The organism is Caballeronia zhejiangensis, from assembly GCF_022879815.1.
GTDB lineage: Bacteria > Pseudomonadota > Gammaproteobacteria > Burkholderiales > Burkholderiaceae > Caballeronia > Caballeronia zhejiangensis.
In genome coordinates this window covers 339,574-396,253 of sequence record NZ_CP084285.1, presented here as the reverse complement: position 1 = coordinate 396,253, position 56,680 = coordinate 339,574, and the positions used below count along the sequence as shown (strand labels likewise).

Below are 56,680 nucleotides of genomic sequence, written 5' to 3'. Positions count from 1 at the left end.
CAGGCTCGGTGAGGCGGCCCGTCGTCGTCACCGCGAAGGACTGTTCGACGGGCGCGCCAGTCGGCGATTGCCCGAGACGGCCGACCGCGAACTGCTGGTTCTGATTGGCGACGGCGCGTTGCACGTCGGCGGCGGTGATGCCGAGCTGCGCCATGCGGTCGGGCTTGAGCCAGATGCGCATCGCGTAATCGGGCGTGCCGAAGATCGCGCTCTGGTTCGCGCCCGGAATGCGCTTCAACGCGTCGAGGACGTACACGTTCGCGTAGTTCGCGATATACGTCGCGTCATAGCGCTCGTCGGGCGAATAGATGGCGATGACCATCATGAACGCCTGCGACTTCTTCTGCACCTGCACGCCCTGCGCCGTCACCGACTGCGGCAGTTGCGGCAGCGCGAGGTTCACGCGGTTCTGCACGTCGACCTGTGCGAGTTCCGGATTCGTGCCGATCTGGAAGTACGCGTTGATCGTGAGATTGCCCGTCGACGAGCTGGACGAGCTCATGTAGATCATGTTGTCCGCGCCGTTGACCTGCTGCTCGATCGGCGCGGCGACGTTGTTCGCGACCACATCCGCGCTCGCGCCCGGATAAGTCGCGGAGATCGTGATCTGCGGCGGCGTGATGTCTGGATACTGCGCGGTGGGCAGCGCGAGCATGGTCAGCGCGCCGCCCAGCGTGATGATGATCGAAATGACCGACGCGAAAATCGGACGGTCAATGCAGAAATGTGAAATGTTCATTGGCCTCTTCCGCGCGACGTGCTTGTCGTCAGATCAAATCACTTCACTTTTCGGTCCCGCCGCTTGCGTTCTTCGCGTCTCCGAGCGACGCCTCCTGCGCGCCCGATGCCGCCGCGCCGCCCGCGGCCGGTGCGGCGACGACGCGAACCTGCGTATCCGCGCCGACGCGTATCGCGCCATCGACGATGACGCGTTCGCCCGCCTTCAGGCCGTTCGTGATGAACCAGTCGTCGCCGTGCCATTCGCCGACTTCGACGACGCGCTGATGCGGCTTCGACTGTTCGTCGAGCACCCACACGAAGTGACTCTTCGCGCCCTGCAGCACGGCGCGTTGCGGCACGAGAATCGCGTTGGGTCGCACCGCGCCCGCCACGCGCGCCTTGACGAACTGTCCCGGTCGCAACGTGCCTTGCGGATTCGCGAACACCGCGCGCACGAGGAACGTGCCCGTCTCCGTGCTGAACGCCGGATTCGTGAAGTCGATGCGACCGGTTTGCGGAAAGACGGAGCCGTCGGCCTGGATGACGGTCACATCGAACTTGTTGTCGGGCGGAAAGCGCAGTTCGCCTTTCTTGATCTGCTCGCGATAGCCCAGCAGTTCGTTCTCCGAGATGCTGAAGTTCACCCACATCGGATCGAGCTGGTAGACGTAGGTGAGCAGGCCGCCCTGCGTCGGCGTCACGTAACTGCCTTCCTGGATGCGCGCGAAACTGGACAGGCCCTTGAGCGGCGAGCGGATCGTCGTGTAGCTGAGATTCAGTTCGGCGGTCTGCACTTCGCCTTTCGCGGCGATGACGGCGGCCTCGGCGCTCTTTTCGTTGCCGATGGCGTCATCGAGATCCTTCTTGCTCAATGCGTTCATCGCGGCGAGCGGTTTCACGCGCGCGAGATTCTGCTGCGTGACGAGCAGCCGCGCCTGCTGTTGCGCGAGCGAGCCTTTGGCCGTCTGCAGCGCGGCCTCGAACGGCCGTTTGTCCATGAGGAACATGACCTGGTTGGCCGAGACGAGCGCGCCTTCGGTGTACATGCGCTTTTCGAGGAAGCCGTCGACGCGCGCGCGGATTTCGACCTCGCGCGAGCTTTGCGTCTGCGCGGTGAATTCGAAGTCGACGGGCGTCGATTGCGCCGTGACAGTCACGGCGGTGACATCGACGGCGGGCTTCTGCGCTGGCGGCGCCGGCTTCTTGCACGCCGCGAGCGAGAGCGACGCGAGCGCGGCGATCGCGCCCACGCGCAGCGCGCGCATGGAGCGCGAAGGTGGAGCGAACGAGCAGCAGTCCAGTACGTGTTCCGACACGAACGCCATGGGCGCCTCCCCCGTTGGGATGGCCGATCGTTGATGAGCGAACGCGCCAACAGAGCGCCTCGCCACGACAATGCTCGCGGTGTGCGTTTAGGCGGATGCGCCCGCAAAGCGTGCGCATTTCCGGTGCGCCTGCGCCATGCGATGAAATCGCGCGGGACAGGACTTAGGGCGACGTCAGCGAGCGCGAGCCTGATGCTTGTAATGTGGCGTAGCTGCCTCCGGTTTTGACGGTCGAGTTATAGCCAGAGAGATGCTCTTGGTTCGCCACCGAGTGGCGTGACGTGCGTGACGAGTCTACTAATAGCTGAACTCGGATGAAAACGCCATAGCGTTTATCGGCATTTTGACTGAATGGTGTGGATCGGGATGCGCAGCAATTACTGAACTGGCGTGCTGAATCGGCGGGGAAGGTATGGATGACTTAGCGAGCCGTCGGATTCATCGTGACGATAAATGCAACGCCGAACCGAAATGTCGATATCCTGACTTGGGCGCCGTGACGCCGCCGCCGTGCGCTTTCCGGCGGCGAGTCGGAATCACAAATGCCCGAACAGCGCCCGCGGCCGGTCTCTCAACGTTCCCGCCAGCATCCGCAATCCGCTGACGAGCTGATCGCGGCTTTCCGCGCACGCGAGATTCACGCGCACCCCATGCTCGATTTCCGACCGGTCGACCGCGAACGCCGACGAGGGCATCACCACGACGCCGCGCGCCTTCGCATTCGCGGCGAAATCGTCCGCGCGCCACGGCAGCGGCAGCTTCAACCACACGAACATGCACGCCGGATCCGATTGCAGGAATTCCTGCGGCAGCAGTTCGCGCGCGAGATCATGCCGCGCGCGGATTTCCGCGAGCTGCGCATTCATGATGTGCTGCGCGGTGCCGTCCTCGATCCAGACGGTCGCGATCAGCATCGACAGCGGCGCGGGCATCCACGCCGTCGTACGCACGGCCTCCGCACATAGCGCGGCGTTGTCCTGCGGGCTTAGCAGATAACCGAGCCGCAAGCCGGGCGCTAGGATCTTCGACGTCGCCGAGATGTGATACGTCAGTTCGGGGCACAGACTCGCGAGCGTCGGCAGACGCTGCGCGACGAGCGGCCCGTACACGTCGTCCTCGATGATCGCGACGCCATGCCGCCGCGCGACATCGACGAGCGCCATGCGCCGTTCCAGGCTCATCGTCGTGACCGTGGGATTCTGCAGATTCGGCACCGTGAAAATCGCCTTCGCCGGCACGCGCCTGCACACGCGCTCGACCTCGTCGATCAGCAAGCCGTCGCGGTCGCTCGGAATGCCCACGATCTCGAACTGGAAGACGGGCGCGAGCGCCTTCAGCCCGTAATACGTGAGTTGATCCGCGAGAATCACGCCGTCCGTGCCGATCAGACTGTTGAGGACCGCATACAGCCCGTGCTGCGCGCCGCTCGTCACGACGACCTGATCCGCCGTCGGCGCGAAACCCGGCGCGCTCATCCAGCGCGCACCGGCCGCGCGCGCCCATGACGGCCCCTGCGGCGGCTGATATTCCTGCAATTGCGCAAAGCGCGGATCGCGCGGCAGTTCGCCCATCGTGCGCGCGAGGCACGCGAGGAATTCCCCGGTCGCGGGCCGGTTCACCGTCAGATCGATGACCGAGCTGCCCGTGCTCGCAGGCGGCATCTCGACGCTCGGCATCGCGCCGCCCGTGACGAGCGAGCCGCGCCGCTTGCTGCCGATCACGAGGCCGCGCAGCTGCAACTCCTTGTACGCGCGCGACACCGTCGACACGTTGATGCCCAGTTCGCTCGCCAGTTGCCGTTGCGGCGGCAGACGGCTGCCCGGCGGATACATGCCGCTGCGGATTTCCTTCTCGATGGAGCTCGACACCTCGATATAGGTCGATCGCCTCGTCGTGCCGTCGGCTTCGCCGTTTGCGCTCAGCGCCTGATCCTTGTCGGAAGCCATGAATCTGTGTCTCCATACAAACATTGCTTTGTCCGCGATTTGTGCGGAAGTCTGCCGATTCTAACCCAGCGCATGGCCGACGCAGTGTCCGTATAAGGACTGAAACGCCTCTGCAAGAGCCGCTCCATCCTCCCCTCAGGGAAAATACCGGCACCACACAACCGCGCTTTTAATTGCACACAAAAAAATATTGTGTGATTCTAGGATCAGAGTTTGTCTGGTGCGTGTCTCATCCCGCGCTTCCCGATTCATCCGATCTTTGTCCGCAGGAGATTCCCCGATGTCCTTGCCTGAAACCTCGCAACCGAAGCTAGGCTCCGCGCTGCGTCAGCGGCACGTCACGATGATCGCGCTCGGCGGCATCATCGGCGCGGGGCTGTTCGTCGGCAGCAGCGCGACGCTCGCGACCGTCGGTCCGGCGGCGTGCGTGTCGTATCTCGTCGCCGGCATCGTGGTGCTGATGGTCATGCGCATGCTCGGCGAAATGGCGCTCGCCGTGCCCGGCGTCGGCTCGTTCACCGAATATGCGCGCATCGGCCTCGGCAACTGGGCCGGCTTCACGAGCGGCTGGCTGTACTGGTATTTCTGGGTGATCGTCGTCGCGGTCGAAGCGGTCGCCGGCGCGGCGATATTGCAGCGCTGGATACCCGCGCCGGTTTGGGTCATCGGCCTCGTGCTGCTGTCCGTGATGACCGTCATCAATCTGCTTTCGGTCAAGTCGTACGGCGAATTCGAGTTCTGGTTCGCGTCGATCAAAGTCGCGGCGATCATCGTGTTCCTCGCCATCGGCGCGGGCTATCTGCTCGGCTTCGGGCACGCGGGCAGCGCCGTGGCGCATCTCACCGGCAATCGCGGCTTCCTGCCGTTCGGCGCGATGTCCGTGTTCGCCGCCGTGCCGACCGTCATCTTCGCGGTCGGCGGCGCGGAAATCGCGACCATCGCCGCGGCCGAATCCGACGATCCCGCGAAAAGCGTCGCCGCGATGACGCGCTCGGTCATCCTGCGCGTCATCACGTTCTATGTCGGCTCGCTGTTCCTGATCGCGTGCATCGTGCCGTGGGGCAGCATCGTGACGGGCCACTCGCCGTTCGTCGCCGCGCTGGAGACGATGCGCATTCCCTACGCCGCCGACATCATGAACGCGATCGTGCTCGTCGCCGTGCTGTCCGCGCTGAACTCGGGCCTGTACGTGTCGTCGCGCATTCTGTTCCGTCTCGCCGAACGCGGCGATGCGCCGAAGTCGCTGCTCGAGCTCACGCCGAACAAGGTGCCGCGTCTCGCGGTGGTGCTGTCGAGCGTCGTCGGTTATGTGGCGATCGTCGCCGCGATCGTGTCGCCGCAGGGCGTGTTCCTGTTTCTCGTGAACGCATCGGGCGCGGTGATGCTGTTCGTCTATCTCGCGACGGCGCTGGCGCAAATCCGCATTCGCCGACGCATTCAACGCGAAGCGCCCGAGCGTCTCACGCTGAAGATGTGGCTCTTCCCGTGGCTGTCGTATGCCGTCGTGATCGCGATCGTCGGTGTGCTTGCGGCCATGGGCGCGGACCACGAACTGCGTCCGCAACTGATGGCGAGTCTCGCGAGCCTCGCGGCCGCATCGGCGGCGTACTTCTTCGCCGCGAAGCATCATCATCGTCATGAAGAGAGCGAATCGGCGACGGGCTTCCTGTCGCAAGACAATCGGCTCGCATGGAAGGGGCAGGACTGATGTCGAACGTGGCGATCATCGGCGCGGGGTTCATCGGCATGGCGAGCGCGGCCTGGCTTACGCGCGACGGTCACAGCGTGACGCTGTTCGATCCGTCGGGCGTGGCGCAGGGCGCGTCGTTCGGCAACGCGGGCACGTTCGCGCCATACGGATGCGTGCCGGTGAACAATCCGTCCGTATTCCGCGATATTCCGCGCTTTCTCTTCTCGAACGATAGTCCGTTCAGATTGCGCTGGCGTTATCTGCCGCAACTCGCGCCGTGGCTCGCGCGCTTTCTGATGAGCTCGCGACAAAAGAATTTCGAAGCGAGCGCGCAGGCGCTGGCCGCGTTGTTGTCGCGTGCGCAGGAAGGCTATGCACTCTTGCTCGACGACGATGCCTTGAAGCGCTTCGTCAAGCCGCGCGAATGCCTTTATCTGTATTCGAGCGCGGCTTCGTTCGACGCGTCGCGCGATTCGCTGGCATTGCGCGAGAGGCTTGGCGTCGGCTTCGATGTGCTCGACAGCGGCGCGATCCGCGAACTCGAACCGCACCTCGCGCCGATTTTCGCGCGCGGCGTGCTGTTTCGCGATAGCTGGCATTTCAGCGATCCGGCGGGCTTTCTTCAGGCCTTGCACGAGCGGCTCGCCGCGCGCGGCGCGCAACTCGAACGCAAGAAGGTCGACGCGATCGAGCCGGGCGTGCAGGACGTCGCGTTGCGCGTCGAGGGCGATGCGCGCCGCTTCGATCATGTCGTCGTCGCGACGGGCGCGCGTTCGCGCGAATTCGCGCAGCAATGTGGCGATCGCGTGCCGCTCGATACCGAGCGCGGCTACCACATCCGTTATGCGTCGGCATCGAACCTCATATCGCGGCCGTGCGGCTGGGCGGAGCGCGGCTTCTACATGACGCCGATGAGCGATGGCATTCGCGTCGCGGGCACCGTCGAACTCGCGGGTTTCATCGAGGAGCGCAATCGCGCGCTGCTCGATCTCGTCACCGTATCGTCGAAGCGCGCGTTGCCCGCGCTCGGCACGCCCGATCGCGAATGGCTGGGCTTTCGTCCGACGCTGCCGGACGGCGTGCCGGTCATCGGCGCATCGAAGGCGAGCGAGCGCGTCGTGTATGCGTTCGGGCATCAGCATCTTGGCTTGACGCTCGCGGGCGTGAGCGGACGCATCGTCGCCGATCTCATCGCGCGACGTTCGCCGCCACTCGATCTCGCGAGTTATCGCGCGTCGCGTTTTCACTGAGGAGCATGAACATGAATCGCCGTATCTTTCTTTCGGGCGTGACCGCGGGCGTGCTTGCCGCGTACATGCCGATGTCGTGGGCCGCCGATCCCGAGGTCGTGAAGATCGCGTTCGTCGGACCGTTGACCGGGCCGGTTGCGCGCGTCGGCAAGGACTTGCAGTACGGCGCGCAACTCGCGATCGACGAAGAGAACGCGAAGCATCCCATCGTCGGCGGCAAGCCCGTCAAGTTCGAACTGGAGGTGTACGACGATCAGGCCGATCCGCGCGTCGCGATTCAGGTCGCGCAGAAAGCGGTGGATAGCGGCATCGTCGGCGTGATCGGGCATTACAACTCGGGATGCAGCATTCCGGCATCGACCGTCTATCACCAGGCGAATGTCGCGATGATCACGCCCGGCTCGACGAATCCGCAACTCACGAAACAGGGCTTCAAGAACGTGTTCCGCACGATGGGCCACGATGGCGTGGGCGGCGTGGTGGCGGGGCGCTTCGTCGTCGAGCAGATGAAGCCGAAGCGCATCGGCATCATCGACGATCGCACGGCGTTCGGGCAAGGTCTCGCCGATGCCTTCGAGAAGGGCGTGAAGGAAGCCAACGGCAAGGTCGTCGCGCGCGAATACACGAACGACAAGGCCGTCGATTTCCGCGCGATTCTCACGACGATGAAGAGCCAGAACGTCGATCTGATCTTCTTCGGCGGACTCGATGAACAAGGCGCGATGCTCGTCAAGCAGATGCGCTCGCTCGGCATGACGACGCAGCTCTTCGGCGCGGGCGCACTGAAGAGCAACGCGTTCCTGCAGATCGCGGGCACATCGGGCAACGGCACGCAGGACCTCGAGCCCGGTCCCGCGCTCGACAAGCTGCCTTCCGCGCAGGAGTTCGGCAAGCGCTACAAGGCACGCTTCAATCAGGATGTCGAACTATATGCGCCATTCGCCTACGATGCTGCGCTCGCGATGATCAAGGCCATTCACGATGCGAACTCGCTCGATCGCGGCAAGATCGTGGATGCGCTCGCGAAGGTCAACGTCACTGGCGTGACCGGCAAGATTTCGTTCGATCCATATGGCGATCTCATCAAGCCTCCATACACGCTCTTTCAGGTCGAGCAAGGGCAATGGAAGAGTTTGAGGACGGTCGGCGGAAGCGGCGTATGAGCTTCAGCGAAACCGTAGGCGTTCGGACGTATCGTTTCGACGATCTCAAGACGCTATTGGCGAAAGCGAGTTCGCGACGTTCCGGCGACGAACTCGCGGGCATCGCCGCCGCGACGGAAGAAGAGCGCGCGGCGGCGAAGTTGGCGCTGTCGAGGGTGCCGTTGCGCGCGTTCATCGAAGAAGCGTTGATTCCGTACGAGGACGATGAAGTGACGCGCCTCATCATCGATGAACATTCGCGGGAGGCGTTCGCCGTCGTGTCGCATCTGACGGTCGGCGAGTTCCGCGAATGGCTGCTCGCCGATACGACCGATACCGCCGCGCTCGTCGCCGTATCGCAAGGATTGACGCCCGAGATGGTCGCGGCCGTATCGAAGCTGATGCGCAATCAGGATCTCATTCTCGCGGCGAAGAAACGTCCGGTCGTCACGCGTTTCAGGAATACCGTGGGATTGCCGGGGCACATGTCGGTGCGCCTGCAGCCGAATCATCCGACCGACGATGTGCAAGGCATCGCCGCTTCGATGATCGATGGCCTCATGTACGGCTGCGGCGACGCGATGATCGGCATCAATCCCGCATCCGACTCGCCGCAGGCCATCGGCAAATTGCTCGCGATGATGGATGCGTTCCGCGAACGCTACGACGTGCCGACGCAAACCTGCGTGCTGACACACGTGACCAACACGCTTGCGGCGATCGAACACGGCGCACAGGTCGATCTCGTGTTCCAGTCGATCGCGGGCACCCAAAAGGCGAATGCGTCGTTCGGCATCTCGCTCGCGTTGTTGCAGGAAGCGTATGAAGCGGGTTTGTCGCTGAAGCGCGGGACGGTCGGCGAGAACCTGATGTACTTCGAGACGGGACAGGGCAGCGCGTTGTCGGCGAACGCGCATCATGGCGTCGATCAGCAGACTTGCGAAGCGCGCGCCCATGCGGTCGCGCGCAAGTTCGATCCGTTTCTCGTGAATACCGTGGTCGGCTTCATCGGTCCGGAATACCTCTACGACGGCAAGCAGATCACTCGCGCCGGACTCGAAGATCATTTCTGCGCGAAGCTGCTCGGCGTGCCGATGGGTTGCGACATCTGCTACACGAATCACGCCGAAGCCGATCAGGACGACATGGACAATCTGCTCACGCTGCTCGGCGCGGCCAACGTGAACTTCATCATGGGCGTGCCCGGCGCAGACGATGTCATGCTGAACTATCAGAGCACGTCGTTTCATGACGCGCTGTATGTGCGCGACGTGCTCGGTCTGAAACGCGCGCCGGAGTTCGAAGCGTGGCTGCGCGCGATTCAGATCACGAATGCGCGCGGCATGCTTCAGACGCGCGCCGAGTGGCCCGCGCTGAACGACTGGATGAGGGCGTGATGAGCGTCAGCCGGAATCCGTGGAAAGCGCTGCGCCGTTTCACCGATGCGCGCATCGCGCTGGGACGCGCGGGCAACAGCGTGCCGACCGCGCCGCTGCTCGCGTTCAATCTCGCGCATGCGCAGGCGCGCGATGCGGTGCATCGGCCGCTCGATGTCTCGTCGTTGCTGGAAGAACTGGCCTCGAGGCGATTCGCATGTGCTTCGGTATGCAGCGCCGCATCGGCACGCGATGTTTATCTCCGTCGTCCGGATCTTGGCCGCATGCTGAGCGACGACAGCGCCGCGAGTCTCGCGACCCACGCGACGGACGCGGATGTCGTGTTCGTCATCGCCGATGGACTGTCGTCGAAAGCAGCGGCGACGCACGCGATACCGCTCATCGAAAGAACGATCGCGCGGCTCGACGGATGGCGCATCGGTCCGGTCGTCGTCGCGACTCAGGCGCGCGTCGCGCTCGGCGATTGCATCGGCGCGATATTGAGGGCGCGCATCGTCGCGGTGCTGATCGGTGAGAGGCCGGGGCTCAGTTCGCCCGCGAGCCTCGGCGTGTATGTGACTTACGATCCCGTGCAGGGCCGCAGCGATGCGGAGCGCAACTGCATATCGAACGTGCGTCCTGAAGGACTTGCTTACGACGCGGCCGCGTTCAAGCTCGCGTGGCTGCTGAACGAAGCGCGCACGCGCAAGCTGACGGGCGTGAGCCTCAAAGACGACAGCGCGACGACGCTGCCCGGGCGAACGATGGATCGCCTATCGGGTGCATAGCAATGGACGATGCTTCGCGTAAACCCCGTCGAAAGAAAACGCTTCACGTAAGAAACGGGTAAGCGGACGCTTTTACCTTAGTCTCCAGCGCATCGTAAACGAGGCATTCATGCAGGAGACGACGGAAATGGATCTGAAGATCGTAGAGAAAATAAAGTCGAGCGCCGCTTACGGCGAACTGGTGCGAAAGCGCTCGAAGCTCGGCTGGACGCTGACGGCACTCGTGCTGGTCGTCTATTACGGCTATGTGCTGCTCATCGCATTCAACAAGGATCTGCTCGCCGCGAAGATGGGCGCGGGCGTCATGACATGGGGCATGCCGATCGGCCTGTTCGTGATCGTGTTCACGGTCGTCATCACGGGGCTGTATGTGCGCCACGCCAACAGCACGTACGACGAACTCACCGACAAGATCAAGCGGGAGGCCGCATGAAGCCGCAACGCATCGTCACGGCGGGCGCGCTTTTCGCGGCGTCCGCGAGTTCATTTGCAGCAGGCGGCGATCTCGGTCAGGCGGTCAAGCAGGCGACCAACTGGACCGCGATCTGCATGTTCATCGCGTTCGTGATCGCGACGCTCTTCATCACCAAATGGGCCGCGAAGAAGACGCGTTCCGCGGCCGAGTTCTACACGGCGGGCGGCGGCATCACGGGCTTTCAAAACGGTCTTGCGATCGCGGGCGACTTCATGTCGGCGGCGTCGTTTCTCGGCATTTCGGCGGCGGTTTATAGCAATGGCTATGACGGGCTGATCTATTCGATCGGCTTTCTCGTCGGCTGGCCGATCATCACGTTCCTGATGGCGGAGCGTCTGCGCAATCTCGGCCGCTTCACATTCGCCGATGTCGCCGCGTATCGCTTCAAGCAGACGCCGATTCGCGCGTTCGCTGCATCGGGCACGCTCGTGGTCGTCGCGTTCTATCTGATCGCGCAGATGGTCGGCGCGGGACAGCTCATCAAGCTGCTGTTCGGGCTCGAATACTGGATCGCGGTCGTGATCGTCGGCGCGCTGATGATGGTGTACGTGCTCTTCGGCGGCATGACCGCGACGACGTGGGTGCAGATCATCAAGGCGTGTTTGCTGCTTGCGGGTGCTTCGTTCATGGCGTTCATGGTGCTGTGGCAATTCCACTTCAGCCCCGAGGCGCTCTTCGCGAAGGCCGTCGACGTGCACGAGAAGAAGGCGTCGATCATGGGTCCGGGCAACTTCATCAAGGATCCGATTTCGGCGATCTCGTTCGGCATCGCGCTCATGTTCGGTACGGCCGGTCTGCCGCATATCCTGATGCGTTTCTTCACCGTGCCCAACGCGAAGGAAGCGCGCAAGTCGGTGTTCTGGGCGACGACGTGGATCGGCTACTTCTACATACTCACGTTCATCATCGGCTTCGGCGCGATCGTGCTGGTGAGCACCAATCCGATGTTCAAGGATGCGGGCGGCAAGCTGCTCGGCGGCACGAACATGGCGGCGGTGCATCTCGCGAGCGCGGTCGGCGGCAACGTGTTCCTCGGCTTCATCTCGGCAGTTGCGTTTGCAACTATCCTCGCAGTGGTGGCGGGCCTGACGCTCGCGGGTGCATCGGCGGTGTCGCACGATCTCTATGCGACCGTGTTCAAGAAGGGCAAGGCGTCCAGCAAGAGCGAACTGAAGGTGTCGCGCATCACGACGATCGTGCTCGGCATCGTCGCGGTCGTGCTCGGCATCGTGTTCGAGAAGCAGAACATCGCGTTCATGGTGTCGCTCGCGTTCGCGGTCGCGGCGTCCGCCAACTTTCCGGTGCTCTTCATGTCGGTCCTGTGGCGCGGCTGCACGACGCGCGGCGCGGCAATCGGCGGCTTTCTCGGCCTGCTTTCGGCGGTCGTGATGACGGTCCTCTCCAAAGCGGTATGGGTCGATGTGTTCCACTACGCGGATGCGCCGTTCCCGTATGCATCGCCTGCGCTGTTCTCGATGGCGATCGGTTTCATCGGCATCTGGCTCTTCTCCGTAACCGATCAATCGGCGCGTGCGCGTGTCGATAAAGCAGGCTTCGAAGCGCAGACCGTGCGCTCCGAAACGGGCATCGGCGCGGTGGAGGGCGCGAGCCATTGATGTGATGTTGAGTGAGCGGCGCGCGCAGTATTCGTATACCCGGGATGCCGCGCGCGTCCGAATGGCGAGTGGAAAATGCGTTAAGCTCGATGCACCTGATTGCACGAAGCGCCAACGCATTGGAGCGAGCCATGGAACTGCAGTGCCCCAGTCTTTTCGAACAATCGGCGTATATCGGCGGCGCGTGGATCGACAATACTTCGCTGCCGCGCGTGTCTGTCATCAATCCATCCACTAAAGAAATCATCGGCTCGGTGCCGCAGGTCACGGACGAGCAGGTGACGGAGGCCATCCAGTGCGCGCACGCGGCGCTGCAGGACTGGCGCAGCTGGAGCAGTCGCGAGCGCGCGTCGGTGCTGAGAGAGTGGGCGCGCCTCGTCGAACATCATCGCGACGATCTCGCCATCATCCTCTGCCGCGAACAAGGCAAGCCGCTGCACGAAGCGCGCTCCGAAATCACGCAGGCCGCGAATTATCTCGACTGGTTCGCCGAGGAAGCGCGCCGCATTTACGGCGACAACATTCCCGCGCCGCGACGCAATCAACGCATACGTGTGCTGCATCAGCCGATTGGCGTGTGCGGCGCGATCACGTCATGGACCTTTCCTTCGTCGATGGTTGCGCGACGCGTCGGCGCTGCGCTCGCGGCGGGCTGCACGGTCATCCATCACCCCGATCCGCAGACGCCATTCTCCGCGCTCGCGCTGTGCGTGCTCGGCGAGAACGCGGGCTTGCCGCGCGGCGTGCTCTCCGTGTTGACGGGCGAGGGCGAACCGGTTCGCAGCACGCTGCTTGCGAGCCCCGACGTGAGGAAAGTATCGTTCACCGGTTCCATCGAGGAAGGCAAGCGGCTGATGACTTTATGCGCGCCTACCGTGAAGAAGATGTCGCTCGAACTGGGGGCGAACTGTCCTTTCATCGTGTTCGACGACGCGGACATCGACCTCGCCGTGAAGGGCGCGCTCGATGCGCGGTTTCGTCATTCGGGCCAGGCGGCGATGTGCGCGAACCGCTTCTTCGTGCATGAGGACGTGTACGAGACTTTCGTCGCCAAGCTCGTGTCCAAGGTCGCGTTGCTGAAGGTGAGCGACGGGCTGGACGAGGGCGCGCAGATCGGCCCGCTTATCGGCGATGCGGCGGTGACGCGCATCGAAAGTCTCGTCGACGAAGCGGTCAGGCTCGGCGCGAAGATCGCAGCGGGCGGCTCGCGCGTCGCGCCGGGATCGAACTTCTTCAGGCCGACGGTGCTGACGAACGTCGATCCGTCGATGAGCGTATGCGGCGACGAAGTGCTCGGCCCGATTGCGAGCGTGCTGCCGTTCAGGGACGAGGACGACGTCGTCACGCTCGCGAACGATACGCGCACGGGGCTCGCGGCGTACTTCTATACCGCCGATATCAGCCGCGCATTCCGCGTCATGGAAGCGCTCGAATGCGGCGTCGTCGGCGTGAATGACAGCCTCGTGTTCAACGAAGTTGCGCCCTTCGGCGGGATCAAGGAATCGGGCATGGGGCGCGAAGGGGCATCGTCGGGAGTCGAGGAGTATCTCGAAGCGAAGTATGTCTGTTTCGGGAATCTGGAGCGGTAGGACGGCGGACGCATCACTCCGGCGGCCTCACCACCAGAATCGGCAAATGACTATGTGTAAGCACTTTCTGCGTTTCACTCCCGAGCAATAGCCCGCGAATTCCGCCGTGCCCATGCGACGCCATCACGATGAGATCGCAGTGCCGCGCTTTCGCCGTATCGAGAATCGCCTCATACGGATGCGCGCCCGTCGGCGCTTCCGTATCGCAAGCGACGCCGGCCTGGGCGGCGATACTTCGCAGATTCTCGAGATATTGCCGCGCGCGGGCCTGATCTGCGGCGTGCGCCTCATCCTGACTTGCGCCGACCATCTCGGCGCTATAAACGGTCATATGAAATGGCCGCACCATATAAAGACCGGTGATGCGCGCACTGTTCTCTTTGGCGAGCGAGACCGCCATGCGGACAGCCGCTTCGGAGAGCGCGGACCCGTCAGTGGGAACCAGCAGATGGTTGAACATGATGACGTCCTCCGGTTCTCTGGGGACATGAAAGAAACACGCGAACCGACGATTCAAGTATAGGCGAGCGCCAGAATTTCCAGCGCGAAAATCAGATCCGCGAGAATGTTTTCATCGTCCGCATCCGCATGGTACAAACGTTCCGGCGGTACCCCGCGCATCAGAAAAATGTGTCATCGAAAGCGAGGGACAGGCGGCTTCTGTTTCGGCAGCTACGCATTCGAAGTCGATTGCTTCATGACGCGCTAGCGTCCCATCTCGGCGCTCGCTTCTTCATGCAGACGCACGGCCATGACGGGCGCTTCCGGCCCCACGTGCGATAACTTCATCAGACGCGGTTGCAGCAGCAGCGCAACGAGCCCGCTCCATCCAGTCTGATGCGACGCACCGACACCGCGCCCGTTGTCGCCATGAAAGTACTCGTGAAAGAGAATGAGATCCTGCGAGCGCGGATCGGCTTGCAGCATCGGATACGCGGCCATCACAGGACGCTTGCCTTCTTCGTCTTTCAAAAAGAGCATGCTGATGCGCCGTGAGAGATCGTCGGCGATTTCGTTCAGCGAATGAAACTTGCCCGATCCCGTCGGATGCTCGACGCGAAAATCATCGCCGTAGTAGCGATGAAACTCGTAAAGCGATTCGATCAACAAGTAATTGACCGGCATCCAGATCGGCCCGCGCCAGTTCGAATTGCCGCCGAATACGCGCGAATCCGATTCCGCGGGCAAGTACCGGATGCAGACGTTCACGCCATCATGATCGAACACATAAGGCTTGTCGCAATGCACGCGGGATAACGCGCGTACGCCATAGTCCGACAGGAACTCCGCTTGATCGAGCGTGCGGCGCAACAGCGCTTTCATGCGATGTCCGCGCAAGAGCGAAAGCAAAGTCGTGTTGCCTTTGCCAGGCTCGGTCCAGCGCGATACGAGCTTCGCAAGGTTCGGCCGATGATCGAGAAACCATACGAGGCGTTCACGCAGTCCGGGCAAGTCGCCGTACACGCTTTCCTCGAGCACATGAACGGCGAAGAGCGGAATCAGTCCGACGATCGATCGAATGCGCATGGGCACGCGCGCGCCGTTCGGCAGATGCAGTACGTCGTAGAAGAATTCGTCGCTGCCGTCCCATAGGCCGGTATTGCAGACTTCGCCGCAGCTCACGGCTTCCGCGATGTACAGGAAGTGCTCGAAGAACTTCACCGCGATCTCGACATACGATTCGTTCGTCATCGCGAGTTCGAGGCCGATCTGCATGAGGTCGAGCGCGTAGGATGCCATCCATGCGGTGCCGTCGGCCTGATCGATACGTCCGCCGGTCGGCAGCGGCTGCGAGCGATCGAAGATGCCGATGTTGTCGAGGCCGAGAAATCCGCCCTGAAAGATATTGCGGTCGTCGGCGTCCTTGCGGTTCACCCACCACGCGAAGTTGAGCAGCAGCTTGTGGAACATGACCTCGAGGAACGCGTGATCGCCGATGCCGGTCATCTCGCGATCGAGCTCGAACACGCGCCATGTCGCCCATGCGTGAACGGGTGGGTTCGCATCGCCGAATGCCCATTCATAAGCGGGCAATTGCCCGTTCGGATGCATGTAGCGTTCTTTCACGAGCAACAGCAATTGCTTCTTCGCGAAGTCGGGATCGATCGTCGCGAACGCGACCGCATGGAACGCAAGGTCCCACGATGCGTACCACGGATACTCCCACTTGTCCGGCATCGATACGATGTCGCCGTTGCACATGTGCCGCCAGTCAGCATTGCGGCCATGCCGCCGTTCTTTCGGCGGCGTGGGCTGGCCCGGATCGCCGTCGTGCCAGCGCGTGACGTCGAACTGATAATACTGCTTCGTCCATAGCATGCCGGCGAGCGCCTGGCGTTGCACGAGACGCGCGTCGGCATCGTCGATATCGTGTTGCAGCGTCGCATAGAACTCGTCGGCTTCCGCTTCGCGACGCGCGAAAAGCTGGGCCAGGTCGAGCGGCGGATCGTTCGAAACCGATGCCGGACGCCAGCGCAAGTACATCACGGAACTTTCATGCGGTGAGAGTTGCAGATGCACATGCGCGGCGCAACGCGTGCCGCGATCGCGGCGTATCGCCTGTTCGTCGCCTTCGACGAGATAGTCGTTGAAGCCATCCTTGAACGGCCCCGCGCCTTCGATGCCGTATATGCGACGAACGTTCGTCTCGTTCTCGCAGAAAATCCATTCGACCGGCGCTTGCGCAGAAGCCGTGACATCCATCTCGCCATGCGACGGATTGTGCGCGATGACGCGGGCACCTTCGCGCGCATCGTGTTCGAGCTTCAGCGACGGCTTGCCCCATTTGCTCGACCACGCCCACCGGTTGCGCGCCCAGAATTGCGGCAAGAGATGAAGCGTCGCGGCTTCGTCCGCGCGATTCTCGACGGTCACGCGCATCACGATGTCATCGGGCGCGTGCTTCGCGTATTCGACATAGACATCGAAGTAACGGTCGCAATCGAATACGCCCGTGTCGGGCAGTTCGTATTCGGGCTGATCGGGACCGCGCCGTTTGTTCTCGTCGATGAGTTGCTGATACGGATACGCATCGTGCGGATACTTGTACAGCATCTTCATGTACGAATGCGTCGGCGTGCCGTCGAGATAGAAGTACAGTTCCTTTACGTCTTCGCCGTGATTGCCTTGCTCGTTCGTGAGACCGAAAAGCCGCTCCTTGATGATCGGATCGCGGCCGTTCCACAACGCGAGCGACACGCACCAGTCGAGCGGGTCGTTGCCGAATCCCGCGATACCGTCCTCGCCCCATCGATACATGCGGCTGCGCGCATGGTCGTGCGGAAAGTAGTCCCACGCCGTGCCGTATTCGCTGTAATCCTCGCGAACGGTGCCCCATTGACGCTCGCTCAGATACGGGCCCCAGCGGCGCCACCGGTCGAGCCCGGCGCCATGCAGACGGGAGCCTTCCTTCGTTTGCAGCAGATGGATTGCGCGTAGCGGTGGCATGCGACCTCCGTTGCGGTTGCTCATCCAGCACGTTCGATGCGCGGTTTTCCGATGATAAGCGAAGTGAAAAAAAGCGCGGCGATTGCCGCGCTGCGAGAATCATCGCGCCGTTTTTAGCGGGATACCGTCCGGATGAGGATTCGCGTCGTTCATGTCTTCGGGGAGAAGATTGCCGTCCGCGAGCCGCCGGTCTGCTTCGGCGATCTCCGGATAGCGCTCCGGATAAAGATGCCGTTCGCTGACGGCCGCATCGAACGTGCGCGACCACTTCGCGATGACGACCGTCGCAAGGCTGTTGCCGATGGTGTTGCACGTCGCGATTGCCATCGACATGAAGCGGTACACGCCAAAGATCAACGCGAGTCCTTCGACGGGAAGGATGCCCGTCGACGTGACGGTCGCTGCGAACACCACGAACGATCCGCCGGAAACCGTGGCTGCGCCTTTGGACGTCAGCAGCATCAGCAGCAGAATGCCGATCTGATGTTCCAGCGTGATCGGCACGCCATAAGCATGCGCGATGAACATGACGCCCATCGACATGAAGATCGACGTGCCATCGAGATTGAACGCATAGCCTGTGGGCAGCACGAGTCCGACCGTCTGCTTCGCGCAGCCGAGCCGTTCGAGCTTGATCAGAAGACGCGGCAGTGCGCTTTCCGACGACGCAGTACCGAGCACGATGAAGATCTCGTCTCTGATGTAGCGCAGAAAGCGCCACAGGCTGAAGCCCGCGAGCTTCGCGATGATGCCCATGACGACGACGATGAAGAGTACGACCACCGCATAGAAACTCACGACGAGCTGCGCCAGCGCGATCAGCACTGCCGTGCCGTTGCTGCCCACCGAATACGCGACCGCGCCGAACGTGCCGAGCGGCGCGAGCTTCATCACGAGCTTGATGAACGAGAACAGCACTTCCGAAACGAGATCGCGCGTCGTGCAGTCGACGCAGCACATCGAAACCTTCGCGAGCTTCGCGGAGGCGACGAGATTCAGCAGGACGTGCGTGCCATTGCCGTATCGGCGGAGATGGCGAGACGCCTGCGCGTCGAGGCGGGAACGGCGGCGCTGGAAATCGTGCGCCGCTATCTCGACGCGAGCGGCGCGACGTTCGAGATATCGGTGACGGTGCATCCCGCAGAGCGCTTTTCGGTGTCGATGCGTCTCAAGCGATCGCCGGGCTAAAATCGTCGCGGGCGTGCTATCGAAGTTATCCGGCGTGCGTTTTCGAATAACGCAGAAGGAGGACGCCATGGGCAGGAACAGGGCGGCTACGCAAGCCATGAGCTTAAAGCGGCGTGCGCGATAGCGGGCATCGGAAGCCGGCACAAACAGCACGCTCGTGTCGAGCTGCATCGAACCGAACGGACCGGGGCATTGATGCGCCCTGAGCGAAGCGAATCGATTCGTATGACGATGCGAGCTATAGAATAGGCGACCGGCGCCAGACGCTCACGAGCGCGCCCTGACTTCGATCCTCGCACCCTCATATGGATGTTCGCCAGCTTCGCTACTTCGTCAGCATCGTCGATTACGGCAGTCTCGGCAAAGCAGCGGAAAAGCTCTACGTGGCACAGCCTTCGCTCAGCCAGCAAATGGCGCGGCTCGAAGAGGAACTCGGCGTCACGCTCCTTCTGCGCAGCAATCATGGCGTCACCCCCACGGCCGAGGGCGACGCGCTCTATCGGCATGCACGAGTCGTGCTGCGGCAAATGGAGCAGCTCAAACAGGAAGTGACGAAGGGCGCGGGCGCGGAATCCGGCACCGTGGCGGTCGGCCTGCCGACGACGATGGCATCCGTTCTCGCCGTGCCCCTGTTCGAGCGCATTCAGGACCGGTATCCCGGCATACGCCTGCAGTTCTTCGAAAGCATGAGCGGCTATCTGAACGAGTTGCTTGCCAATGGCCGGCTCGACCTCGCGATTCTGTTTCGTGAATCGGATACACCCGGCATCACCGCGTTGCCCGTGCTCGACGAAACGCTTTATCTTGCGGGCGAGCCGGGCGGCGGCATCTCGCCGCGCGCATCGACATGTCCGCTTGCGAAGCTCGCGGGCGTGAAACTCGTCGCGCCCGGCGCATCGAATGGCTTGCGCTTGCTGATCGAGCGCACGTTCGCGAGCGAGAAAGTCGAGCTGAACATCGTTGCGGATATCGACTCGTTGCCATCGCTTTTGCTTATCGCGCATTCGGGCAGAGCCTGCACGATTCTGCCTTCGTCCGCGATCGTGCAATGGAACGAGGCGTTGCTGCCGAAAATGCGCAGAATCGTCGATCCGATCATCAGGCGCCCGGCCAGCATTTGCTGGCCCAACGATGCGCCGATGAACTCAGCGACCGTCGCCGTGCGCGAGACGTTGATCGAGTTGATCGCCGAGCACATTGACCGCGATCGCTGGCAAGGCGTGACGATGCGACGAACCTAGATCGCCTTCGCCGCGCGCAAGCGTTCGATGGCTTCGCTGTTCAGCCCCAGTTCGCGCAACACGGATTCCGTGTGCTCGCCGAGCGCGGGCACGGCGTCCATGCGCGGTTCATCGGCGCTGAAGCGTCCGGGCGGATAGAGCGCGGGAATCTTGCCGGCGGGCGTATCGACCTGTGTCCAACGATTGCGCGCTTCGAGCTGTTCATGCTTCCAGACATCGTGCATGTCGTTCATCTGCGCATTCGCGATGCGCGCTTCTTCAAGCCGTTCGATGACCTGTGCGGCCGTCAATGAGGCGAATGCATCGACGATGAGGCGCATCAACTCGTCGCGATGCTGCGCGCGAAGGCTGTTTGCACAGAAGCGCTCGTCGCGCTGAAGCTCGGGCATACGAAGAACGATTTCGCAAAACTTCTTCCACTCGCGCTCGTTTTGCAGGCCAAGCATGACGGTCTTGCCATCGCCTGCGGGGAAAGGGCCGTAAGGGAAGATCGTCGCGTGCGATGCGCCCGCCTTGCGCGGCGGCGTCTGACCGTCGATCGCGTAATAGAGCGGATAGCCCATCCATTCGACCATGCTTTCGAACATCGAAATGTCGATGCGTTTGCCGCGCCCGGTGCGTCCGCGTTCGATGAGCGCCGCGAGTATGTTCGTGTAGCCATACATGCCGGCGGCGATATCTGCGATCGAGCAGCCTGCTTTCGCCGGTGCGCCTTCCGAACCCGTGATGCTCAGAAAACCCGCTTCGCTTTGAATCAGCAAGTCATACGCTTTCTTGTCGCGCATCGGGCCATCGGAACCATAGCCGGAAATGTCGCACACGATGAGCCGCGGATAGCGCTCCTTCAACGCGTCGTAATCGAGGCCGAGCCGTTGCGCCGCGCCGGGCGCGAGATTCTGCACGAATACATCGGCATCGGCGAGCAGCTTGTGCACGACATCGAGTGCTTCAGGATGCTTGACGTCGAGCGTCACGCTTTCTTTCGAGCGGTTCGTCCACACGAAATGCGATGCGAGTCCCGACACACGTTCGTCATAGTTGCGAGCGAAATCACCTGTGCCTGGACGCTCGATCTTGATGACGCGCGCGCCGAGATCGGCGAGCTGACGCGTGCAGAAGGGCGCTGCAATTGCATGCTCGAACGTGACGACCTTGATGCCTTGCAGCGGGCGCATGACCGGCCTCCTTCAGAACGAACGTGGCAGGCCGAGGATATGCTCGGCGACGTAAGAGAGAATCAGGTTGGTCGAAATCGGCGCGACCTGATACAGACGCGTCTCGCGGAATTTGCGTTCGACATCGTATTCCGCCGCGAAGCCAAAGCCGCCGTGATATTGCAGACAGGCGTTGGCCGCTTCCCACGATGCATCGGCGGCGAGCAGCTTCGCCATGTTCGCCTGCGCGCCGCAAGGCTTGTGCGCGTCGAAGCGTTCGCATGCCTTGAAGCGCATCAGGTTCGCGGCTTCGACATTGACGTACGCGCGCGCAATCGGAAACTGCACGCCCTGATTCTGCCCGATGGGACGCCCGAACACGATTCGATCGTTCACATACTGCGTGACCTTGTCGATGAACCAGTAGCCATCGCCGATGCATTCCGCCGCGATCAGCGTGCGTTCGGCGTTTAGGCCATCGAGTATGTACTTGAAACCCATGCCTTCTTCGCCGATGAGATTCTCGGCAGGAATCTCCAGATTGTCGAAGAAGAGCTCGTTGGTTTCGTGATTCACCATGTTGAGGATCGGCTGCACCGTGAGGCCATTGCCGATTGCTTCACGCAAATCGACGATGAAGATCGACATGCCTTCGCTCTTCTTCTTCACGTCTGCCATCGGCGTCGTGCGCGCGAGCAGAATCATCAGATCCGAATGCTGCACGCGCGAGATCCACACCTTCTGGCCGTTTATCGCATAACGATCGCCTTTTCTTTCCGCGGTCGTCTTGATCTTTGTCGTGTCGGTGCCGGTGGTCGGTTCGGTCACGCCCATCGATTGCAGACGTAACTCGCCCGATGCGATCTTCGGCAAGTAGCGTTTCTTCTGTTCCGTCGAACCGTGACGCAACAACGTGCCCATGTTGTACATCTGCCCATGACACGCGCCCGAATTGCCGCCCGAGCGATTGATCTCTTCCATGATGACGGACGCTTCGGTAAGCCCCAGACCCGAGCCGCCGTATTCCTGCGGAATCAATGCGGCGAGCCAGCCCGCTTTCGTGAGGGCATCGACGAATGCTTCGGGATAACCGCGTGCTTCGTCGATCTTGCGAAAGTATTCGCCGGTGAACTGGCCGCAGAGATCGCGCACGGCCTCACGAATGTCCTGATAAGCGTCGGATGTCGATTCGATCATGATGTGCCTGCGGATGTGTGGAGATCGTCAGCCGAGCGTGGCGCGCGCCGTCATGCCGAGCCAGCCTTCGTGATCCTTCGACCAGAGTTCGACAGTCCTGCCATCCGCCGATGGCTGCCCGCACAGATGCAGCGTATTGCCCGCGAAACACGGGCGCTGCGCCTTGAACGCGAAGTCGATGACGGTCGCGTCGGGCAACTCGCGGCGCAGCAGGTCCATCAATAAGGTGGCAATGAGCGGCCCATGCACGACAAGTCCCGGATAACCTTCGACTTGCGTCACATAAGGCTTGTCGTAGTGAATGCGATGCGCGTTGAAGGTGAGCGCCGAATAGCGCAGCAGCAATGTCTCGTCGGGAACGAGGTCGCGTTGCCATTGCGCATCGCGAGGCGCGGCGACCGGAGCGGGCGCGGGCGCACCGGGCGCTGCCGGCTCGCGATACACGATGTCGTGCTCTTCCTCGATCGCGGTGGCATCGCTGCGGTAAATGCGATGCTGACTGTCACGAAGCCGAGCTTGCCGGTGCGTCCTTGCTTCTCGCTGACATTGAGAATCGTCGATTCGCGCGTAATGCGTTCACCGACGATCACCGGCGCGGGGAAGCGCAGGCGTCCGCCGGCCCACATGCGGCGCGGCAAACCGAGATCGGGCAGAAAGCCGCCTTTCTTCGGATGACCGTCTTCCGCGATGAGCGACTGTTTTGCAATGGGCCGGAAGAAGATCCAGTGCCACAACGGCGGAAGGGCATCCCCTTCATGCGGGGCGGCATCGTGATCGAGTGTGGCCGCGAGGGCCGCGACGGATGTGGGCGCAACGATATCGACGGCGCGCTCTGTTTTCATTGTGTCGTCTCCATTGCCGGGCGGGGCCGGTGAATTACGACTTTAGAGAAATATCGGGCGGGGCGGAAATATCGCTTTCATGTGCCGGGCATAGGTTCAACCTATGACGCGGTGTCATCAATCTCATGACGCGCGGGCCATTTTTCTTCGCGACGCAGCGCCATAACATTCGATCCGTCGAAGTCAAACGCATCACGAGAAAGGAGCCGGATCATGTATGTCGTCACGGGAATCACAGGACAAGTCGGCGGTGCGCTCGCAAACGCGCTGCTGAAAGCGGGCAAGCCCGTACGCGCCGTCGTGCGCGATGAGAGGAAGGGCGCGCTTTGGTCGGCGAGCGGCTGCGAACTCGCACGCGCCACGATGACCGATGCCGATGCGCTCGCTCGCGCCTTCGAAGGCGCGCAAGCCGTGTTCGTTCTGCCGCCGCCGGAATTCGATCCCGCGCCGGGTTTTCCGGAAGCGCGCGAAGTCATCGATGCGATCGTCGCGGCCATCGCGCGTGCCAGGCCGCGCCGGATCGTGTGCCTGTCGACGATCGGCGCGCAAGCCGCTCAAATCAATCTTCTTACGCAGCGCACGCTGCTCGAAGAAGCGCTTCGCAAGCAGCCTGTTCCCGTCACGTTTCTGCGGCCGGGCTGGTTCATGGAGAACTGCGCATGGGATGTCGATTCGGCGCGCAACGAAGGCATCGTGCATTCGTTTCTGCAGCCGCTCGATCGCGCGATTCCGATGACCGCCACCGACGACATCGGCGAACTCGCCGCGAAGCTCATGCAGGAAACATGGACGGGCATGCGCGTCGTCGAACTGGAAGGACCGCAACGCACGAGCCCGAACGATATCGCGGCTGCGTTTTCATCCGTGCTCGGCAAGCCGGTGCGCGCGCAGGCAGTGCAACGCGAGACGTGGGAAGGACTGTTCGCGAGTCAAGGCATGAAGCATCCGATGCCGCGCATTCAGATGCTCGATGGCTTCAACGACGGATGGATCGACTTCGAAGGGCGTAGCGAAGATATCGTCAAAGGCAAGGCGCCCATCGTCGATGTGATCCGCAAGCTCGCCGGACGTCAATCGTGAACGCCCTCGGCCCGCGACGCGCACATCCGCCACGATGACGCCGGCTTCGGCGCATCGACGGTATCACGCCACCAGCGCTCGCCGCGATGCGGCGCTTCGAGATCGAGCCGCTCGCCCATGCGCGGTGTCGCCACCGCGACGCCTCGCGCGAGCGCCAGGCCCGTCACGCGCTCGAAAGGTTCTTGCCACGGATGCATCGCGAGATCGAACGTGCCGTTGTGAATCGGCACGAGCCAGCGTCCGCGCAAGTCGATGTGCGCCTGCACCGTCTCCTCGGGCTGCATGTGCACGTACGGCCATTGCGGATCGTATGCGCCGGTCTCGATCAGCGTGACGTCGAACGGGCCGAGGCGCTCGCCGATGGTCCCGAAGCCGTCGAAATAGCCGGTGTCGCCGCTGAAGAACACGCGCACGTCATCGTCGACGATGACCCACGACGCCCACAGCGTGCTGTTGCCATCGAAGAGACTGCGGCCGGAGAAGTGCTGCGCGGGCGTGGCGGTGAACGTCAGGCCGTCGATCTGCGCGCTTTGCCACCAGTCGAGCTGACGCACTTTTGCGGCATCGATGCCCCATTCGATCAAACGATCGCCGACGCCCAGCGGCGTGAGAAAGATCGCTGTCGTCGAGGCAAGCGCAAGCACGGTTTCGCGATCGAGATGATCGTAGTGATCGTGCGACAGGACCACGCCGCGCAACGGCGGCAGATCGCCAAGCGCGATGGGCGGCGCGTGAAAGCGCTTCGGCCCGACGTTCTTGAACGGCGACGCGCGCTCGCCGAACACCGGGTCCGTCAGCCAGTATTCGCCGCGCAGCTTGAGTAGCATCGTCGAATGGCCGAGGCGGAAAAGGCTGCGGTCGGGCGCGGCATCCAGATCGGCGCGGGTGAGGGTATCGACGGTCGGCGCTTGCGTCGGCATCGTGTTGCGCGGTTTGTGGAGCAGCATGTTCCACATGATGCGCAGCGTCTTGCCGAAGCCTTCGACAGGACGCGGCTTCACATTGCGAAAGCGCTCGCCGTCATGTTGCGGCGATGCGCTCGACAACGCGCGTCCGCGCTTTGCTGCGGCGAAACCCAGGGCACGGCTGATGCGATCGGCGAACGAAGTCATGAACGTGAAGGGACGTGAGCCCGAAGCGGAAAGTAGACTGCACAGTGTAGTTTAATTTTGAGAGAAAAGTAAACCGATCGGTGTAAAATGTGGGGATGGATTCAAGCGACATCAACGACATTCCCCAGCGTCTGACTGACCGGAAGCGCGCCGCGATCGTGAACGCGGCCGTTGCGGAGTTCATCGCCGCGGGCTACGACGCCACCAGCATGGACCGCATCGCCGCGCGCGCGGGCGTTTCCAAACGCACTGTCTATAACCACTTCGAGAGCAAGGAGGCGCTGTTCGCCGCGATCCTGCATCGGCTATGGGATACGAGCGAGACCGGCGATGCGGTGGCTTATAGCGCGAGCGAACCGTTGCGCGCGCAACTGCTCGCGATGCTCACGCGCAAGCTGCGCCTCATGAACGATGAGGCCTTTCTGTCGCTCGCACGCGTGGCGATCGCGGCGGGCATTCACTCGCCCGAGCGCGCGCGGGATATGGTGGCGCGCATCGGCGAACGCGAGGAAGACGTGACGGCCTGGATTCGCAAAGCCGCCGCCGATGGCCGGCTCGCAGTCACCGACCCTGTTTTCGCAGGGCAGCAACTGCATGGCATCGTCAAGGGTTTCGCGTTCTGGCCGCAAGTGACGATGGGCCAGCCGCCGTTATCGAAGAGCGAGCAAAAGAAAGTGGCCGAAGCCGCCGCCGACATGTTTCTAGCACGCTACGAACGCGCTGCGCCCAAACACGGGTGACGCAGCATCCGCGAAGAAGCCGAACGTTCATGCGCGAACCCGAATAAGCAGATTTCGCCGCGATTAAGGTATAGGGTCTAAAAGTGCGCGGATTCTTGCGCACGGCGTTCACCTGGCGGTTTTTATCGTCGGGCAGCGGTAAGCCTTCGTCGAAGGAGAAAGTCATGAAGACCGTCCTCGTTACGACCACGCTTGTGGCCGCGTTTTCCCTCGTCGCCCTCACTCAGGCGCAAGAGCCGAGCGATACCCTGCAGTCCATCCCCGCACCCGTTCAGCAGAACGCGCAGGGCGCCGCGTCGTCCGGCGACACGGCCTATGGCGGCGTGGCACCGGGGCAGAGCAGGAGCGGGAGAACAGCGAACTGGACCGGCGGCACGCAGAGCAATTGCAGTCCGCGACCGTTCTGCAACGTCTATTCGGGCGGACAGTAAGCGCGACGCTGAGAGGGCGGTTTTTTCGGACCGATGCTCGCCCGAAAAAGCCGCCCGCAACGAGGCCGTCACCGGAGGCTGTTAAAATCGCGATACGTTTTCTACGGGCACGATGTGATGGGCTTCGAACAACTCGCCGGACTGAAAGAGCAACTCGCAAAACAGGCTGCTGCCAGCAACGCAGCGAAGAAGAAGGCGCCGCGCGTGCGGCGTCCCGCGCCGGCGGGCGCGAAGGCGGCGGCTCCGTCCAAACCCGCGGCGGCCGCGTCCAGGCCTGCCGCGGCGCCATCGAAGCCGGTTGATCCTGTCGTGCATACCATCGGTAAGCTGCAGAAGCGTTTTCCGCTCGCATTTCCGAAGAATCCCGCGCCTAAGGTTCCGCTGAAGGTCGGCATTTTCGAAGATCTGATGAAACACGCGGAAGAACTCGGACTCAACGAGAAAGAACTGCGTGCGGCGATCAAGGTCTGGTGCCGCGGCAACCGTTACTGGACCGCGCTCGTGCAAGGTGCGCCCCGACTCGATCTGACTGGCGCGCAAGCGGGCGAAGTATCGTCGGCGGATGCGGAACGCGCCGTTTATCTGGAAACGAATCGACTGGCGCGCTCGGCTTCGGCGTCGGCGTCGGCTTCGGCCACCGCTTCCGCTCCGAAAGCCGCAGAGTCCGCGGAATCCGCCAAGTAACGCGAGACGCGACACCGCGCGCAGTTCGCATCGCGCGCGGGTTTCCCTTTTCCTTTCGCGCTAGTCCAAAAGTTCGTTATAGCGTGGCCCGAATGCTTCGCTATCCGAATCATAAAGGGCGCAAAAAACGCGACGCCTTTCAGCGTCGCGTTTCTTCGAATCAACCTTCGATCAGAACCGGTGACGCAGACCGACGCGCGTCACGAACTGCGTGTTCGCGCCCGCACTGCCGATGAACGACGCCGACGAGCCGATCTCCGCTTGCACCGGCGTGCCGTTGTTGCTGCCCGACGCCTTCTGATACGCGCCGCTCGCATAAACATCGGTGCGCTTCGACAGCGCGTAGTCGACCACGGCGTTGATCTGATGCCACTTGCCTTCGAGGTTGCCGCCGAGATCGGAGAACGTGTAGCCGAGGCCCGCGTTCAGCGCCGGCGTGAACGCGTACTTGCCGCCGATTTCATAGTTGTTCAGGTTCGACGATGCAGCCGTGATCGGCTCGAAGCGCGTATGCGTCCAATTCGCCCAGATCGTCGCGGCGGCGATCGTGTAACGCGCGCCGATACCGTACGTTTCCAGATCGCGCAGCCCTTGCGTGTTCACGTTCGCGATGCTCACGCTGAACGCCGGCGTCGCCCCATTCGGATAGCGGATGTTCGTGTACGCCGCGCCGATGCCGAACGGGCCTTGCGCATAGTTCAAACCGAAGCTGTACGCGCTTGAGGCGCCTTGCACGGCAGACGTGCCCGTTCCCGTCGTGGGCGAACCCGCGAAGTTCGTCGAGTTCGAGAAGCCATACATCGCGCCGAACGTCACGCCGTGGAAATTGGCGCTGCTGAACTTGACCGCGTTGTTGATGCGGCTCGACGTCAGCTGATCCAGATCGTTGATGTGATACGCGTAATTTCCGGCGGCCGTCTGGCTGCCCATCGTGTAGTTGCTGCCGAGATAGTCGGTCGAGAACGAGTATTGACGGCCGAAGGTCAGCGAGCCGAAATCGGTCTTCGCCAGACCGACATACGCCTGACGGCCGAACAACGCGCCGCCCTGCCCGAGCGTGCCGTCGCCGCTGTTGAAGCCGCTTTCGAGCACGAAGATCGCCTTGAGACCGCCGCCCAGATCTTCCGTGCCGCGCAGGCCCCAGCGGCTACCCGACGCGACGCCGTCGCCGTACTTCACTAGGCTGTCGTGGCCGCTCGCGGTCGCGACTTTATTCGCATAGGTGATGCCCGCATCGATGATCCCGTATAGCGTGACGCTGCTTTGCGCGTGTGCCGCGATGCCGAACATGCCGAGAACGGCCGCCGCTACGATGTGCTTCTTCATTCTTCTTTCTTCCTTGGTGTTGTCCGCGTGAAGCGGATGCCGCTCGACGCGGCCCGGTTCAGGAATCGCCGCCACGCATTCGTTGAGCGCGAGCGCGGCCATCCCGGCTTCGCGAAGGAATTTCGCAAAGGTCGAGTGCTTCGTGATGGGTAGGGCACTTCGTCAGACGAAACGAGCGATGTCCCGTTGCAAGAACGCAGGCAAGTCGCGTTGCCTCGGCACCTTCGGCCGGCGACTGACGCTATAGCCGGTGGAATATAGCGCGTCGTCAGGTATCGGTAAATTCCGCGAAGCGCCTTGTAGCGTTTCTTCCACAGCAGCGTCACGAGCGGCACCCGATTCTCCATGCACCGTCTGCAACTAACGGTCCATCCCGCCGCACCACGGCCTGCGAACAGGCGCGCGCATTGCAACGCAGGGCAGGCGATCATGCAAGCAACGCGGGTGTGTCTTTAGATCGAACTCAAAAAACAAGGGAGACGGTATGACCGAGCAAAAACACCATGACGCCTGCCGAGCGGGCGTCGCGTTCATCGACGCGCAATTGACCGCGCTCCATGCCTACGCAAGCCTGCTGTCCGACTGGATCGAGCGCGGCGCGCCGCCGCCGGACTTCGCGAAGGCGCAGCCCCTACTTACGCGCAAGCGCTCGCATCCGGAAGCGCACGCGCACAGCGAGGACGGCACGCCCACCAAAAGCCCGCCGCCGGAAGACGCGCGGTCGTGGCCATCGTTCGATACGGCCGATGCGCGCATCGCGTTCGCGCTGACCGTGCCTTGCTCGAATGCGATCCTCGCGGTCGCCGAATACTTCGATATCCATCGCTTGTCGGCGTCGCGCGCGCCCGAAGTGCAGTTCCTGATGCGTCTGCGCGATGCGGCCGTGAACGGCAATACGTTCAGCCTCGCCGGCGACGACTACATGCCGCACGCTGCTTACGCCGGCTTGATCGTCGATCACTCGCTCGACGGAACGTTGCTCTTCAGCGATGGTGTGAAGCCGGGTTTCATCGAATTCGGCGATACGGTCGGCCTATTGCGCTATCTGACGAAGCTGTTGAGGAGCATGCAAACCGCGATCAGCGCGGGCGATGCGGGATGAAGTATCCACGAACATGATCGGGCGCGAAGTTTGCGCGTATGACGGCGACACCAACCGGTCATACGAACATGGACGAATCGCTGAAACGCCTGCGGGAAAGAATCGCGAAGCAGATCGCCGAGCGCGAGGCCACGCTCGTCTCGATGCGTGAAAGCGCGACGCTCGCGCGCACGAATCACGATCGTGAACGCATTCTTCTGACGCTTGCCGTGCTCGACGAAGAGCTCGCCGGATGGAAAAAGATCGCGGCGCGTGTCGAGCAGGCGGTTCTGTTCGAGCCGCGGAATCATCGCGCCATTCGCATGCCGGCAATGCGATAAGTCACTGCCGTTCGACGAGGAGCCCGCAAGCACGCGCGTTGAAATTGCTTCAACATGTAGCGAGATCCGCTTACATGGAGAACCGCAATGACAGCTTCGAAAGGCAGCCACGATACGCCCGTCTGGTTCATCACTGGATGTTCGACCGGCTTCGGCCGCGAACTCGCTTCCGCCGTGATCGACAAGGGCTGGCGCGCTGTCGTGGCCGCGCGCAATCCGGATAGCGTCGGCGATCTCGTCGAGCGTGGCGAAGGACGAGCGATCGCCGTGCGTCTCGACGTCACGCGTGCCGATGAAATCAAGTCTGCAATCGCCGATGCCTACGCCGCCTTCGATCATATCGACGTGCTCGTGAACAACGCGGGCTTCGGCTATCTCTCGGCTGTCGAAGAGGGCGAGGAAGACGAAGTGCGCGCGATGTTCGAAGCGAACTTCTTCGGCGCGGCCGCGATGATCCGAGCCGTATTGCCGCGTATGCGCGAGCGCCGCTCGGGACATGTCGTCAATATCACATCCGTGGGCGGGCTGGTCGGCAATCCGGGCAGCGGGTATTACGCCGCGACGAAGTTCGCGCTCGAAGGTCTCGGTGAAGCGCTCGGACGCGAAACGGAAGGGCTCGGCATCAAGGTGACGGCGGTCGAGCCCGGCCCGTTTCGCACGGACTGGGCGGGCCGCTCGCTGAAGCAGACGCGCAATCCGATCGACGATTACGCGCAGACTTCGGGCACGCGACGCGCGGCGATCGCGGAGCGAAGCGGCAAGCAGCCGGGCGATCCGGCGCGCGCGGCGCAGGTCATCATCGAAGCGGTCACATCGCCGGAGCCGCCGGGACATCTCGTGCTCGGCGGCCCCGGACTCGAACTCGTGCGCAACAAGCTCGCGAAGCTCAACGCCGATATCGACGCGTGGCAGGCGCGCAGCCAGTGGGCCGATAACCCGGTGCAGTGATCATGAAGCGGCTCGCCGCGCAGGAACAGCGCATCCTCTCGCTCGTCGCCGACGATGCCGCTCTTCTGCACGTTGCAACGCCGCGCGTGCGCTTCGTGAATACGTCGAACGGACCGTGCTACGAAGCCTTGTTCAATCGCATCGAACTTGATCGCGCCACGCTCGCGTTGCCGGAGCCGTTGCTTCGTATCGTCGTGGCGCACGAAGTCGGGCACGCGACGCAACGCAAGACGATGCTGCTCGATTTCGCATGGACCGTGCTTTCAGTGATGATGCTGTTATCGGTACCGTGCATCGTCTTCGCGATTTCATCGGAAGATGATCTCTGGCGCATAACCTTTCCCGGTATCGGCTTCGCGTTCACTTTGTTCGTCTGTCTGAAGATTTGGAGCGTGCGTGCCGCAAAACGCGCCGCCGCCTTCGAACTCGATGCGGATGCGAAAGCCGCCGCGCTTTGCGGCCCGGCATTGGCCCTGGCTGCGCTCGAAGCAATGGCGGCGCGCGGACATGTCGATGCAGCGCGCCTCGATGCGATGCGTGCGCGCCTCGTGTCGACGTCGCAATAGTTGCCGCGCGTAATGCCTCGATGGGTAGCGTCGGGCTGGCGCTCGCGAAGCATCTCGTCGAATTGCATGGCGGCGCGATTTCCGTCGAAAGCGAAGGTCCGGGATCATCTCGTGAAGCCGGTCGATGGCGATGTGCTGGAACGCGTGCTGAATCTCGTGGCGCAACGAATCGAAGCGGCCTGACAAGACGCGTCATCCAACGAAAAGGCACGGGCGTCCTTAACGGACGCCCGTGCCTTTATGAGCCGTGCCGTCTTATTGCGTCTGCGAAGCGGGCGGTGTCGCCGACTTCTTGTGATGATGCTTCTGGCCTTTCTTTTTATAGGCGGGCCGCGGCTTGTTGTCGGGATACTCCGCGGCCGCGAACGACAGCGTCGGCGCGGCAAACGCCGCCAGCACCAGAAGCACGAGAGATTTCTTCAAGGACGTTTTCATCGGGGACTCGCTTGGAGGAGATGGCCTTAGAAAGATGAATCGACATGCGCTTGAGAGACGCGCGGCATCGCCCGGTTCCTCGTCGTGTCGACGCCGCTGAGGCAACAGTATATTGCACAAAAAAAGGCAATTCATCAGTGGGCGGGCATAAGGCGTTGAAGCAGCGGGATTTTTGTCGATTCGCACTGCTTTCATAAACGCCGATCCGCTGCCTGCCGTCCGCGACAAATGTCATCAACTGCATCTACTATCGTGCCTGTTCTCAACTCAGGGACGATCCAGTGAAAGAAGACGACATCCGCAGGAATGCGTTCGCCATGCCTGTGCTCAATCCCGCTTATCCGCGTCCGCCGTTCCGCTTTCTCAATCGCGAGTACTTCATCATTTCCTACGAGACCGATCCCGACGCGCTGCGCGCCGTGGTTCCGGAGCCGCTCGAAGTGGATAACGGTCTCGTACATTACGAATTCATTCGCATGCCGGATTCATCCGGTTTCGGCGATTACACCGAAAGCGGCCAGGTGATTTCCGTCATCGATCCGGATGGCAAGAAGGGCAGCTATACGCATGCGATGTATCTCGACGACGAAGGTCCGATCGCGGGCGGCCGCGAAATCTGGGGCTTTCCGAAGAAGCTCGCGTCGCCGCGTCTTGGCGTCGATGGCAAGGACACGCTGCTCGGCACGCTCGACTACGGCACGCAACGCATCGCGACGGGCACGATGGGCTACAAGTATCGTCCGCTCGATCTCGAAGCCGAACGCAGGAAGCTCGCGGATACGCCGAACTATCTGCTGAAAGTGCTGCCGCATGTCGACGGCACTGCGCGCGTGTGCGAACTCGTGCGCTTCTTTCTGCGCGACGTGAGCGTGATCGGTGCATGGGAAGGTCCGGCCGCGCTCGAACTGCACGCTCATGCGCTCGCGCCGGTCGCTGATTTGCCGGTGCGCAAGGTCGTCGGCGCGCGGCATGTCATCGCGAATCTCACGCTCGATATCGGCGAAGTCGCATACGACTATCTCGCGCCGCCCGATGAACTCAAGCTCGCGGTCAACCAATAGCAACGGCAAAGGAGTATTCACATGGCACTGCAAGGAAAAGTCGCGCTCGTGACGGGCGCTGCGAGCGGCATCGGCGAACAGACGGCGCGCAAGCTCGCGACCGAAGGCGCGGCGGTCGTCATCGCCGATCTGAATCTCGCGAATGCGCAGAAGGTTGCGGACAGCATCGTCGAAGCGGGCGGCAAGGCGATCGCCGTGTCGATGGACGTGACGAGCGAAGATGCCGTGAACGCGGGCATCGAAGAAACGGTGGCGAAGCTCGGCGGTATCGACGTGCTGGTATCGAACGCGGGCATTCAGATCGTCGCGCCGATCGAAGAGTATGCATACGCCGACTGGAAGAAGATGCTCGCGATCCATCTCGACGGCGCGTTTCTCACGACGAAAGCCGCGATCAGACATATGTACGCGTCGGGCAAGGGCGGCTCGATCATCTACATGGGATCGGTGCATTCGCATGAAGCGTCCAAGCTGAAGTCGGCCTATGTGACGGCCAAGCATGGTTTGCTCGGGCTCGCGCGCGTCGTCGCGAAGGAAGGCGGTCCGCGCGGCGTGCGCGCGAATGTCGTGTGTCCCGGTTTCGTGCGCACGCCGCTCGTCGAAAAGCAGATTCCCGAGCAGGCGAAGGCGCTCGGCATTTCGGAAGAAGAAGTCGTGAAGAACGTGATGCTGAAGGAAACGGTCGATGGCGAATTCACCACGGTCGCCGATGTCGCGAACACCGTCGCGTTCCTCGCGGGCTTCGAATCGAATGCGCTGACCGGGCAATCGGTCGTCGTGAGTCACGGCTGGTTCATGCAATAACGACAAGGAGAATCCATGCGCCGCAGTCAACGCAACACACTCACGCAGGCGAATCACGTCGCGCTGCCCGACTACGATGACGTTTGCCTCGTGCTGCAAGGCGGCGGCGCGCTGGGTTCGTATCAGGCCGGCGTGTTCGAAGGGCTCGCCGAAGTGGGCGTGGATCCGACATGGACCTCGGGCATTTCGATCGGCGCGTTGAATACCGCGATCATCGCGGGCAACGCGCCCGAGAATCGCGTGGCGGCGCTGCGTGGGTTCTGGAACACGATCTGCCAGCCCGCGGATCTCGTCGGGCATGTGGGCGCGTTCATGCCCGCCGCGTTCGGCTTCGCGAATATCGGCCGCAAGTTTTCGAGCATGTGGGCCGCGGCGCGCGCGCTCACCGAAGGGCAGAAGGGCTTCTTCTCGCCGCGCGTTCATTTGCCTTTGACGCATGCGAAGAGCAGGCGCCCAAGCGACGTGAGCTTTTACGATACGTCCGCGTTGCGCGCGACGCTGCTGCAGTTCGCCGATTTCGACCGCATCAACGATGGCGCGATGCGTGTATCGGTGGGCGCGGTGAACGTACGCACGGGCAATCTCGTCTACTTCGACAACACGAAGATGCGGCTCGAGCCCGAGCACTTCATGGCATCGGGTGCGTTGCCGCCGGGCTTTCCGGCTGTGGAGATCGACGGCGAGTTCTACTGGGACGGCGGGCTCGTATCGAATACGCCGTTGACGGAGATCATCCGCGAAAGTCAGCACAAGGACACGCTCGTGTTTCAGGTGGACCTGTGGAGCGCGCGCGGCACGTTGCCCGGCGATTTTCTCGATGTCAGCGAGCGCACGAAAGACATTCAGTATTCGAGCAGAACGCGCGCCATCACCGATTTCGTTTCGCATAACCAGAAGCATGCGCGGCTCATCAAGGAGCTGCTGGAGCATGTTCCGGAAAAGACGCGCCGCTCGCATCCGCTGCTGCGCGAGGCGCAGAAGGTCGCGGATGGCGGCGCGGTGAACGTCGTGCATCTCATCTACAAGAACAAGTTTTTCGAAGGGCACTACAAGGATTACGAGTTCAGCAACGATACGATGGACGAGCACTGGGCGAGCGGTCTGGAAGACATTCGCCGTTCGTTCGGACATCCGGAGTGGTTCGAGGTGCCGAGTCACGATCTCGGCTTCGTGACGCATGACGTGCATCGTTACGAACCCGCGCCGCAGGCGACCGCTGACATGCCGAAGGCGGCGGCGAACAAACTGGATGACGTGGTCGAAGGCGTTTGAAGCGTTGCGGCGTTTGAATTACTCTGGTTAGCCTCGTCACAACGCCTGCGAGGCAAGCCATGCCCGACTGGAAACCCGCGACTTACGCGTCCGTCAGTCCCTATCTCGTCTGCGCAAACGCGCCGGCGATCATCGCATTCCTCGAACGTGTCTTCGATGCACAACTGCTGCGCCGCTTCGATCGTCCCGACGGCTCGCTGATGCACGCCGAATTGCGTATCGACGATAGCGTCGTGATGATCGGCGGCGGCGCGACCGATCAGCAATCGCAGGGTCCGCACATCCACGTCTACGTGCGCGATGCGCAAGCCGTCTACGATCGCGCGCTCCGGCACGGCGCGCAAAGCGTGCAGGCGCCCGCGCGCAAACGCGACGACGACGACTTTCGCGGCGGCTTTCGCGATGCCGCCGGAACGACGTGGTGGGTCGCGACGCAATGACGGGTCAGCGCTTTTTTCGCTTCGCGCGCGCGGCCGGCGCACCGAGACTTTCGCGCAACGCATCGGTCAGCGTCTTGAGAAACTGATCGACGGCAGGCGGCAGACGCCGCTCGCGCATCACCGTGACCTGCAGCAGGCGCTCGTTGAGCAAAGGCTCGTCGATGGGCGTCGCGACGAGCGTCGGCGGGCCCGGATCGCCTTCGAGCGCGACCGCGCTGCCGAGCGTGATCGCGCCGGTGAGCGCGGCGAAATGATGCATCGCGCTCGAGTTGTTGCTCGTCAGAACCGGCTCGAGATGCACGCCGCGCGCCGAGCAGCACCAGTCGATCAGCTGGCGCACCGTCGTGCCGCGATCGAGCACGGCGGTCGGGTACTGAAGCACGTCATCGAGCGTGATGCTCGCCTTGCCCGCCAGCGGATGCGTCGGTGGCAGCAGCGCGCAGACCGGCGCCTTCACGCTGTATTCGACGCTCAGCGCGGTAGATGTCGATGTCGAAAACGCAAGGCCTACATCGACTTCGCCGCTCGCCACCCAATGCTCGACCTGTCCCGGCGTACCCGAACGCATCACGAAACGCGTGCCCGGATGCGCGCGATAGTGCGACGCCATCACGCTCGGCAAAAAGCAGCGCGTGAAACCCTCCGTGCAGCCGATACGCACGATCCCGAGCCCGAGCGCATGCATCTCCGATATCTCCGCGAGCACCGCGTCGCCGTCCATGAGCGCGCGGCGCGCGTGCTGCACGAGCAACTCGCCCGCTTCCGTCAGGATCATGCCGCGCGGCATGCGCTCGAATAGCGGCGTGCCCGCCTGTTCCTCCAGCTTCGCGATCTGCCGGCTGATCGCCGACACCGCGACGTGAAGCTGTTCCGATGCCGCCGCCAGCGAACCCGAGCGCGCGACTTCTACGAAGTATTTGAGAGCGATGCCATGCAGCACGATGCCTTCCCCGAGCGTTGCCTTTTTGGCAATGCTAGTCGCAAAATTTGAAATTGTCGCGAATTTTTGGCGTTTCTAGACTGGCCGGAATGAGTAGCCACAATCGCCCGGAGACGTCGTGAAAGAACATCAAGAAAGTCGTGAAGCCGCCATCGCCATCGCTTGCAAGATGTTCGATTCGGGCGCGTTCTTCGCGGATCTGCAGCGCCGCGTCGCGTTTCGCACCGAGAGCCAGAACGGGCGGAATCCCGCGCTGAACGCCTATCTCACCGATGAGATCAGCGACACGCTCGCGCGCCTCGGTTTTACGGCGCGCGTCGTCGAGAATCCGGTCGCGGGCGGCCCGCCGTTTTTGATCGCCGAACGCCACGAATCCGACGACTTGCCGACGGTGCTGACCTACGGTCATGGCGACGTCGTGCGCGGCTACGACGAGCAATGGCGCGCGGGCCTGAAGCCGTGGGACATCGTCGTCGACGAAGACCGCTGGTACGGCCGCGGCACCGCCGACAACAAAGGCCAGCATTCGGTCAATTTCGCGGCGCTCGCCGCGGTGTTGCAGGCGCGCGCAGGCAGGCTCGGCTACAACGTCAAGGTGATCTTCGAAACGGGCGAGGAGGTCGGCTCGCCGGGTCTCGATGAAGTCTGCGCCGCGCACAAGAATGCGCTCGCGGCGGATGTATTCATCGCGTCGGACGGGCCGCGCGTATCCGCCGAACGTCCGACGCTCTTTCTCGGCTCGCGCGGCGGCGTGCCGTTCGAACTGACGGTGAACCTCCGCGAAGGCGGACATCACTCCGGCAACTGGGGCGGCGTGCTGCGCAATCCGGCCGTCGTGCTGTCGCATGCGATCGCGAGTCTCGTCGACCGCAACGGCAGCATCGTCGTCGAAGGATTGCGGCCGCCGCCGATTTCCGATGCGGTGCGCGAAGCCCTCGCCGATATCGAACTGGGCCGCGACGAAAGCTCACCCGAGATCGATCCGACGTGGGGCGAGCCGGGCCTGACGCCGACCGAACGCGTGATCGGCTGGAACGCGCTCGAAGTGCTCGCGATGAAATCCGGCAACGCCGATGCACCCGTCAACGCGATTCCGCCGCTCGCGAAAGCGGTGTGCCAGTTGCGCTTCGTCGTCGGAACGGATTGGGAGAACCTGCAGACGCATCTCGAACGTCACTTCGCGCAGCACGGCTTCACCGAAGTGACCGTCAAGGCGACGCGCGGCACGCCCGCGACGCGCCTCGATCTCGACGATCCGTGGGTTCACTGGGCACTCGATTCGATGCGCGCGACGACCGGCAAGAAGCCCGCGCTGTTGCCGAACCTGGGCGGCACGGTGCCCAACGATGTCTTCGCGAAGACACTCGGCCTGCCGACGCTCTGGGTGCCGCATTCGTATCCCGCGTGCAACCAGCACGCGCCGAACGAACACGTGCTCGGCTCCGTCATGCGCGAATCGCTCGGCGTGATGGCGGGCCTCTGGTGGGACCTCGGCGAGATGGGCGCGGCGATCGTCGCCACGCGCGACGCGCATTGATCGAACGCCACTCATGACACGCTGACATCATGAACAAAAAGCCCCTGAGCCTGACGCAAATCGTGCTCGCGACTTCGGTCGGCAACGCGCTCGAATGGTTCGATATCGCGATCTATGCGTTTTTCGCGGTGTATATCGCGAAGAACTTCTTCCCGGCCGCGAACGAGACGGCGTCGATGCTGCTCACGTTCGGCTCGTTCGGCGCGTCGTATTTGGTGCGGCCGATAGGCGGCATGGTGCTCGGCGCATACGCGGACAAGCGCGGGCGCAAGGCTGCGTTGATGATGTCGGTGGGGCTGATGATGATCGGCACGGCGATCATCGCGGTGATTCCGCCGTATGCGTCGATCGGATTGATCGCGCCCGCGGGCGTGTTCATCGCGCGCCTGATCCAGGGCTTTTCGGCGGGCGGCGAGTTCGGGCCGTCGACGGCCATGCTGATCGAGCACGCGCCGGATCGCCGTGGCCTGCTCGCGAGCTGGCAATTCGCGACGCAGGGGCTCGCGACCTTGCTCGCGTCGATTTTCGGCTTCGCGCTCGCCAAGCTGATGCCCGCCGCCGAGCTTGCCGCATGGGGCTGGCGCATTCCGTTCTTCTTCGGCTTGCTGATCGGACCGGCGGGTCTTTTCCTGCGCCGCTATCTCGAAGACGCGGCCGATTACACCGAAGCCGAGCACACGTCGACGCCCGTGCGCGATGTATTCACGCAGCAAAAGGCGCTGCTGCTCATCTCGATCGGCGCGCTGACGGTATCGACGGCGGTGAACTATCTGCTGCAATACGTGCCGACGTTCGCGATCCGCGAACTGCATCTCGATGCATCGACGGGTTTCGCCGCGAGCACCGTCGCGGGCCTGATGCTGACGCTGGTGACGCCTTTCGCGGGGCATCTCTCGGACAGGATCGGCCGCGTGAAGCAGATGTCGACGGCGGCGCTCCTGCTCTTCGTGACGGGCTATCCGGCGTTCGCGTATGTCGTTTCGCATGTGTCGGTGGCGTCGCTGTTCGCGCTCGTCGCGTGGCTCGCGCTGCTCAAGGCGATCTATTTCGGCGCGCTGCCGGCGTTGATGTCGGAGATCTTTCCCGTGTCGACGCGCGCGACGGGCATGTCGATCGGCTACAACATCGGCGTGACGGTGTTCGGCGGCTTCACGCCCGCGATCATCATCTGGCTCCTGAGCGCGACGGGCAGCAAGGCCGCGCCGAGCTTCTACATGATGTTCACGGCGGTGATCAGTCTCGCGGCGCTCGCGGCGGTGAGCCGCGGCAAGGTGCAGATGCGAGCGGCGAGCGCGGCCGCCTGAGTCCGCTTCTCTTTTTGATACGAACGCGCCGATTGCCGATGACATCGACAATCGGCGTTTCGCTTTGTATCGCACTGTATCTGCACCGAATCCCGACACACGGCGTTTCATAATCCGCTTTTCGCGAAACAAGCCAGATACGTCCGCGAGTTCAAATACCTCCAAGCCGAACGATTCGCAACACACGGCGAATCGCCAAGACGGCCTTCCATCAAAATTCACTGGAGGTAAATCATGAAAGTCATCCAATCGCTGATCGTCGCCGCTGCCGTCGCGCTTCCGGTTCTTTCGTTCGCTCAGTCGAATCAGCCGATCACCCGCGCCGAAGTGCGTGCGCAACTCGTCGAGCTGGAAAAGGCGGGCTACGACCCGGCAAGCGATCAGACGCAATATCCGCAAAACATCCAGGCCGCGCAAGCGCGCGTGGACGCCGCGAAGGGCCTGACGGCATACGGCGCGCCGGCGAACGGCAACGTCGCGTCGGGCACGCGTTCGGCGGATACGGATGTCATCGGACTCGGCCCGGTTTTCGCGAAGCCGTAATCGCACGGATTTAACGAATTAGAAAGCCCGGACGAAATTGCTCGTCCGGGCTCGACGCGTTTCTGTCAATAACGTATTACGCCACGGTTTCAAGGTCCCGCAGACGATACACTCTCGCTACAAAATCCTATTTTCGACGGCATGCGACGTGCTTCGATTGGTCGAGCGCGGAAAATGGGTATCATCCATCTCCGCCCCGCGCGGATTTAGCCGAACGTAACAATGTATCGCAGTGTTTTGAGTGCGACGCCACTGATTTTCGAGGCGCTTATGCCCACAGACGTAGACAACATCACCGACGAGCAAATCGCGTCGATCGCCGATCGACTGACCGAAGAAGGTCGCAAGGTTTCTCCCTTGACGGTTTGGGCGGAGGCCGGAAACGGCTCCGTCGTCGCCATCGCGGCCGGCCTGCAGCGCTGGCGCGAGGCGCGGTCCCCGGACATGCCGCAGCAGCAGGCACCGACCGGACTGCCCGACGACCTTGCCGAGACGCTCGTGAATGTCGCGCGGCGGCTTTGGACCGTCTCGCGCGACGAAACCGAGCGGATGTCCGGACAGCGGCTGTCCGCCGTGAGCCAGCGGCTCTCGACCGCGCTTGCGGAGCGCGACGAGGCGCTCGCCGAATTCCAGAAGACCGGCGACGAGGCCGCGAAGAACCGCCAGCAAATGATGGAAATGCTGAGCGCATTGCGGGCGTCCGAGGAATCGGTCGTTCGACTGCGCGAAGAGGCCGATGCAGCCACGATACGCGCGCAGACCGCAGAGACGCGCATCGAGGAAGCGGCGCAGCGCGCGTCGGCGGAGCGTGCCCAATTGGAAACCGTGAACGCATCGCTCGAAGAAGAGCGGCGGGCGAAAGAAGCGCTGAACGCGGCGCTGGCGGCCAAGGACGAGGACATCGCACGCATCGCGCAAGAGCGCGATCAGGCACGCGAGCAGCAGGCGAATCTGCATGCGTCGCTTGCGGGCAAGGACGAGGAGCTTGCGCGCATCGTTGACGAGCGCAATCAGGCACGGCAGCAGCACGAGCAATTGAGCGCGTCGCTTGCGAGCAAGGATGAAGAACTCGCGCGTATCGCGGAAGAGCGCGATCAGGCGCGGCAGCAGCACGAGCAATTGAGCGCGTCGCTTGCGGGCAAGGATGAAGAACTCGCGCGTATCGCGGAAGAGCGCGATCAGGCGCGTCAGCAGCACGAGCAGTTGAGCGCGTCGCTTGCGGCCAAGGATGAAGAACTCGCGCGCATCGCCGAGGAGCGCGATCAGGCGCGTCAGCAGCATGAAGCGCTTGGCCTCGTATCGCAGGAAAAATCGGCGGAAGCCGAGCGCCTGTTGCAGGACCTCAACGCGGCGCATACGCGTGCGCAGGCCGCCGAAGCGCAGGCGAGAGAAAACCTCGCGCGCATCGCCGCGCTGGAAGCGGAACTGAACGACGCGCGCAGCGCACTGGCAGCGGAGCGCGAAAGCGCGGCTGCGCGCGGCGCGGAAGTTTCGGCGCAGCGGGAACATGCCGAGCGCATCGGCGCCGAGCTGGACGAAGCCCGCAAGCAGGTCAGCGCACTGATGGAAGAAAAGGCCGAGCAGGGCGCGGAACTCGCGCGCGTATCGAACGATGTCAACGCGTTGCGCGAACGCGCCGAAGCCGCCGAGAGAAACGCGACCGATCTCGCGAAGCGTCTCGTCGAAAAGGAGCAGGGCGACGAGTCCGAGCTGGCATCGCTGCAGCGTCAGGTGGCGGCGCAGGCGAAGGCGCATTCGAAGGCCTACGACGACCTTCGCGCCAATGCCGAGCAGTGGGTCACGTACGCGAAGGACCTGCGCCAGCGCCTCGACGTGGCGAACGAGAAGATCCTTTTCATCGATGCCCGCAGCACGGGCGAGGTCGCGCTGATGCGGCGGCTCGCGGTCGAACTGGAGCGCCTGAAGCCGGATCACGAGCTCGTGTTCCGCGAGGCGCAGCAGAAGCTGATCGGCGACAAGATGGCGCAACAGCTCGCGCAGAAGGGCTATCGCTACGATCCGGCCACGGCGGTGATGTCGAAGATCGAAACGTGAGATCCGCGTGACGATGCATACGCGGACCCTCACCGTCACCGTCGATCGCGACTGGCGCGAGCTTTACGACGCGATCTGGCGTCCGGAAGTCTTCCCGACGTGGGCGTCCGGACTGGCGCAGTCGACGCTCGAAGACATGGGCGATCACTGGCGCGCACGCGGTCCGGCAGGCGAAGTGACGATCCGCTTCACCGAGCACAACGCGTTCGGAATCATGGATCATCGCGTCGGTCTGCCGGATGGCGGCGAGGTCTACGTTCCGTTGCGCGTGTATCAGAACGGCGCGGGCGCCGATATCGCGCTCACGCTGTTCCGCCAGCCCGGCATGTCCGATGACACATTCGCCGCCGACGCCGACTGGGTCCGCCGCGATCTCGCCGCGCTTGCGGCCCGTTACGGCAAGCGCTGATTTTCGCGTATCCCTTCCAGTCAACGCCGGCAAGCTATCATGTGGTCATTCCAAACATGCCGCACGGGCTGGAGAACCATATGGCTGGACCTCAGGAAAGCGTCAGCATGGCGTTGTTCTGCGACTTCGAGAACGTCGCGCTCGGCGTTCGCGATGCGAAGTACGAAAAATTCGATATCAGACCCGTGCTCGAACGCCTGCTGCTGAAGGGAAGCATCGTCGTCAAAAAGGCTTATTGCGACTGGGACCGCTACAAGGGCTTCAAATCGGCGATGCACGAGGCCAGCTTCGAGATGATCGAGATTCCGCACGTGCGTCAGTCCGGCAAGAATTCCGCCGATATCCGTCTCGTCGTCGATGCACTCGATCTCTGCTACACGAAAGCGCACGTCGATACGTTCGTCATCATCAGCGGCGATTCGGACTTCTCGCCGCTCGTGTCGAAACTGCGTGAGAACGCGAAGAAAGTCATCGGCGTGGGCGTGAAGCAATCGACGTCGGATCTGCTCGTCGCGAACTGCGACGAGTTCATCTTCTACGACGACCTCGTGCGCGAGCAGCAACGCGCCATCGCCAAGCGCGAACAGCGCGATGCGAAGCGCGCGTCCGACGAAGAGCGGCAACCGAAGCAGGAGATGGAATCGCGCAAGTCGCACGCGATCGCGATTACCGTCGAGACCTTCGAGGCGCTCGCATCGGAACGCGGCGAGAGCGGCAAGATCTGGGCATCGGTGCTGAAGAGCGCCATCAAGCGCCGCAAGCCGGGTTTCAGCGAGACGCAATACGGCTTTCGCGCGTTCGGCAATCTGCTCGACGAAGCGCAATCTCGCGGTCTGCTTGAAGTCGGCCGCGACGATAAATCCGGCGCGTTCGTGTTTCGTTCTGCTCACACGGCTCAGGTCGCGCCGATGGACGTGAGACCGAGCGAGCCGCCAGCGGTCGCGCCCGCTAAAGAACACGAGGGAGCGGCGAACGGCCGGCGCAAGGAGAAACGCGGCGGGAGAAAGTCTGCACGCGTGGCGGCGCCCGAACCTGTGTTCGTCGTCGAAGAAGCGCCGGCGCCCGTCGAGGTCGAAACGCCCGAGCCGTCGCAGGAACACGCGTCCGCTCCCGAGCCTGCACCGAAAAAGCCCGCCGCGCCGCGCCGGTCGCGCAAGACCGCGGCGAAACGAAGCGCCGCCGCCGACGTGCCGCATGAAAGCGCCGCGCCCGTCGCCGAGCCCGATGCCGAAGCGAAGGCGGAGAAGCCATCGCGCAAGCCGTCATCGCGGGGCAACCGCTCGCGCAAGACTGCCGACAAGCCGGTCGAATCGTGATGCCACGGCGCGTCAGCCGGTACGCTGCTCCGCCGTCGCCGACGCATCTTGCTCTTGAACGCGCACGGCGGCGTGCTCTTCGGCGCGCCAGCGCTGCCGCGAGCGATACATCGTCGCGACCGCGATGCGCGCCATCTTCACCCAGCCCGAGTGACGCGGGTCCGCGAGCATGCTGAGCGCGCGCGCATAGTCGAGCGTGAGGCCGGGCGTCCAGGCCATCGTCGCAGCGCGTTTGCGAACTTGCGCGGCGACCCACAACTCGGGCGTCGTCATGATACGCACGAGCGGCTTCCATCCGCCGCCTTTGCCCCACACGCGCGCCGACGCGCCTTCGATCGCCGCTTCCAGCGCCCGCGCCACGGAACTCGAACAGTTGCGGTACGTGAGGTTGTACGTCGTGTCGCGCCGATACTCCTGCCAGAAGCGCGCGAGCCGCGCCGGATCGTAATTGCGGATACGCACCTGCTGCGTCGACGGACACCACGCCTTCGATTCCGTTTCGTAGTCCGGCTGAAAGAGGCCGGGCACGTCGTTCTCGCGCGTCGCGCGCAACGTGCGTGAGAATTCGTCCGGCGACCGGTCGATTTCGACCGCCGGATAGAGGCTGATGTACACGCCCTCGGGCGTCTCCAGCGCCGCATGGCCGGTCGAGATCGTGCCGTTCCTGTCGACGGCGGCGATATAGCGATCGATGATCAATTGCCTGCGCGGTTGCGACTTCGCCGTGCCGACGGGCGTCCACACATGCACCGTCAGCGCGGCTTCGCCGGGCGCGGGCGGGCCGTCCCAGACCGCGCCTGCGAACGATGGCGCGGCGGGCTTCGCGTCGTCGTGAGCGGAGTGGGTTGCACCGTCATCGACGGCGGGGTTCGCCGCCATGCGCCGCACGCGCGCCGCGAGCAGGATCATGTTCCAGCCGCCGAAGAAAAGCCCGAACGCGACGCAATACGCGACCGTGCCCGCATAGTGATCCGGATACGGCTGATAGAAGAAGATCGCGATGGCGATCTCGAGCACGCCGCCCGCCATCGCGATACGCCATTTGCGAAAGCGGACCACGCGCGCGGAAATGATCTGGAGCGCGCCATCGACGAGAAAAAGCGTGCCGAAGATGAGCGACAGCACGAAATTGCCGTGCTCGCCGCCGAACAGCACGAGCAGCGCCGAGAGGCAGAAAGTCGCGCCCTTCACGTAGCGCAGCTTGCGCTGGCCGCCCATGCCGGTCCACGCGACGGCCAGCGTGGCGAGGCCTTCGAGCAGCATCAGCAGCACGAAGGGGACGATGGGAAAGTACAGGGAACCGTCGAGCGCGTCGATGAAGATGACGCCGCCGAGCGCGATGCTGAGCAGGCCGAGCGTCATCACCGAGCGCCAGCGCGTGCGCAGATAGTCGACGCCGAGAAGAATCATCACGAGCCGAACCATCGCTTCCTCCGTCTGGTCATTCGACGCCTCGTGCGCGACACGCGCGGCCACACACTATATAAGCCATGGACGGCGGATACGGCAAGAAGCGCAAACCCCAGACGAATGTGCGCGGCGTCGTGCGTGCTGCACGACGCCGCGCGATTTTCACCTACTGCACCGCATGCTTCGCGGCATCTTCGATCACGGCCGCGACCTGCTGCGGCTTCGATTCGTACACGGAATGGCTCGCGCCCGGAATGACCGTGATGTGACTGTGCGCGCGTTCGTAGTACCAGCGTTCGAGATCCGGATTGATGATCTTGTCGCCGCCCGCCACGATGCCCCAGCTCGGTTTCGTCGTCCACGCCGCGGCGGAGAGCGGCGTCGTGAAGACTTGCGCCGCAGTCAGGATCTGCGAGCGCGATTCGAACGTCGCTTGCCTGAGCGGAAGATCGGCGGCGAAGTCTTTCGGGAAGACGGCGGGATTCAGATACGTGTAGCCGTCCGCGGTCTTTTCGACGGCGTTCGTCTGCTTCGCGAGGAAGCTCGGCGTCTTCTTGCCGAGCGCGCCTTCGTCCTCGCCGACGTTCGGCGCATGCGCCGCGACATAGACGAGCCCGGCGACGTTCGGATGCACGCCCGCTTCCGTGATGACCGACCCGCCGTAACTATGACCGACGAGAATCGTCGGACTGTTCTGCAGGTCGAGCACGCGCTTGGTCGCGGCGACGTCCGCGTCGAGCGAGGTGAGTGGCTCCTGCACCATCGTGACGTGATAGCCGTCGCGCGTCAGGATGTCGTAGACCGGCTTCCATCCCGAGCCGTCGACCCATGCGCCATGCACGAGGACGATGTTCTTGATCGGCGCATGCGTTTGCGCGGATACATTCGCCGATGCCAACACGCCAGCCGATAACGCCAGTGCCGACGCGACTTGCAAAATTCGCTTCATGAAAGACTCCGCTAGTGCGAACGATGGATCAGCTGCCGAAGAACGGCTGGCAGAAGTCGGCCGGACCGACGCACGCGTTGTTCATCGCGGCATGCTTCGACGCGCTCGCTGCCGATGCGCTCGTGCCGGTCCGTACGCCGCCATAGGCTTGCGATGCGTCGGTGTGTTGCGCGGCGATTTTGCCTTCCGCTGCCTGAATGTCCGCGGGGTAATACGGATCGCTCGCAATCGCGGGGTTATAGCCGGCTTGCTCGACGGCGACGAGATCGGCACGGACTTGAGCGCGCGTAACGGGGCCGTTCGATTGCGCGAATGCGATCGCGGGCGCGGCGAGCGTGGCGACAACGAGAGAGAGGCTGACGAGGTACTTGTTCATGATCGACTCCAAGGTGGATTGAGTGATGCGATTGATCGGGTATCCGAAATAATGGATGTTCTTCGGTTTCCCTCGATAAGGCCGTTGGTCTGCGTTCGCGTTTCGACCTTGACGACACTGTATCGGCCACGGAACGGCTCGACTACACCTACGAAGGAGCGTGCGTGCACCAACCTTCGATGCATCGATTAAACGTTCGCGTGGCGTGCGCGCCGTGAATCCAGCCGTCTGTCTGATGCGCTCATACGAAGGTGTTAGTTTTCGCGGGCGCAGCCGCCGCGCGCATTAAACCTTGATATAGGCCGGCGCAACCATCGGGCAGTTGGCGCGCGATTTCGGTTTCATTACCTTGGAGTGGCGATGCCGATTCCACGTATTTCTTCGACAAGGAGCCGAACATGGCTGAAGCTGCACTCGCCCTCGATCCGTGGGCGCGAACGATCTTCCTGCTGACATCGTTGAGTGATGGCGCGAGCTTCGAAGCGCCTTCGCCGAGGCGTCCTTTCGCGCAAGGCGGCGATCAACGCGTCGCGGTGAAGCTGATCGAGCGGCCATCGAGCACGACGGCGACGATCGAATGGCGCGACTCGACGCGCTGCTGTTATGGCGATCAGGTGTGGCGTGCGATGCGCGCGCGCACCGTCGGCGTATGCGCGATGAGCGGCGTCGAGATTCGTCGCGGCGATCGTGTTTATGCGCCGAATCCGCGTCCGGTTCCGGGCAATGCGGGCGCGATGATTCTCGCGTCGGTGCTCGATGAGCTGACACCGTCCTGAACTCGTCAGACGAAATCAGTCGATGCCGACGCCCCAGAAACGCGTCATGCCGAATCGATCGATCCTGAAGCCCGTCACATTGCGCGCGACCGGCTGATAAACGGTCGCGTGCGCAATCGGCGTGAACGGAACCTGTTCCTTGAAGATTCTCTGCGCTTGCTGATAGCGCGCGGTGCGTGCATCGATATCGAGCGTGGCCCGCGCTTCCTTGATGAGATCGTCGTAGGGCTTGTAGCACCACTTCGCGAAGTTGCCGCCCTTCACGGCGTCGCAGCCGAGGAGCACGCCGAGCCAGTCGTCCGGATCGCCATAGTTGCCGCTCCATCCGATGAGTAGCGCGTCATGCTCGCCGGCGCGCGCACGGCGTACGTACTCGCCCATTTCGTACGTGACGATCTCCGCCTGCACGCCGATCTTCGCCCAGTCCGCCTGAATCATCTCCGCCATGAGCCGCGCGTTCGGGTTGTACGCGCGTTGCACCGGCATCGCCCATAGCCTGAGTTTGAGTCCGTTCGCGTGACCCGCTTGCGCGAGCAACGCTTTCGCGCGTGCCGGATCGTACGGCGCGTCGCGAATGCCGAAGTCGTAGCCCCATTGCATCGGCGGCATCGGATTGGTTGCGGCGCGCGCGGTGCCTTGATAGACGGCGTCGAGTATCGCGTGCTTGTCGATCGACATGTCGAGCGCGCGGCGCACGGTCACGTCGTCGAGCGGCGCTCTGGACGTGTTGTAGGCGAGATAGCCCAGATTGAACCCCGGTTGATTCACGTCTTGCAGGCGCGCGTCTTTCCTGATCGACGCGATGTCGGCGGGACGCGGATAGCTCATCACCTGACATTCGCCCTGCCTGAGCTTTTGCAGGCGCACCATCGGATCGGTGGTGATCGCGAACGTCAGCGATTTCAGCCGGACGATGTTCGCCTTCCAGTATTGCGTGTTGCCCGCGAAGCGGATCGTCGCGTCTTTCGCGTAGTCGATAAACACGAAAGGACCGGTGCCGACCGGATGCCAGTTGATGTCGCTCGCGCGGCCCGCGGCGAGCAGCTTGTCGGCGTATTCGCGCGAAAGTATCGACGCGAAGGGCATCGCCATTTTCTGCAGGAAAGGCGCATCGATTCGTGCGAGCGTGAAGCGCACCGTATAGGGATCGGGCGCGTCGATGCGCTCGATGTTCGTCGCGAGACCGAGGTCGCGGAAATACGGAAACGACACGGGATAAGCGCGGCGAAACGGATGCTGTGCATCGCGCATGCGCTCGAACGTGAACACGACGTCGTCGGCGTTGAATTCGCGCGTCGGCGTGAAGTAGCCAGTCGTATGAAACTTGACGCCGTGGCGCAGATAAAACGTGTATTGAAGGCCATCCGGTGAGCGTTCCCACGACTGCGCGAGCCCCGGCTCGATATCGCCGTTTTCCCGATCGAACTCCACGAGCCGGTTGTAGACGGTATAGCCCGCCGCGCTCGCTTCGATCGACGACGTGAATTGCGCATCGTCGAATCCGGCGGGGCTGGCTTCGGAGCAGTACACGAGGCTTTTGTCGGGCACGCGCTGCTGCGCGGCGGCGAAATCGGCGATGCAGGCTTGCGCGACCAGCAGCGCATGAATCGCCCGCCATGCGCGCTTGCTTTTGCCTGTCATATGCGTGGCCTCGCAGTGTGCCGATGGCGAATGCAGTATAGGCAGCGCAGCACGCTCTTACAATTTGCGCACGGCATGCGCGCTTCGCATGACGAACGTTCGACCATCGCGCATGAGCGCGCGAGTCGGTATAGCATGCATCGCATGAAGATACTGTTGACCGGACCGGCGGGGCTGTTTCGCGAGGGCGTCGCGGCGCTCCTGCGGGGATTCGCGCAGGATGCCGAAGTGCACGCGGCCGACCGTCTTCCCGATCGATGGCCGGACGAACGCAAGCCCGATTGCATCGTCATGGACGGCGATCGTCTGAACGATGTCCGCGCGCAACTCGACGCCGCGCGCGAACGTGTCGGAACGACGCCCGTGATCGTGCTGTTGAGCATGGCCACGCGCGAGCAAGTCGATGAACTGATCGCGACGGGCGTCGCGGGATGTGTCGAGAAATCCGCTTCGGCAGAGCTTCTTTTTGGTGCGATCGGCCTCGTGCTGGCAGGCGGCGTTTCGCTGCCGCGCTCGCTGCTTTCGTCGGAGAGAAGCGAATTGCGCATGCCGTCCGGAAACGTCGCGCCGGACCCGAACCTGCATCTGACGCCGCGTCAGCTCGAAGTGCTCGCGCTGCTCGCTCGCGGACGCTCCAACAAGACGATCGCGCGCGAACTCGATGTCGCCGAGGCCACGGTCAAGACGCATCTCACGACGATATTCAAGGCGCTGAACGTATCGAGCCGTGGCGAAGCGAGCGCGGTTGCGGCGCGCATGGCGAAGATCCGCGAGACGCAGGTCGATCACGCCATCAGCGGTCAGCTTCCGGTCGCGCGCCTGCTCGCCAGAATGGAAAGCCAGCGTTTCCGGCCCGGCGAAGTGCTGTTTCGCAAAGGCGATCCGAGCGGCCAGATGTTCTACGTCGAGAAGGGCACGGTGCGGCTTTCGGAGCTCGGCATCGAACTGGGCGCGGGCACGGTGCTCGGCGAAATCGGGCTCTTTTCGCCGGAGCATCGGCGCACGTCGACGGTGATCTGCAAGACGGACTGCGAGATGCGAACCGTTTCCGCCGCCGATGCCATTCGGCTCTACTATCAGGAGCCCGAATTCGCGCTTTATCTGGTCCAGCTCATCGCGAGCCGGCTACAGGCCGACAAGGATCGAGGCGCTTAGGAACGCTTCCGTACATAGTGCGGAAAAGGCGCCTTGCTATTCACCGATGCAATGACTACGTTATGGTGTGCGGCAGACATTTCGTGACCCGAAACATCGGACGCGAGTAAAAGATGCCGGGCGTCGCGGCCATTCAAATCATCATCAAACACCGCGCGAGACCCGCGTCTGCCGTCCTGCTGCGCTTGATGCGATCTCGGTGAGAGCATGGGCCATCCGTTATCGAACGGACGCGCCGTCGATCGGTCTTGAAAGTATGAACGCGGAACTTGCCGGTACGGCCAATGTGTTGCAACGCGTCGTGCGTACGATCCTGTTCGCCGATCTCGTCGAGTCGTGCCGGCTCGCCGAAGCGGACGAAGCGGGAACGGCCGCGCGCTGGCGCAATCTGCGCGCGGTCATTGAAAACCGCATCGTGCCGGAGCATCAGGGGCGGCTGATCCGCACCGAAGGCGACGGCCTCATGATGCTGTTCGAGCACGCGTTGCCGGCGGCGCGTTGCGCGCTCGACATTCAGGCGGCGTGCAGGGCGAGCGCGGCCGATCGCGGCGACGGCAACGCCGGGGCCGAGCCGCTCATGTTGCGCGAGAGTCTGCACGAGACCGAGCTTTTCGCGGACGAGCGCGACGTCTACGGACGCGGCGTGAATCTGGCCGCGCGTCTCTACAACCTCGCCGGACCCGGCGAAATCGTGATGTCGGATTGCGTGCAGGCGCGGCTCGCGGGCGTTTTCGACGCGTGCATCGAGGATCTCGGCGAGTGTCATCTGCGGCATCTGGCGCATCCGGTGCACGCGTTCCGTCTCGGCGGACCGGGGCCGCGTCCGGTGATCGCGCCGAACGCCATCGGCGCGGCGGTGCTGCGGCCTTCGATCGCGGTGATTCCGTTCGCGTCGCGCTGCCTCGACGCGAGCCATGACGTGCTCGGGGAGATTCTCGCCGACGACATCATCATCGGTCTCTCGGGCAGCGACGAACTGCGCGTGATCTCTCGGCTATCCACGAGCGCGTTGCGTGACCGGAGCGCGAACGCGTCGCAGGCGGGCGCGCTGCTCGATGCGCGCTACGTGCTGTCGGGCGCGTATCGCACGCATGGCGGCAAGATCGTGCTCGCCGTCGAACTCGCCGATACCAAACTCGCTTGCGTCGTCTGGGGCGAAACGCTCACCGACAGCATCGACGCCGTCATCGCGGGCGAAAGCACGCTCGTCGCGCACATTCATACGTCGGTTGGCACGCGGATCGTGGCGCACGAGCTCGAACGCACGCGCAGCCAGTCGCTGCCGACGCTCGAAAGCTCGACCTTGCTGCTCGGCTCGATTGCGCTGATGCATCGCGGCGTGCGCGACGAATTCGAGCGCGCCGGCCAGATGCTCGACGTGCTCGCGGAACGCGCGCGCGGCCAGGCGACGCCTTACGCATGGCTCGCGAAATGGCACGTGCTGCGCTTCAATCGCGGCTGGACGACGGACCGCGTCGGCGAGGCGCATTCCGCGCTCGCCTGCTCGCGGCGCGCGCTCGACGCCGATTCGCGCTCGTCGATGGCGCTCGCGGTCGAAGGTTTCGTCCGCACGAATCTGCTCAAGCAGCTCGATGCCGGCGAGGATTGCTACGAGCGCGCGCTGGAGGCGAATCCCAACGATTCGCTCGCGTGGCTGCTCAAGGGAACGCTTCATGCATTCAAGGGCGAGGGCGACGAAGCCGTCGCGGCGACGGGACATGCGCTCGCGCTCTCGCCGCTCGATCCGCTGAAGAGTTTCTACGAGTCGCTCTGCGCGACGGCGGCGCTTTCCGCGCGCCAGTACGAGCGCGTGATCGAACTCGCGGAGCATTCGCTGCGCAACGGGCCGAATAACACGTCGACCTTGCGCGCGCTCGCGATCGCGCAGGCGGAACTCGGTCTCGTCGACGATGCGCGGCTCACGATCCGCAAGGTGCTCGCGATCGAGCCGCATCTCACCGTGCGCGGCTTTCTGGAGCGTTCGCCGAGCGCGGCGTTCGAGACGGGCCGCATCTGGTCGGACGCGCTGCGGCGCGCGGGTTTGCCGTTGCAGTAGCCCGCAGGCATTCCTGACGAAGCAAAGAGGTGAACGAATGGCGACTCTCGGCGGAGTGGGCGGCGTAGGTGGCGTGGGCGGTGTGGGCGGCGTGGGCGGCGTCGGTGGCGTGGGCGGCGTCGGGGGAGTGGGAGGCGTCGGCGGAGTCGGCAGCGCCGACATGCTCGGCGGCGCCGAATCGCAGACGATGGGTCTCATCGGCCATCGCGACGGCATCTGCGGGCCGTGGCAGCCGGGTCAGCCGTTTGGGATCAATCCCGAAGAGGACGAATTCCGCACGGACGCGAACGGCAATCCCGTTCGCAATCTCGACGACAACGGCCAGCTCTGGCGCTGGGACGACTGGGTGCGGGCGAGCGTGTTCGACTTCGAACTGGTGTCGAATCTCGCCTTCACGCTCTCGCCAAAGGATGCGGAAGAGGAGGCTGGCGGGACCGGCGTGACGCTGTGGGATCGCGGTTTCAGGATCGACCCGAACGACACCGCGCCCAAGTTCGATCCGCCCAAGCTGATCGTTCAGATGCATCGGCCGGGCAAGGACGTGTTCGTCAAGCAGCTCACGTTCATGGATCGCTACTCCGACCTGCGCGCCGAACGGGCCAATGAAACGCTGCTGCAGATGGGACCGCAAGCAGCCTTCTGGAGCTCGATTCTTTTCCTGAGTCCGCAGCGCACGCCGAAGACGCTCGAACTGCTCGCGACGGCGGTGCGTTTCGCGATCGCCGTGGAAATGCGTTTCAAGCACGCGCTCGCGTGCAGCCGCGCGATCGACTATTCGCCGCAAGTTCAGCCGATGATCCCGACGCCCGGCCACGGCTCGCTGCCGAGCGGACACTCGACGCAGGCGTACATCGTCGCGGGCGTGATGAACGATTTCTTCCGAGATTTACGCAACGCGCCGATGGCGACCGGCGCGCAGCCGTCGACGGCGCTGCACACGCAGCTTTACGCGCAGGCGCGGCGCGTCGCGCTCAACCGCACGATCGCGGGCGTGCACTTCCCGGTGGACACGGCGGCGGGGCATCTGCTCGGGACGACGCTCGCGGAGTATTTCGTGCATCGCTGCAAGATCGACGGCGATCGGGGCACCTTCACGCCGCGCACGTTCCGGGGCGACCAGTTCGACGGCGAAGAGGACTTCAACGATCAGGAGCCGCTCCTCTGGCCCGCCAACGCCACCGCCGCGCAGCAGACCGATCCGCCGACGATGGTGTCGCCCGATTACCCGCATATCTGGCTCGGCAAGCCGAAGCCGACGGGCGCAGGTTCGCCGATTCTCGCCTGGCTATGGAACGAGGCGAAGAACGAGTGGAACGGCAAGGGCTTGAGCGGAAATCGCGTGCCGACATGAACGCGATCTGGCAGGTCCATTCGGATGCCACGCCGCTGCTGGACGAAACCGAAGCCGGCGTGCTGGGCGTAACGCGCGCCGATCCATACCTCGTGTGGGCCGTTCTCACGCGATTCGCAGACCTGGGCGGCCCGCCGCCGGGCTTCGTGCCGATCGCCATCGAGACGGCGCAGGGCACGACGGCGCGCAAGCTCGCCGAGACGGTGCAGGGCAAGAGCGGGATATGGATGTCGGCGCTCTATCGTCATCCGGCCGCGGGTCTCGAAAACACGCGCTTTTGCACCGCATTCGTGACGGCGGCGTTTCTCGATCATCTGAAGACCGATCTCGCCGGCATGATCGAGCGCTTCACGCTCGCGATGCCGGTGCTGGCCGGCGAGCCGCCGCGCAGCGATCCCGTGCCGGTCACGAATCAGGACAAGCTCGCTCACGCGCCGCGTCGCCATGGCGCGCCCAAGGTCGTCGTGGTCGGCGCATGCGACGACGCCATCGCGTTCGCGCACGCGCATTTTTACGCCGATGCAGCCGGCACGGACTCGCGCGTGCGCTGTTTCTGGAATCAGGACGATCCGGCCAACGACGCGCAAGGGCTCGGATACGGGCGCGAGTTCCTCTCGGCGGACATTCACAAGCGGATGAACGACGCGCGGCGCGACGGCGTAATCGACGAAGAGGCGCTCTATCGCGATGCGGGCGCGACGGCGCTCGCCCGCGGATGGACGCACGGCACCGCGACGCTGGACCTCGCCGCGGGCGTCGATTTGCGGCGGCCCGATCTTTCGGCGCCGAATCCGAATCGAGCGCCGGATCCGCCGCCCGAACTGGTCGCCGTGCAATTCCGTCAGCCGGGCCGGACCGTGCGCGACACGTCCGGTCTCTGGCTCGACGCGCAGGCGCTCGATGCGTTGCGCTACATCATCGCGCGCACGCGGGACATCGCCGGCGACGTGAGCCGCGCGTTCATCAATATGAGCTATGGCTATTTCGCCGGTCCGCACGACGGCACGTCGATGCTCGAATGCGCGATGGACGAGCTCTCGCAAACGCGAGCCTGCTCCATCACGCTCCCGGCGGGCAACAGCAATCTCGACCGCTGTCACGGCACGCTGTCCATCGCAAAGGACGCGACAGAAGAACTGCGCTGGCGCGTGTTGCCCGAGTGTCTGACGCCGAGTTTCGTCGAAATCTGGCTGCCCGATATAGGAGATTCGAACATCGAAGTCGCGGTGCGGCCGCCCGGCGGCGGCGCGAGCGCGGGAATCCAGCCCGGCAGCGTCGCCGCCTGGACGCTCGGCAGCGAGCGCCTGTGCACGGTCGTGCATCTCGGCCGCGGCGCGCGCGGCAAACCGCCGATGATTCTCGTCGCGCTCGCGCCGACGATGACGCGCGACCCGAACCGGCGTCCCGCGCCGAGCGGCGACTGGATGATCGAGCTGAAGAATGCCAACCAGAACAGTGACATCGAAGTCCAAGCCTGGGTGCAGCGCAACGAGACGCCCTTCGGCTTCCCCGTACGCGGACGCCAGTCCCGCTTCGACGACGATGCTTACGTGCGCTTCGACAAATACACCGCGCCGCAGGACTACGACGGCCCCAATCCGCCGAGCTGGATCCGTCGCGAGGGCACGCTCAGTTCGATCGCGACGGGCTTTCAGACGTGCGTCGTCGGCGGCTATCGCAAGCAGGACCTGGCCACCGCGCCGTACTCCTCGTCGGGCTTCGACCGCGCGGGCAAGCCGCCCGATCGCGCCGGGCCCGACGTGGCCGCCGTATCGGATCGCTCGATCATCCGCAAAGGCGTGATGGCGGCGGGCACGCGCAGCGGCTCGGCGCTTGCGTTCGAGGGCACGAGCGCCGCCGCGCCGCAAATCCTGCGCAAGATCGCGGTGTCGCCGCCCCAGGGCGCCACCTTTTCGACGACGCCCCGTCAAGACACGCGCAACAAGGCGACGTTGCAGACGATCACGTCCGCCGGCGTCACCGAGCAAGGCCGCAAGCTCGACGCGGACGAGCGGGGCCGGCGCGTGTCGCAGGGCAACGTCGGCGCGGGCATCGTGAAAACGCCGCCGACGGACATCGAAGACCGCTGACGCCCGCTCATTCGTGCGCTTCTAGCGCGAGCAGATTCAGCACGATCAGGATCGCGTCGCGGTTCTCCGGCGCGATCGCGATGCCGAGCGTGTCCTCCATCCAGCGGCCGATTTTCGTCGCGGCGAAGGATTTCGGCGTCGCTTTCTTCTTCATCGTCACGCCGAGCTTGCGGGCGCGATAGTGATACGACGGCACCTCGTACCGGTCCGCGACGGCCTTGAGCCCGCCCTTGCGTTCGCCGCACGCGCCGAGACTCCCTGCGAGGACGATCCGGTCCGGCGCATCGAGCGCCGCGACGAACGCGCGCGCGAGACCGCGCACGTCCGCCTCGCTCAGACCGAATTCGGCGAGCGCGGCTGCCACCGGATCGTCGGGAGCGTGCGCGCGCGAATCGACTTCGGCCTGCACGCCGTCGATCTCGATCGACAGATTGCGCTGCAGGCTCGCGCTGCGCAGACAGTCGATCAGGAAGCGGCGAAAGTACGCGCACAGCGCATGCGCCGTGGACGGCGCGCTCTCCGGCGACGCGTGCGACGGGCGCTGCTCGAAGTCGAGCCGCAACACGCGCGAGAAGAAGAATTGCGAGATCAGCTCCTCCTTGTCCTCGGGCAGTCCGCGCAACTCCGACGGGTAATAGCCGCGCAGCGCCGCCAACACCAGCTTGTAGATCTGGCCGATTTCGCTGTCGGAGAGACTCGTCCGGCGATGCCACAGTTCGGCGAGCGTCGAGGTTTCGAGCGCGAAGGCGCTTGCGTCGCGATGAGTCAGCGCGTCCATGATGACGCTCCCGTTCCCCTGAATCCTCTGTGCGTGAACATGGCCCCTCCTGCGTTTGCTGCGCCGCCCGGCGCGTGGCCCGAGGCGTGTCGGCTTTTCAGCCGTTCCTGCGAGCCGGCGCTTTCAAATTAGTCACGGCGGGGCGCGCGCAAAATCGGCTGGATGGCCTACATCGAAAGTCGTAGAAAGGGGATGGCCATAAAGTTTTCGGCTGACCGGCCGATAGCGCATGAGGAATCGAGCGCCGGGCGTCATCTCGGCGTGGGCCTGAGGCGGTCGAACCGCAAGAAAAAGCAGTCGCAAAAGACTGACAAGAAACGAGAGAGGGCCGATGACTGGTGTCTACAATCCGCTGCTGGTCTGCCTGTCGCTGGTGGTCGCGTTCCTCGCGTCCTACACGGCGATGGAGCTGTCCGGCGGCCTGAATGCGCTTGCGAGCGCGAAACGCCGCCCCGCCTGGCTTGCCGGCGGCGCGGTGTCGATGGGCGTCGGCATCTGGTCGATGCACTTCATCGGCATGCTCGCGTTCTCGCTGCCGATTCCCGTCGGCTACGACGTGTCCATCACGGCGGCGTCGCTCGTGCTCGCGATCGGCGTGTCGTTCATCGCGCTCGCCACCGCGAGCCGGGGCGCGCTATCGTGGCCGCGCCTCGTCGTCGGCGGCGCGATCATGGGCGTCGGCGTCGC

General features: G+C 63.4%; 50 protein-coding genes and 2 pseudogenes (2 of these 52 running past the window's edge). 34 read left to right on the top strand and 18 right to left on the bottom strand.

The features are described 5' to 3' along the window. The 3 genes from LDZ23_RS22895 to LDZ23_RS22885 all read right to left on the bottom strand — a co-directional run. Positions 1-739 carry the beginning of an efflux RND transporter permease subunit gene (locus LDZ23_RS22895; RefSeq protein ID WP_008348476.1) on the bottom strand. It extends 2,474 nt beyond the left edge of the window, so the window shows 739 of its 3,213 coding nt (coding positions 1-739); the start codon lies at positions 737-739; its stop codon lies off the left edge, out of view. Between the two features lie 43 nt (positions 740-782). Next, positions 783-2,045, bottom strand: a complete 1,263-nt coding sequence (locus tag LDZ23_RS22890) for an efflux RND transporter periplasmic adaptor subunit (protein WP_008348475.1) — start codon at positions 2,043-2,045, stop codon at positions 783-785. 536 nt (positions 2,046-2,581) lie between these two features. Next, positions 2,582-3,991, bottom strand: a complete 1,410-nt coding sequence (locus LDZ23_RS22885) for an aminotransferase-like domain-containing protein (RefSeq protein WP_008348472.1) — start codon at positions 3,989-3,991, stop codon at positions 2,582-2,584. A gap of 280 nt (positions 3,992-4,271) precedes the next feature. Between LDZ23_RS22885 and LDZ23_RS22880 the strand changes: the two genes are divergently transcribed. The 8 genes from LDZ23_RS22880 to LDZ23_RS22845 all read left to right on the top strand — a co-directional run bounded on the left by LDZ23_RS22880 (position 4,272) and on the right by LDZ23_RS22845 (position 13,917). Further along, the gene (locus LDZ23_RS22880; RefSeq protein ID WP_008348471.1) at positions 4,272-5,699 is read left to right on the top strand and encodes an amino acid permease; all 1,428 of its coding nucleotides are present in this window, start codon (positions 4,272-4,274) and stop codon (positions 5,697-5,699) included. Then, positions 5,699-6,931 carry an NAD(P)/FAD-dependent oxidoreductase gene (locus tag LDZ23_RS22875; protein WP_008348469.1) on the top strand — a complete coding sequence of 411 codons (1,233 nt, stop codon included), beginning with the start codon at positions 5,699-5,701 and terminating at the stop codon, positions 6,929-6,931. Before LDZ23_RS22880 ends, LDZ23_RS22875 begins: the two co-directional genes overlap by 1 nt. Before the next feature lie 11 nt (positions 6,932-6,942). Then, on the top strand, positions 6,943-8,094 hold the full coding sequence (locus LDZ23_RS22870; protein ID WP_008348467.1) for a branched-chain amino acid ABC transporter substrate-binding protein: 1,152 nt from the start codon (positions 6,943-6,945) through the stop codon (positions 8,092-8,094). Next, positions 8,091-9,470, top strand: a complete 1,380-nt coding sequence (locus tag LDZ23_RS22865; protein ID WP_008348465.1) for an ethanolamine ammonia-lyase subunit EutB — start codon at positions 8,091-8,093, stop codon at positions 9,468-9,470. Before LDZ23_RS22870 ends, LDZ23_RS22865 begins: the two co-directional genes overlap by 4 nt. Continuing rightward, on the top strand, positions 9,470-10,237 hold the full coding sequence (gene eutC / locus LDZ23_RS22860; RefSeq protein WP_008348463.1) for an ethanolamine ammonia-lyase subunit EutC: 768 nt from the start codon (positions 9,470-9,472) through the stop codon (positions 10,235-10,237). Before LDZ23_RS22865 ends, eutC begins: the two co-directional genes overlap by 1 nt. A 127-nt stretch (positions 10,238-10,364) precedes the next feature. Further along, a complete protein-coding gene (locus LDZ23_RS22855) occupies positions 10,365-10,670 on the top strand; it encodes a DUF485 domain-containing protein (protein WP_008348462.1) in 306 nt (101 codons plus the stop codon). Beyond that, entirely contained in the window at positions 10,667-12,328 is a 1,662-nt protein-coding gene (locus LDZ23_RS22850) for a cation acetate symporter (protein WP_008348460.1), read from the top strand. The genes LDZ23_RS22855 and LDZ23_RS22850 overlap by 4 nt, the downstream gene beginning before the upstream one ends. Positions 12,329-12,459: 131 nt before the next feature. Next, the gene (locus LDZ23_RS22845) at positions 12,460-13,917 is read left to right on the top strand and encodes an NAD-dependent succinate-semialdehyde dehydrogenase (RefSeq protein WP_008348458.1); all 1,458 of its coding nucleotides are present in this window, start codon (positions 12,460-12,462) and stop codon (positions 13,915-13,917) included. A 13-nt stretch (positions 13,918-13,930) separates the two neighbouring features. Here LDZ23_RS22845 and LDZ23_RS22840 read toward each other — a convergent pair whose 3' ends face one another. From LDZ23_RS22840 to LDZ23_RS22830, 3 genes and pseudogenes are all read right to left on the bottom strand, one after another. Beyond that, the gene (locus tag LDZ23_RS22840; RefSeq protein WP_008348456.1) at positions 13,931-14,377 is read right to left on the bottom strand and encodes a universal stress protein; all 447 of its coding nucleotides are present in this window, start codon (positions 14,375-14,377) and stop codon (positions 13,931-13,933) included. A gap of 245 nt (positions 14,378-14,622) precedes the next feature. Further along, entirely contained in the window at positions 14,623-17,364 is a 2,742-nt protein-coding gene (locus LDZ23_RS22835; RefSeq protein ID WP_033536231.1) for an MGH1-like glycoside hydrolase domain-containing protein, read from the bottom strand. A gap of 99 nt (positions 17,365-17,463) precedes the next feature. Continuing rightward, positions 17,464-18,297, bottom strand: a pseudogene (locus LDZ23_RS22830) (cation:dicarboxylate symporter family transporter); the annotation flags it as partial. On the opposite strand from LDZ23_RS22830, the gene LDZ23_RS35010 reads away from it, so the two are divergent. After that, positions 18,214-18,552 carry a UTRA domain-containing protein gene (locus LDZ23_RS35010; protein ID WP_404989961.1) on the top strand — a complete coding sequence of 113 codons (339 nt, stop codon included), beginning with the start codon at positions 18,214-18,216 and terminating at the stop codon, positions 18,550-18,552. The pseudogene LDZ23_RS22830 and the gene LDZ23_RS35010 sit on opposite strands and share 84 nt — an antisense overlap. A 305-nt stretch (positions 18,553-18,857) precedes the next feature. Further along, the gene (locus LDZ23_RS22820; protein WP_008348449.1) at positions 18,858-19,793 is read left to right on the top strand and encodes a LysR substrate-binding domain-containing protein; all 936 of its coding nucleotides are present in this window, start codon (positions 18,858-18,860) and stop codon (positions 19,791-19,793) included. Here the strand turns inward: LDZ23_RS22820 and LDZ23_RS22815 are convergent. The 3 genes and pseudogenes from LDZ23_RS22815 to LDZ23_RS22805 form a co-directional block, all read right to left on the bottom strand. Further along, positions 19,790-20,968 (bottom strand): CaiB/BaiF CoA transferase family protein, encoded by a 1,179-nt coding sequence (locus tag LDZ23_RS22815; RefSeq protein WP_008348447.1) that lies wholly within the window; start codon positions 20,966-20,968, stop codon positions 19,790-19,792. The two genes, LDZ23_RS22820 and LDZ23_RS22815, sit on opposite strands and share 4 nt — an antisense overlap. A 12-nt stretch (positions 20,969-20,980) precedes the next feature. After that, positions 20,981-22,144: an acyl-CoA dehydrogenase family protein gene (locus LDZ23_RS22810; RefSeq protein ID WP_008348445.1), complete on the bottom strand. Its 1,164-nt coding sequence runs from the start codon at positions 22,142-22,144 to the stop codon at positions 20,981-20,983. 27 nt (positions 22,145-22,171) lie between these two features. Further along, positions 22,172-22,986 (bottom strand): annotated as a pseudogene (locus LDZ23_RS22805) (HTD2 family dehydratase). Positions 22,987-23,199: 213 nt separating this feature from the next. Between LDZ23_RS22805 and LDZ23_RS22800 the strand changes: the two are divergent. After that, complete coding sequence (locus LDZ23_RS22800; RefSeq protein WP_008348439.1) at positions 23,200-24,066, top strand: NmrA family NAD(P)-binding protein; 867 nt, start codon at positions 23,200-23,202, stop codon at positions 24,064-24,066. Here the strand turns inward: LDZ23_RS22800 and LDZ23_RS22795 are convergent. Beyond that, positions 24,057-25,178 (bottom strand): MBL fold metallo-hydrolase, encoded by a 1,122-nt coding sequence (locus tag LDZ23_RS22795; RefSeq protein ID WP_008348437.1) that lies wholly within the window; start codon positions 25,176-25,178, stop codon positions 24,057-24,059. The genes LDZ23_RS22800 and LDZ23_RS22795 overlap by 10 nt on opposite strands. Before the next feature lie 95 nt (positions 25,179-25,273). Between LDZ23_RS22795 and LDZ23_RS22790 the strand changes: the two genes are divergently transcribed. From LDZ23_RS22790 to LDZ23_RS22780, 3 genes are all read left to right on the top strand, one after another. After that, on the top strand, positions 25,274-25,918 hold the full coding sequence (locus LDZ23_RS22790) for a TetR/AcrR family transcriptional regulator (protein ID WP_008348435.1): 645 nt from the start codon (positions 25,274-25,276) through the stop codon (positions 25,916-25,918). A 164-nt stretch (positions 25,919-26,082) separates the two neighbouring features. Further along, a complete protein-coding gene (locus LDZ23_RS22785) occupies positions 26,083-26,349 on the top strand; it encodes a hypothetical protein (protein WP_008348433.1) in 267 nt (88 codons plus the stop codon). Between the two features lie 117 nt (positions 26,350-26,466). Next, positions 26,467-27,033, top strand: a complete 567-nt coding sequence (locus LDZ23_RS22780; protein ID WP_008348430.1) for a ProQ/FinO family protein — start codon at positions 26,467-26,469, stop codon at positions 27,031-27,033. A 171-nt stretch (positions 27,034-27,204) separates the two neighbouring features. Here the strand turns inward: LDZ23_RS22780 and LDZ23_RS22775 are convergent, their stop codons facing one another. Then, a complete protein-coding gene (locus LDZ23_RS22775) occupies positions 27,205-28,359 on the bottom strand; it encodes a porin (protein ID WP_008348428.1) in 1,155 nt (384 codons plus the stop codon). A gap of 484 nt (positions 28,360-28,843) precedes the next feature. On the opposite strand from LDZ23_RS22775, the gene LDZ23_RS22770 reads away from it, so the two are divergent. From LDZ23_RS22770 to LDZ23_RS22755, 4 genes are all read left to right on the top strand, one after another. Continuing rightward, a complete protein-coding gene (locus LDZ23_RS22770; protein ID WP_008348427.1) occupies positions 28,844-29,461 on the top strand; it encodes a hypothetical protein in 618 nt (205 codons plus the stop codon). A 38-nt stretch (positions 29,462-29,499) separates the two neighbouring features. Next, positions 29,500-29,781, top strand: a complete 282-nt coding sequence (locus LDZ23_RS22765) for a hypothetical protein (protein ID WP_235366229.1) — start codon at positions 29,500-29,502, stop codon at positions 29,779-29,781. Positions 29,782-29,868: 87 nt separating this feature from the next. After that, on the top strand, positions 29,869-30,729 hold the full coding sequence (locus tag LDZ23_RS22760) for an oxidoreductase (RefSeq protein ID WP_008348423.1): 861 nt from the start codon (positions 29,869-29,871) through the stop codon (positions 30,727-30,729). 2 nt (positions 30,730-30,731) lie between these two features. Continuing rightward, on the top strand, positions 30,732-31,295 hold the full coding sequence (locus LDZ23_RS22755) for a M48 family metalloprotease (protein WP_033536229.1): 564 nt from the start codon (positions 30,732-30,734) through the stop codon (positions 31,293-31,295). Positions 31,296-31,550: 255 nt separating this feature from the next. Here LDZ23_RS22755 and LDZ23_RS22750 read toward each other — a convergent pair whose 3' ends face one another. Continuing rightward, positions 31,551-31,730 (bottom strand): hypothetical protein, encoded by a 180-nt coding sequence (locus LDZ23_RS22750; RefSeq protein WP_033536228.1) that lies wholly within the window; start codon positions 31,728-31,730, stop codon positions 31,551-31,553. A 281-nt stretch (positions 31,731-32,011) separates the two neighbouring features. Between LDZ23_RS22750 and LDZ23_RS22745 the strand changes: the two genes are divergently transcribed. The 4 genes from LDZ23_RS22745 to LDZ23_RS22730 are packed head-to-tail and all read left to right on the top strand — an operon-like array spanning position 32,012 to position 35,307. Beyond that, a complete protein-coding gene (locus tag LDZ23_RS22745) occupies positions 32,012-32,791 on the top strand; it encodes an acetoacetate decarboxylase (RefSeq protein WP_034473154.1) in 780 nt (259 codons plus the stop codon). A gap of 21 nt (positions 32,792-32,812) precedes the next feature. After that, the gene (locus tag LDZ23_RS22740; RefSeq protein ID WP_244808225.1) at positions 32,813-33,595 is read left to right on the top strand and encodes a 3-hydroxybutyrate dehydrogenase; all 783 of its coding nucleotides are present in this window, start codon (positions 32,813-32,815) and stop codon (positions 33,593-33,595) included. 15 nt (positions 33,596-33,610) lie between these two features. After that, positions 33,611-34,867 (top strand): DUF3734 domain-containing protein, encoded by a 1,257-nt coding sequence (locus LDZ23_RS22735; protein ID WP_008348413.1) that lies wholly within the window; start codon positions 33,611-33,613, stop codon positions 34,865-34,867. Positions 34,868-34,926: 59 nt separating this feature from the next. Beyond that, on the top strand, positions 34,927-35,307 hold the full coding sequence (locus LDZ23_RS22730; protein WP_008348411.1) for a VOC family protein: 381 nt from the start codon (positions 34,927-34,929) through the stop codon (positions 35,305-35,307). Positions 35,308-35,311: 4 nt separating this feature from the next. Here LDZ23_RS22730 and LDZ23_RS22725 read toward each other — a convergent pair whose 3' ends face one another. Further along, positions 35,312-36,247, bottom strand: coding sequence for a LysR family transcriptional regulator (locus tag LDZ23_RS22725; protein ID WP_034473156.1), 936 nt, complete (start codon positions 36,245-36,247; stop codon positions 35,312-35,314). Positions 36,248-36,416: 169 nt separating this feature from the next. On the opposite strand from LDZ23_RS22725, the gene LDZ23_RS22720 reads away from it, so the two are divergent. From LDZ23_RS22720 to LDZ23_RS22695, 6 genes are all read left to right on the top strand, one after another. Continuing rightward, positions 36,417-37,784 carry a M20 family metallopeptidase gene (locus LDZ23_RS22720; protein WP_284502750.1) on the top strand — a complete coding sequence of 456 codons (1,368 nt, stop codon included), beginning with the start codon at positions 36,417-36,419 and terminating at the stop codon, positions 37,782-37,784. Positions 37,785-37,810: 26 nt separating this feature from the next. Continuing rightward, positions 37,811-39,088: an MFS transporter gene (locus tag LDZ23_RS22715; RefSeq protein ID WP_033536226.1), complete on the top strand. Its 1,278-nt coding sequence runs from the start codon at positions 37,811-37,813 to the stop codon at positions 39,086-39,088. A 234-nt stretch (positions 39,089-39,322) separates the two neighbouring features. Continuing rightward, positions 39,323-39,631 carry a DUF4148 domain-containing protein gene (locus LDZ23_RS22710; RefSeq protein WP_008348405.1) on the top strand — a complete coding sequence of 103 codons (309 nt, stop codon included), beginning with the start codon at positions 39,323-39,325 and terminating at the stop codon, positions 39,629-39,631. A 270-nt stretch (positions 39,632-39,901) separates the two neighbouring features. Next, positions 39,902-41,686, top strand: coding sequence for a DNA-binding protein (locus LDZ23_RS22705; RefSeq protein WP_033536225.1), 1,785 nt, complete (start codon positions 39,902-39,904; stop codon positions 41,684-41,686). Positions 41,687-41,699: 13 nt separating this feature from the next. After that, positions 41,700-42,095 carry an SRPBCC family protein gene (locus tag LDZ23_RS22700; RefSeq protein WP_008348401.1) on the top strand — a complete coding sequence of 132 codons (396 nt, stop codon included), beginning with the start codon at positions 41,700-41,702 and terminating at the stop codon, positions 42,093-42,095. 80 nt (positions 42,096-42,175) lie between these two features. Then, positions 42,176-43,411 (top strand): NYN domain-containing protein, encoded by a 1,236-nt coding sequence (locus LDZ23_RS22695; RefSeq protein WP_035473587.1) that lies wholly within the window; start codon positions 42,176-42,178, stop codon positions 43,409-43,411. 12 nt (positions 43,412-43,423) lie between these two features. Here the strand turns inward: LDZ23_RS22695 and LDZ23_RS22690 are convergent, their stop codons facing one another. The 3 genes from LDZ23_RS22690 to LDZ23_RS22680 all read right to left on the bottom strand — a co-directional run bounded on the left by LDZ23_RS22690 (position 43,424) and on the right by LDZ23_RS22680 (position 46,146). After that, complete coding sequence (locus tag LDZ23_RS22690) at positions 43,424-44,836, bottom strand: HdeD family acid-resistance protein (protein WP_033536287.1); 1,413 nt, start codon at positions 44,834-44,836, stop codon at positions 43,424-43,426. Positions 44,837-44,987: 151 nt separating this feature from the next. Next, complete coding sequence (locus tag LDZ23_RS22685) at positions 44,988-45,770, bottom strand: alpha/beta hydrolase (RefSeq protein WP_008348395.1); 783 nt, start codon at positions 45,768-45,770, stop codon at positions 44,988-44,990. 28 nt (positions 45,771-45,798) lie between these two features. Further along, a complete protein-coding gene (locus tag LDZ23_RS22680; protein WP_008348393.1) occupies positions 45,799-46,146 on the bottom strand; it encodes a DUF4148 domain-containing protein in 348 nt (115 codons plus the stop codon). A gap of 398 nt (positions 46,147-46,544) precedes the next feature. Here LDZ23_RS22680 and LDZ23_RS22675 point away from each other — a divergent pair, with 398 nt between their 5' ends. Beyond that, positions 46,545-46,922, top strand: coding sequence for a DUF3331 domain-containing protein (locus LDZ23_RS22675; RefSeq protein ID WP_008348391.1), 378 nt, complete (start codon positions 46,545-46,547; stop codon positions 46,920-46,922). A gap of 15 nt (positions 46,923-46,937) precedes the next feature. Here the strand turns inward: LDZ23_RS22675 and LDZ23_RS22670 are convergent, their stop codons facing one another. Further along, the gene (locus tag LDZ23_RS22670) at positions 46,938-48,563 is read right to left on the bottom strand and encodes an ABC transporter substrate-binding protein (RefSeq protein WP_008348389.1); all 1,626 of its coding nucleotides are present in this window, start codon (positions 48,561-48,563) and stop codon (positions 46,938-46,940) included. A 144-nt stretch (positions 48,564-48,707) separates the two neighbouring features. Between LDZ23_RS22670 and LDZ23_RS22665 the strand changes: the two genes are divergently transcribed. From LDZ23_RS22665 to LDZ23_RS22650, 4 genes are all read left to right on the top strand, one after another. Then, positions 48,708-49,718, top strand: coding sequence for a LuxR C-terminal-related transcriptional regulator (locus LDZ23_RS22665; RefSeq protein WP_033536286.1), 1,011 nt, complete (start codon positions 48,708-48,710; stop codon positions 49,716-49,718). 256 nt (positions 49,719-49,974) lie between these two features. Further along, positions 49,975-51,774: an adenylate/guanylate cyclase domain-containing protein gene (locus tag LDZ23_RS22660; RefSeq protein WP_008348385.1), complete on the top strand. Its 1,800-nt coding sequence runs from the start codon at positions 49,975-49,977 to the stop codon at positions 51,772-51,774. 37 nt (positions 51,775-51,811) lie between these two features. After that, entirely contained in the window at positions 51,812-53,125 is a 1,314-nt protein-coding gene (locus tag LDZ23_RS22655) for a phosphatase PAP2 family protein (protein ID WP_051996625.1), read from the top strand. Then, entirely contained in the window at positions 53,122-55,215 is a 2,094-nt protein-coding gene (locus LDZ23_RS22650; protein ID WP_008348382.1) for a S8/S53 family peptidase, read from the top strand. The genes LDZ23_RS22655 and LDZ23_RS22650 overlap by 4 nt, the downstream gene beginning before the upstream one ends. A gap of 7 nt (positions 55,216-55,222) precedes the next feature. Here the strand turns inward: LDZ23_RS22650 and LDZ23_RS22645 are convergent, their stop codons facing one another. Next, a complete protein-coding gene (locus tag LDZ23_RS22645) occupies positions 55,223-55,993 on the bottom strand; it encodes a hypothetical protein (protein WP_008348380.1) in 771 nt (256 codons plus the stop codon). Positions 55,994-56,324: 331 nt separating this feature from the next. On the opposite strand from LDZ23_RS22645, the gene LDZ23_RS22640 reads away from it, so the two are divergent. Further along, on the top strand, positions 56,325-56,680 hold the 5' end (the start) of the coding sequence (locus tag LDZ23_RS22640) for a putative bifunctional diguanylate cyclase/phosphodiesterase (RefSeq protein WP_008348378.1). The gene runs 1,744 nt beyond the window's last position; the window shows 356 of its 2,100 coding nt (coding positions 1-356); it begins with the start codon at positions 56,325-56,327; its stop codon lies off the right edge, out of view.

Excerpts from the sequence above, each read along its gene's own strand:
- LDZ23_RS22890 (WP_008348475.1), bottom strand. The coding sequence starts at position 2,045 with ATGGCGTTCGTGTCGGAACACGTACTGGACTGCTGCTCGTTCGCTCCA.
- LDZ23_RS22885 (WP_008348472.1), bottom strand. The coding sequence starts at position 3,991 with ATGGCTTCCGACAAGGATCAGGCGCTGAGCGCAAACGGCGAAGCCGAC.
- LDZ23_RS22880 (WP_008348471.1), top strand. The coding sequence starts at position 4,272 with ATGTCCTTGCCTGAAACCTCGCAACCGAAGCTAGGCTCCGCGCTGCGT.
- LDZ23_RS22875 (WP_008348469.1), top strand. The coding sequence starts at position 5,699 with ATGTCGAACGTGGCGATCATCGGCGCGGGGTTCATCGGCATGGCGAGC.
- LDZ23_RS22870 (WP_008348467.1), top strand. The coding sequence starts at position 6,943 with ATGAATCGCCGTATCTTTCTTTCGGGCGTGACCGCGGGCGTGCTTGCC.
- LDZ23_RS22865 (WP_008348465.1), top strand. The coding sequence starts at position 8,091 with ATGAGCTTCAGCGAAACCGTAGGCGTTCGGACGTATCGTTTCGACGAT.
- eutC (WP_008348463.1), top strand. The coding sequence starts at position 9,470 with ATGAGCGTCAGCCGGAATCCGTGGAAAGCGCTGCGCCGTTTCACCGAT.
- LDZ23_RS22855 (WP_008348462.1), top strand. The coding sequence starts at position 10,365 with ATGGATCTGAAGATCGTAGAGAAAATAAAGTCGAGCGCCGCTTACGGC.
- LDZ23_RS22850 (WP_008348460.1), top strand. The coding sequence starts at position 10,667 with ATGAAGCCGCAACGCATCGTCACGGCGGGCGCGCTTTTCGCGGCGTCC.
- LDZ23_RS22845 (WP_008348458.1), top strand. The coding sequence starts at position 12,460 with ATGGAACTGCAGTGCCCCAGTCTTTTCGAACAATCGGCGTATATCGGC.
- LDZ23_RS22840 (WP_008348456.1), bottom strand. The coding sequence starts at position 14,377 with ATGTTCAACCATCTGCTGGTTCCCACTGACGGGTCCGCGCTCTCCGAA.
- LDZ23_RS22835 (WP_033536231.1), bottom strand. The coding sequence starts at position 17,364 with ATGCCACCGCTACGCGCAATCCATCTGCTGCAAACGAAGGAAGGCTCC.
- LDZ23_RS22820 (WP_008348449.1), top strand. The coding sequence starts at position 18,858 with ATGGATGTTCGCCAGCTTCGCTACTTCGTCAGCATCGTCGATTACGGC.
- LDZ23_RS22815 (WP_008348447.1), bottom strand. The coding sequence starts at position 20,968 with ATGCGCCCGCTGCAAGGCATCAAGGTCGTCACGTTCGAGCATGCAATT.
- LDZ23_RS22810 (WP_008348445.1), bottom strand. The coding sequence starts at position 22,144 with ATGATCGAATCGACATCCGACGCTTATCAGGACATTCGTGAGGCCGTG.
- LDZ23_RS22800 (WP_008348439.1), top strand. The coding sequence starts at position 23,200 with ATGTATGTCGTCACGGGAATCACAGGACAAGTCGGCGGTGCGCTCGCA.
- LDZ23_RS22795 (WP_008348437.1), bottom strand. The coding sequence starts at position 25,178 with ATGACTTCGTTCGCCGATCGCATCAGCCGTGCCCTGGGTTTCGCCGCA.
- LDZ23_RS22790 (WP_008348435.1), top strand. The coding sequence starts at position 25,274 with ATGGATTCAAGCGACATCAACGACATTCCCCAGCGTCTGACTGACCGG.
- LDZ23_RS22785 (WP_008348433.1), top strand. The coding sequence starts at position 26,083 with ATGAAGACCGTCCTCGTTACGACCACGCTTGTGGCCGCGTTTTCCCTC.
- LDZ23_RS22780 (WP_008348430.1), top strand. The coding sequence starts at position 26,467 with ATGGGCTTCGAACAACTCGCCGGACTGAAAGAGCAACTCGCAAAACAG.
- LDZ23_RS22775 (WP_008348428.1), bottom strand. The coding sequence starts at position 28,359 with ATGAAGAAGCACATCGTAGCGGCGGCCGTTCTCGGCATGTTCGGCATC.
- LDZ23_RS22770 (WP_008348427.1), top strand. The coding sequence starts at position 28,844 with ATGACCGAGCAAAAACACCATGACGCCTGCCGAGCGGGCGTCGCGTTC.
- LDZ23_RS22765 (WP_235366229.1), top strand. The coding sequence starts at position 29,500 with ATGACGGCGACACCAACCGGTCATACGAACATGGACGAATCGCTGAAA.
- LDZ23_RS22760 (WP_008348423.1), top strand. The coding sequence starts at position 29,869 with ATGACAGCTTCGAAAGGCAGCCACGATACGCCCGTCTGGTTCATCACT.
- LDZ23_RS22755 (WP_033536229.1), top strand. The coding sequence starts at position 30,732 with ATGAAGCGGCTCGCCGCGCAGGAACAGCGCATCCTCTCGCTCGTCGCC.
- LDZ23_RS22750 (WP_033536228.1), bottom strand. The coding sequence starts at position 31,730 with ATGAAAACGTCCTTGAAGAAATCTCTCGTGCTTCTGGTGCTGGCGGCG.
- LDZ23_RS22740 (WP_244808225.1), top strand. The coding sequence starts at position 32,813 with ATGGCACTGCAAGGAAAAGTCGCGCTCGTGACGGGCGCTGCGAGCGGC.
- LDZ23_RS22735 (WP_008348413.1), top strand. The coding sequence starts at position 33,611 with ATGCGCCGCAGTCAACGCAACACACTCACGCAGGCGAATCACGTCGCG.
- LDZ23_RS22730 (WP_008348411.1), top strand. The coding sequence starts at position 34,927 with ATGCCCGACTGGAAACCCGCGACTTACGCGTCCGTCAGTCCCTATCTC.
- LDZ23_RS22720 (WP_284502750.1), top strand. The coding sequence starts at position 36,417 with ATGTTCGATTCGGGCGCGTTCTTCGCGGATCTGCAGCGCCGCGTCGCG.
- LDZ23_RS22710 (WP_008348405.1), top strand. The coding sequence starts at position 39,323 with ATGAAAGTCATCCAATCGCTGATCGTCGCCGCTGCCGTCGCGCTTCCG.
- LDZ23_RS22705 (WP_033536225.1), top strand. The coding sequence starts at position 39,902 with ATGCCCACAGACGTAGACAACATCACCGACGAGCAAATCGCGTCGATC.
- LDZ23_RS22700 (WP_008348401.1), top strand. The coding sequence starts at position 41,700 with ATGCATACGCGGACCCTCACCGTCACCGTCGATCGCGACTGGCGCGAG.
- LDZ23_RS22695 (WP_035473587.1), top strand. The coding sequence starts at position 42,176 with ATGGCTGGACCTCAGGAAAGCGTCAGCATGGCGTTGTTCTGCGACTTC.
- LDZ23_RS22690 (WP_033536287.1), bottom strand. The coding sequence starts at position 44,836 with ATGGTTCGGCTCGTGATGATTCTTCTCGGCGTCGACTATCTGCGCACG.
- LDZ23_RS22685 (WP_008348395.1), bottom strand. The coding sequence starts at position 45,770 with ATGAAGCGAATTTTGCAAGTCGCGTCGGCACTGGCGTTATCGGCTGGC.
- LDZ23_RS22680 (WP_008348393.1), bottom strand. The coding sequence starts at position 46,146 with ATGAACAAGTACCTCGTCAGCCTCTCTCTCGTTGTCGCCACGCTCGCC.
- LDZ23_RS22675 (WP_008348391.1), top strand. The coding sequence starts at position 46,545 with ATGGCTGAAGCTGCACTCGCCCTCGATCCGTGGGCGCGAACGATCTTC.
- LDZ23_RS22670 (WP_008348389.1), bottom strand. The coding sequence starts at position 48,563 with ATGACAGGCAAAAGCAAGCGCGCATGGCGGGCGATTCATGCGCTGCTG.
- LDZ23_RS22665 (WP_033536286.1), top strand. The coding sequence starts at position 48,708 with ATGAAGATACTGTTGACCGGACCGGCGGGGCTGTTTCGCGAGGGCGTC.
- LDZ23_RS22660 (WP_008348385.1), top strand. The coding sequence starts at position 49,975 with ATGAACGCGGAACTTGCCGGTACGGCCAATGTGTTGCAACGCGTCGTG.
- LDZ23_RS22655 (WP_051996625.1), top strand. The coding sequence starts at position 51,812 with ATGGCGACTCTCGGCGGAGTGGGCGGCGTAGGTGGCGTGGGCGGTGTG.
- LDZ23_RS22650 (WP_008348382.1), top strand. The coding sequence starts at position 53,122 with ATGAACGCGATCTGGCAGGTCCATTCGGATGCCACGCCGCTGCTGGAC.
- LDZ23_RS22645 (WP_008348380.1), bottom strand. The coding sequence starts at position 55,993 with ATGGACGCGCTGACTCATCGCGACGCAAGCGCCTTCGCGCTCGAAACC.